The organism is Microcoleus sp. Pol7_B2 (assembly GCF_036701035.1).
Taxonomy (GTDB): Bacteria; Cyanobacteriota; Cyanobacteriia; order Cyanobacteriales; family Microcoleaceae; genus Microcoleus.
In genome coordinates this window covers 1-57,671 of the sequence record NZ_JAUBQB010000016.1, presented here as the reverse complement: position 1 = coordinate 57,671, position 57,671 = coordinate 1, and the positions used below count along the sequence as shown (strand labels likewise).

General features: G+C 45.0%; 48 protein-coding genes, 1 tRNA gene and 3 pseudogenes. 23 read left to right on the top strand and 29 right to left on the bottom strand.

Going from position 1 to position 57,671, the window contains the following annotated elements; all coding sequences use genetic code 11:
• Positions 1-98 precede the first annotated feature (98 nt).
• Both QUA57_RS09160 and QUA57_RS09155 read right to left on the bottom strand, forming a co-directional pair.
• Complete coding sequence (locus tag QUA57_RS09160; protein WP_333060389.1) at positions 99-857, bottom strand: phycobilisome rod-core linker polypeptide; 759 nt, start codon at positions 855-857, stop codon at positions 99-101.
• Positions 858-1,204: 347 nt separating this feature from the next.
• On the bottom strand, positions 1,205-1,801 hold the full coding sequence (locus QUA57_RS09155; RefSeq protein ID WP_333060390.1) for a phycobiliprotein lyase: 597 nt from the start codon (positions 1,799-1,801) through the stop codon (positions 1,205-1,207).
• A 228-nt stretch (positions 1,802-2,029) separates the two neighbouring features.
• Here QUA57_RS09155 and QUA57_RS09150 point away from each other — a divergent pair, with 228 nt between their 5' ends.
• On the top strand, positions 2,030-2,200 hold the full coding sequence (locus QUA57_RS09150) for an NblA/ycf18 family protein (RefSeq protein WP_190734295.1): 171 nt from the start codon (positions 2,030-2,032) through the stop codon (positions 2,198-2,200).
• Positions 2,201-2,433: 233 nt separating this feature from the next.
• Here QUA57_RS09150 and pstB read toward each other — a convergent pair whose 3' ends face one another.
• From pstB to pstS, 4 genes are all read right to left on the bottom strand, one after another.
• The gene (gene pstB / locus QUA57_RS09145) at positions 2,434-3,234 is read right to left on the bottom strand and encodes a phosphate ABC transporter ATP-binding protein PstB (protein ID WP_333036858.1); all 801 of its coding nucleotides are present in this window, start codon (positions 3,232-3,234) and stop codon (positions 2,434-2,436) included.
• Between the two features lie 125 nt (positions 3,235-3,359).
• Positions 3,360-4,253: a phosphate ABC transporter permease PstA gene (gene pstA / locus QUA57_RS09140; RefSeq protein ID WP_333060391.1), complete on the bottom strand. Its 894-nt coding sequence runs from the start codon at positions 4,251-4,253 to the stop codon at positions 3,360-3,362.
• A gap of 34 nt (positions 4,254-4,287) precedes the next feature.
• Positions 4,288-5,244: a phosphate ABC transporter permease subunit PstC gene (gene pstC, locus QUA57_RS09135; protein WP_333036860.1), complete on the bottom strand. Its 957-nt coding sequence runs from the start codon at positions 5,242-5,244 to the stop codon at positions 4,288-4,290.
• A 350-nt stretch (positions 5,245-5,594) separates the two neighbouring features.
• A complete protein-coding gene (pstS, locus tag QUA57_RS09130; RefSeq protein WP_333060392.1) occupies positions 5,595-6,779 on the bottom strand; it encodes a phosphate ABC transporter substrate-binding protein PstS in 1,185 nt (394 codons plus the stop codon).
• Positions 6,780-7,238: 459 nt separating this feature from the next.
• Here pstS and QUA57_RS09125 point away from each other — a divergent pair, with 459 nt between their 5' ends.
• The 7 genes from QUA57_RS09125 (at position 7,239) to QUA57_RS09090 (ending at position 12,043) form a co-directional block, all read left to right on the top strand.
• Entirely contained in the window at positions 7,239-7,817 is a 579-nt protein-coding gene (locus tag QUA57_RS09125; RefSeq protein ID WP_333036862.1) for a biotin transporter BioY, read from the top strand.
• Between the two features lie 259 nt (positions 7,818-8,076).
• Positions 8,077-8,598: a signal peptidase II gene (lspA, locus tag QUA57_RS09120; RefSeq protein WP_333060393.1), complete on the top strand. Its 522-nt coding sequence runs from the start codon at positions 8,077-8,079 to the stop codon at positions 8,596-8,598.
• A 205-nt stretch (positions 8,599-8,803) separates the two neighbouring features.
• On the top strand, positions 8,804-10,441 hold the full coding sequence (locus QUA57_RS09115; RefSeq protein WP_333060394.1) for a radical SAM protein: 1,638 nt from the start codon (positions 8,804-8,806) through the stop codon (positions 10,439-10,441).
• 262 nt (positions 10,442-10,703) lie between these two features.
• Complete coding sequence (locus tag QUA57_RS09105) at positions 10,704-11,033, top strand: type II toxin-antitoxin system RelE/ParE family toxin (RefSeq protein WP_333060395.1); 330 nt, start codon at positions 10,704-10,706, stop codon at positions 11,031-11,033.
• Between the two features lie 4 nt (positions 11,034-11,037).
• Entirely contained in the window at positions 11,038-11,397 is a 360-nt protein-coding gene (locus QUA57_RS09100; RefSeq protein WP_333060396.1) for a transcriptional regulator, read from the top strand.
• A gap of 12 nt (positions 11,398-11,409) precedes the next feature.
• Positions 11,410-11,871 carry an SRPBCC family protein gene (locus tag QUA57_RS09095; RefSeq protein ID WP_333060397.1) on the top strand — a complete coding sequence of 154 codons (462 nt, stop codon included), beginning with the start codon at positions 11,410-11,412 and terminating at the stop codon, positions 11,869-11,871.
• Positions 11,855-12,043 (top strand): CPXCG motif-containing cysteine-rich protein, encoded by a 189-nt coding sequence (locus tag QUA57_RS09090; protein ID WP_006635525.1) that lies wholly within the window; start codon positions 11,855-11,857, stop codon positions 12,041-12,043. Before QUA57_RS09095 ends, QUA57_RS09090 begins: the two co-directional genes overlap by 17 nt.
• 7 nt (positions 12,044-12,050) lie before the next feature.
• Here QUA57_RS09090 and QUA57_RS09085 read toward each other — a convergent pair whose 3' ends face one another.
• The 3 genes from QUA57_RS09085 to QUA57_RS09075 form a co-directional block, all read right to left on the bottom strand.
• Positions 12,051-12,800 carry a gamma-glutamyl-gamma-aminobutyrate hydrolase family protein gene (locus QUA57_RS09085; protein WP_333060398.1) on the bottom strand — a complete coding sequence of 250 codons (750 nt, stop codon included), beginning with the start codon at positions 12,798-12,800 and terminating at the stop codon, positions 12,051-12,053.
• A gap of 202 nt (positions 12,801-13,002) precedes the next feature.
• Positions 13,003-13,665, bottom strand: coding sequence for a DUF2834 domain-containing protein (locus QUA57_RS09080; RefSeq protein ID WP_333060399.1), 663 nt, complete (start codon positions 13,663-13,665; stop codon positions 13,003-13,005).
• A 126-nt stretch (positions 13,666-13,791) separates the two neighbouring features.
• Positions 13,792-15,009 carry an FAD-dependent oxidoreductase gene (locus QUA57_RS09075; protein ID WP_333060400.1) on the bottom strand — a complete coding sequence of 406 codons (1,218 nt, stop codon included), beginning with the start codon at positions 15,007-15,009 and terminating at the stop codon, positions 13,792-13,794.
• A gap of 226 nt (positions 15,010-15,235) precedes the next feature.
• On the opposite strand from QUA57_RS09075, the gene QUA57_RS09070 reads away from it, so the two are divergent.
• Together QUA57_RS09070 and QUA57_RS09065 are read left to right on the top strand one after the other, a co-directional pair.
• Complete coding sequence (locus QUA57_RS09070; RefSeq protein WP_333060401.1) at positions 15,236-16,627, top strand: glycoside hydrolase family 10 protein; 1,392 nt, start codon at positions 15,236-15,238, stop codon at positions 16,625-16,627.
• Positions 16,628-16,974: 347 nt separating this feature from the next.
• Complete coding sequence (locus QUA57_RS09065; RefSeq protein ID WP_333060402.1) at positions 16,975-17,955, top strand: aldo/keto reductase; 981 nt, start codon at positions 16,975-16,977, stop codon at positions 17,953-17,955.
• Between the two features lie 46 nt (positions 17,956-18,001).
• Here the strand turns inward: QUA57_RS09065 and QUA57_RS09060 are convergent, their stop codons facing one another.
• The 4 genes from QUA57_RS09060 to QUA57_RS09045 form a co-directional block, all read right to left on the bottom strand.
• Positions 18,002-19,213 (bottom strand): M20 family metallopeptidase, encoded by a 1,212-nt coding sequence (locus QUA57_RS09060; protein WP_333060403.1) that lies wholly within the window; start codon positions 19,211-19,213, stop codon positions 18,002-18,004.
• Positions 19,214-19,468: 255 nt separating this feature from the next.
• Positions 19,469-20,176: a dethiobiotin synthase gene (gene bioD, locus QUA57_RS09055; RefSeq protein WP_333060404.1), complete on the bottom strand. Its 708-nt coding sequence runs from the start codon at positions 20,174-20,176 to the stop codon at positions 19,469-19,471.
• Between the two features lie 60 nt (positions 20,177-20,236).
• On the bottom strand, positions 20,237-21,931 hold the full coding sequence (locus tag QUA57_RS09050) for a serine/threonine-protein kinase (protein WP_333060405.1): 1,695 nt from the start codon (positions 21,929-21,931) through the stop codon (positions 20,237-20,239).
• Between the two features lie 416 nt (positions 21,932-22,347).
• Complete coding sequence (locus QUA57_RS09045) at positions 22,348-22,806, bottom strand: GatB/YqeY domain-containing protein (RefSeq protein WP_006635515.1); 459 nt, start codon at positions 22,804-22,806, stop codon at positions 22,348-22,350.
• Positions 22,807-23,423: 617 nt separating this feature from the next.
• Between QUA57_RS09045 and QUA57_RS09040 the strand changes: the two genes are divergently transcribed.
• From QUA57_RS09040 to QUA57_RS09025, 4 genes are all read left to right on the top strand, one after another.
• Complete coding sequence (locus tag QUA57_RS09040; protein ID WP_190734335.1) at positions 23,424-24,416, top strand: ribose-phosphate pyrophosphokinase; 993 nt, start codon at positions 23,424-23,426, stop codon at positions 24,414-24,416.
• A gap of 433 nt (positions 24,417-24,849) precedes the next feature.
• A complete protein-coding gene (locus QUA57_RS09035) occupies positions 24,850-25,575 on the top strand; it encodes a DUF3747 domain-containing protein (protein ID WP_333060406.1) in 726 nt (241 codons plus the stop codon).
• Positions 25,576-25,609: 34 nt separating this feature from the next.
• Positions 25,610-25,867, top strand: coding sequence for a hypothetical protein (locus QUA57_RS09030; protein ID WP_333060407.1), 258 nt, complete (start codon positions 25,610-25,612; stop codon positions 25,865-25,867).
• A gap of 107 nt (positions 25,868-25,974) precedes the next feature.
• Positions 25,975-26,190 (top strand): hypothetical protein, encoded by a 216-nt coding sequence (locus QUA57_RS09025; protein ID WP_333060408.1) that lies wholly within the window; start codon positions 25,975-25,977, stop codon positions 26,188-26,190.
• Positions 26,191-26,448: 258 nt separating this feature from the next.
• On the opposite strand, the gene QUA57_RS09020 is transcribed toward QUA57_RS09025, so the two are convergent.
• From QUA57_RS09020 to QUA57_RS09010, 3 genes are all read right to left on the bottom strand, one after another.
• Positions 26,449-27,339, bottom strand: coding sequence for a hypothetical protein (locus tag QUA57_RS09020; RefSeq protein WP_333060409.1), 891 nt, complete (start codon positions 27,337-27,339; stop codon positions 26,449-26,451).
• Positions 27,317-31,642: an AAA domain-containing protein gene (locus QUA57_RS09015; RefSeq protein WP_333060410.1), complete on the bottom strand. Its 4,326-nt coding sequence runs from the start codon at positions 31,640-31,642 to the stop codon at positions 27,317-27,319. The genes QUA57_RS09020 and QUA57_RS09015 overlap by 23 nt, the downstream gene beginning before the upstream one ends.
• A gap of 175 nt (positions 31,643-31,817) precedes the next feature.
• Positions 31,818-31,890 (bottom strand) — tRNA-His (locus QUA57_RS09010).
• Positions 31,891-32,516: 626 nt separating this feature from the next.
• Between QUA57_RS09010 and QUA57_RS09005 the strand changes: the two genes are divergently transcribed.
• The 4 genes from QUA57_RS09005 to cobA all read left to right on the top strand — a co-directional run bounded on the left by QUA57_RS09005 (position 32,517) and on the right by cobA (position 36,746).
• Positions 32,517-34,052: a serine/threonine-protein kinase gene (locus tag QUA57_RS09005; RefSeq protein ID WP_333060411.1), complete on the top strand. Its 1,536-nt coding sequence runs from the start codon at positions 32,517-32,519 to the stop codon at positions 34,050-34,052.
• 194 nt (positions 34,053-34,246) lie between these two features.
• A complete protein-coding gene (locus QUA57_RS09000) occupies positions 34,247-34,930 on the top strand; it encodes a manganese catalase family protein (protein ID WP_333036883.1) in 684 nt (227 codons plus the stop codon).
• 266 nt (positions 34,931-35,196) lie between these two features.
• Positions 35,197-35,940: a sirohydrochlorin chelatase gene (locus QUA57_RS08995; RefSeq protein ID WP_333060412.1), complete on the top strand. Its 744-nt coding sequence runs from the start codon at positions 35,197-35,199 to the stop codon at positions 35,938-35,940.
• Positions 35,937-36,746: a uroporphyrinogen-III C-methyltransferase gene (cobA, locus tag QUA57_RS08990; RefSeq protein ID WP_333060413.1), complete on the top strand. Its 810-nt coding sequence runs from the start codon at positions 35,937-35,939 to the stop codon at positions 36,744-36,746. Before QUA57_RS08995 ends, cobA begins: the two co-directional genes overlap by 4 nt.
• A 202-nt stretch (positions 36,747-36,948) precedes the next feature.
• Here cobA and QUA57_RS08985 read toward each other — a convergent pair.
• Positions 36,949-37,044 (bottom strand): annotated as a pseudogene (locus QUA57_RS08985) (IS1 family transposase); the annotation flags it as partial.
• A 41-nt stretch (positions 37,045-37,085) separates the two neighbouring features.
• On the opposite strand from QUA57_RS08985, the pseudogene QUA57_RS28665 reads away from it, so the two are divergent.
• Positions 37,086-37,165, top strand: a pseudogene (locus QUA57_RS28665) (IS1 family transposase); the annotation flags it as partial.
• A gap of 68 nt (positions 37,166-37,233) precedes the next feature.
• Here the strand turns inward: QUA57_RS28665 and QUA57_RS08980 are convergent.
• Positions 37,234-38,409 (bottom strand): homocysteine biosynthesis protein, encoded by a 1,176-nt coding sequence (locus QUA57_RS08980; protein WP_333036886.1) that lies wholly within the window; start codon positions 38,407-38,409, stop codon positions 37,234-37,236.
• A 188-nt stretch (positions 38,410-38,597) separates the two neighbouring features.
• On the opposite strand from QUA57_RS08980, the pseudogene QUA57_RS08975 reads away from it, so the two are divergent.
• Positions 38,598-39,209: pseudogene (locus QUA57_RS08975) on the top strand (Uma2 family endonuclease); the annotation flags it as partial.
• Between the two features lie 136 nt (positions 39,210-39,345).
• On the opposite strand, the gene QUA57_RS08970 reads toward QUA57_RS08975, so the two are convergent.
• The 5 genes from QUA57_RS08970 to QUA57_RS08950 all read right to left on the bottom strand — a co-directional run bounded on the left by QUA57_RS08970 (position 39,346) and on the right by QUA57_RS08950 (position 43,895).
• Complete coding sequence (locus tag QUA57_RS08970) at positions 39,346-40,521, bottom strand: AI-2E family transporter (protein WP_333060414.1); 1,176 nt, start codon at positions 40,519-40,521, stop codon at positions 39,346-39,348.
• Between the two features lie 180 nt (positions 40,522-40,701).
• Complete coding sequence (locus QUA57_RS08965) at positions 40,702-41,319, bottom strand: Uma2 family endonuclease (protein ID WP_333060415.1); 618 nt, start codon at positions 41,317-41,319, stop codon at positions 40,702-40,704.
• Positions 41,320-41,329: 10 nt separating this feature from the next.
• Positions 41,330-41,479, bottom strand: coding sequence for a hypothetical protein (locus QUA57_RS08960; protein WP_333060416.1), 150 nt, complete (start codon positions 41,477-41,479; stop codon positions 41,330-41,332).
• Positions 41,451-43,592 (bottom strand): O-linked N-acetylglucosamine transferase family protein, encoded by a 2,142-nt coding sequence (locus QUA57_RS08955; RefSeq protein ID WP_333060417.1) that lies wholly within the window; start codon positions 43,590-43,592, stop codon positions 41,451-41,453. Before QUA57_RS08955 ends, QUA57_RS08960 begins: the two co-directional genes overlap by 29 nt.
• 114 nt (positions 43,593-43,706) lie before the next feature.
• Positions 43,707-43,895, bottom strand: coding sequence for a hypothetical protein (locus QUA57_RS08950; protein WP_333060418.1), 189 nt, complete (start codon positions 43,893-43,895; stop codon positions 43,707-43,709).
• A gap of 383 nt (positions 43,896-44,278) precedes the next feature.
• On the opposite strand from QUA57_RS08950, the gene QUA57_RS08945 reads away from it, so the two are divergent.
• The 3 genes from QUA57_RS08945 (at position 44,279) to QUA57_RS08935 (ending at position 48,400) form a co-directional block, all read left to right on the top strand.
• Positions 44,279-44,806: a type IV pilin-like G/H family protein gene (locus QUA57_RS08945; protein ID WP_333036893.1), complete on the top strand. Its 528-nt coding sequence runs from the start codon at positions 44,279-44,281 to the stop codon at positions 44,804-44,806.
• A 136-nt stretch (positions 44,807-44,942) separates the two neighbouring features.
• Positions 44,943-47,180: an O-linked N-acetylglucosamine transferase family protein gene (locus QUA57_RS08940; protein ID WP_333060419.1), complete on the top strand. Its 2,238-nt coding sequence runs from the start codon at positions 44,943-44,945 to the stop codon at positions 47,178-47,180.
• A 50-nt stretch (positions 47,181-47,230) separates the two neighbouring features.
• Positions 47,231-48,400: a glycosyltransferase family 2 protein gene (locus QUA57_RS08935; protein ID WP_333060420.1), complete on the top strand. Its 1,170-nt coding sequence runs from the start codon at positions 47,231-47,233 to the stop codon at positions 48,398-48,400.
• A gap of 72 nt (positions 48,401-48,472) precedes the next feature.
• Here the strand turns inward: QUA57_RS08935 and QUA57_RS08930 are convergent, their stop codons facing one another.
• The 6 genes from QUA57_RS08930 to QUA57_RS08905 all read right to left on the bottom strand — a co-directional run bounded on the left by QUA57_RS08930 (position 48,473) and on the right by QUA57_RS08905 (position 57,483).
• A complete protein-coding gene (locus QUA57_RS08930; protein ID WP_333251057.1) occupies positions 48,473-51,964 on the bottom strand; it encodes a tetratricopeptide repeat protein in 3,492 nt (1,163 codons plus the stop codon).
• 234 nt (positions 51,965-52,198) lie between these two features.
• Positions 52,199-55,954: a class I SAM-dependent methyltransferase gene (locus QUA57_RS08925; protein ID WP_333060422.1), complete on the bottom strand. Its 3,756-nt coding sequence runs from the start codon at positions 55,952-55,954 to the stop codon at positions 52,199-52,201.
• Between the two features lie 58 nt (positions 55,955-56,012).
• Positions 56,013-56,405, bottom strand: coding sequence for a tetratricopeptide repeat protein (locus QUA57_RS08920; protein WP_333060423.1), 393 nt, complete (start codon positions 56,403-56,405; stop codon positions 56,013-56,015).
• A 213-nt stretch (positions 56,406-56,618) separates the two neighbouring features.
• On the bottom strand, positions 56,619-56,771 hold the full coding sequence (locus QUA57_RS08915; protein ID WP_333060424.1) for a hypothetical protein: 153 nt from the start codon (positions 56,769-56,771) through the stop codon (positions 56,619-56,621).
• Positions 56,772-56,886: 115 nt separating this feature from the next.
• The gene (locus tag QUA57_RS08910) at positions 56,887-57,189 is read right to left on the bottom strand and encodes a hypothetical protein (protein WP_333060425.1); all 303 of its coding nucleotides are present in this window, start codon (positions 57,187-57,189) and stop codon (positions 56,887-56,889) included.
• 9 nt (positions 57,190-57,198) lie between these two features.
• A complete protein-coding gene (locus tag QUA57_RS08905; protein WP_333251054.1) occupies positions 57,199-57,483 on the bottom strand; it encodes a Uma2 family endonuclease in 285 nt (94 codons plus the stop codon).
• Positions 57,484-57,671: the final 188 nt, after the last annotated feature.

Here is a 57,671-nt window from a genome sequence, read left to right as displayed (position 1 = left end):
AACTCAAACCTCAAAACTCAAGACTCAAAACTCTCTCAGCCTAAAAGCCGATCGATTCAGTCGGCCCGACACAAATAATCGCATCAGGGCAGCATCAATTACCGGCGACGGGGAACCATCGTGTCGATATTGATATTAGCTAGAGGCACGCGCTGCGGCGGAGTAGCAGGCAGGGGCATATTGCGCGCCATACCCAAATAGTTCGACGGATCGCCAGCCTTCGGTTGCTGCTCTTGAGGAACAAAACGGCGCACGCCAGTCTGCCAGATGATTTGCGGGAAGCCAAGCTGCGAACGGTGGTATTCGCTGTAGCGGGGCGTCTTCAAGTTGAAAGGAGTGTCCCCTCCAACTCGCTGAGGCAAAATTCGGCGCTGCTGGTAAGGTACGGTATCGTAGCCGAACTTATCCAGGTACTCTTCGCTATTGACCAACTCGTCAATAAAGCCTTGAGGCCCCTTATTTGCTACCACGATCGACCAAGCAATCTTTTCGCGCTCGCTGTACACATCCCGGCCCAAAACGCGCTGCACGCACATTTCTACAAACCGGTAATTGCTGTTAGTTTGATAATTCCGCTCCAAGAAAGGAGAAGAAGTCGCCAAACCGCGAATAAAGTCCCGCACAGTAATTTGGCCGAACTTGAGTTGCGACTCCAAAGACTTTTGGCGGTTGCTCTTGAGGATTTGGTGTTCGCTGTAAATCTGGCGATATCCAGCCCAAATCAAATTTTCCATGTCTCCAGACGAGAGCACATTTTCAGTTGTGAAAATTCTCGGCTGCTCGTCGCTCCCCACTTCAAAACCAGCAACGCGCTGGTTTTGGCTCTTGGGGGCGTAGCTTAATAAAGGAAGCGCCACGTTAAAATCTCCGTTATCTCAAATTTCACAAATAGTTGACACCGTGAGCTGCCAGCATAACGGATACAACTAACCAACATACAGATTAGGGGATTCCCGCAATCTAAATCTGATTTTCCTGAATTTTTGCAACAATCTGTAACATTTGTTGACTTTGGGGAAGGAAGAAGGAAGAAGGAAGAGGGGAGAGGGAAGTTAGGCAGAAAGAAGGCTCGTCCCCCGGAAGCGGGCAGGAACGCCACTCGGCGAGGCTCTGCCTCGTCAAACAGGAGGCAAACGGCTCCCGCCAAGCTTTCCCAGGCAATGCTGGGGGAACGAGCTTAAGAGCTGGGGAACGAGCTTACAAATTACCAGCCCAGAGCCGAATAAAACTCGCTGGCGGGTACTTGATCTCCTGCTGCTTCTGATGTTCCATCCGAGTCTGGTTGCACCCGAATTTCGGTACAAAAAGTCGATGTGCTGAAACCGCCAAAGCGCTTTACGGTACTCGTCCGCATCCGCACGTTCGGATTAGCAAACCAGAAACGCTCGATCGAACTCATCGTCTCGTATTCCGTAATCAGCAGCAGCCCATCCTCGTCATCCATCTCAAAACGGCCAGCCACAGGCACAATTTCCGCATAGCCTCGTTCGCGCAACATCAAGCCCTGCCGGGGATTTTCAGGATCGGGGACGATCGCGAACACGGTAGACCCTTTATGATTCTCATCATCCTTATCCCACGCCATCGAGCCGTGCCATGTCACAAAAGCCCCCCCAGCAGCCCGGCTCGGATCTACTTCGTGCATCTTGCAAATCTCCGCGACTCTAGCGTCATCGGCAGCTAGGGCTGTTACCTGAATATTTGAATCCCCAATCTCCGCTTGGCGGAAAGCGAGGTGGTGAGTGCTGCGCTGAGAATGCCACTCCCCAGCACTGCTTTGAAAAAACTCCATTGCATCCATACGAACTAGCTCCTTTGGCTTATGCTTCCCGGTGTTGACGCCTTTTTATGATAGAGCTCCCCCCACTTAGATGTACTTTTGCTACACAAATTAGTCTCAAAATGTCTACTTTGGACATATTGTCAAGTGAATGTTATGATAGTTTACAATGTAGGAGACACAACAAATCCTGCGAAACGTCATTCCGATCAATTTCGCATCAATCTCAGCAAACTGGAGGAGCGATTTATGGATATGCCTACAACCAGCCTCAGCATGGAACAGCAGTTCAAACTTCAAGTGCTGCGCGAAGAAGTAAAAAGGTTAAGCCAAGACCAAGCTCAGGAATACTTGCTCGAAGTTATGCGGCAAAACATGGTTAAAGAAAACCTGTTCAAGCATTGGATGAAGAATATGTGAACTCTTCGAGCATTTCTTCACAAAAATCAGCGGCTTATATCTGCAAAAAGTACGATCGAGCTTTTAATCATAAAATCCAGAATCCCGCTTTCTCCAAGAAAGCGGGATTCTAAATTGACAAAACTTTTACGCAGTTTTTTTTGTCGTTACCATACTCAGCAAATTAAATTCTTTTCATCCCTTAGAGAGGGACGAGAGTTTGTGTAGCCCGATTGTTTCAACCTGTCGGGTAATCAACCAAAACGGCCACTCACATAATCTAAAGTAGACTCTTCCTTCGGACTTTGGAAAATTACCTCAGTCTTATCACACTCCACAAGATAGCCAAACCGCTTCCCATCGTCAGAAAGTTTAGCATTGAAAAAAGCAGTCAGGTCAGAAACCCGAGAAGCCTGCTGCATATTGTGAGTAACGATCACAATCGTATACTTCTCCTTGAGTTCCCGCATCAACTCCTCAATCTTAATCGTAGAAATCGGGTCAAGAGAAGCGCAAGGTTCATCCATTAACACTACATCAGGATTAATCGCGATCGCCCTAGCAATACACAAACGCTGCTGCTGGCCACCCGAAAGAGAAAAACCGCTTTGCTTCAACTTATCCTTCACCTCATCCCACAAATAAGCTTGGCTGAGCGATTTTTCCACCAGCTCATCCATATCTCCCTTATAATTGTTTACCCTCGCACCGTAAGCAATATTGTCATAAATCGATTTCGGGAAAGGATTCGGCTTTTGAAACACCATCCCAATCTTGCGGCGCACCGCCACAGCATCAATATCGGGATCGTAAAGATTTTGACCGTGGTAATCAATTCTACCCTCTAAACGAAAACCGCTCACTAAATCGTTGAGCCGGTTAAAACATCGCAGAATTGTACTTTTACCGCAGCCAGACGGCCCAATCAAGGCAGTAATGCGATTTTTAGGAATCTCCATTGAAACATTTTTAACCGCGTGAAAAGCGCCGTAAAAAATATTGATATTTTCTGTCCGTAAAACTGTTTCCGTTTGCTTGTCTAAATCCATCATCATACAGGTAAGTATCCAATCGAATTTTACAAAATAAGGAGAAGATGAGAGTGGGAAAGTTGGAGATAAGGAAAATCTTCCTTCTTCCTTCTTTTTACCCGTTCGCCAAGTCGAAGAATCTTCTTCCTTCAATAAACTTTTTGGCGAGTAGCCCAGCGAGAAAGAATACTCGTCAGCAAAACCATTATCACCAAAATCAAAGATGCCGCCCAAGCCAATTCTTTCTGTGCCTTAAAAGGAACCGTTGCAAAGTTGTACACCAAAACCGAAAGACTCGGAGTTGGCTTATCAAATCCTGCCGGCCAAAAAGGCGAATTCAGCGCCGTAAAAATCAAAGGAGCAGTTTCTCCAGCAGCGCGAGCAATTGCCAGCGTCACGCCCGTTAAAATAGCTGGAATGGCCGCAGGCAAAACCACCTGCAACACCGTCTGATAATTAGAAGCACCCACACCAACCGACGCCCATCTAATATCTTGCGGGACGATTTGTAGAGCTTCGTCAGTAGTCCGCACAATCGTGGGCAACATCAGCACAGCCAACGCCGCACCCCCTGCAATTGCCGAAAAACCTCCCATATTTACCACGAACAAACCGTAGGCAAATACCCCGGCAATAATCGAAGGAACGCCGCTGAGGACATTAGTAGCAAAGCGTACCCAGCGAGCTACTTGGCCGCTGCTGAACTCCGACAAATAAACTGCTGCCAATACACCAAAAGGAACAGCAATTAAAGAAGCAATTCCCACCGTCATCAATGTACCGAGAATTGCATTAGCAATACCGCCTCCCGATAGTCCGGGCGGCGGTGGCAGCTTGGTAAACAAGTCTAAATTCAGGCGATTGAAACCTTGTACGGTGACATAGGAAAGAACTGCAAACAAAGGCAGCAGAGTGATGGCCAGACTAGCTCCAGCCAGTACAGTCATCCCCAGACCAAACAGCGCTTGAGGGCTGTTTTTAACCTTCTTTAAACTGCCTGTTTTCGATACCAAAGAATTCTCATCGGAGACGCTATTTGACATAAACTAAAAATATGTAGGAAATGGCGGCAAACTTCTAGTTGTACTTCGCTCTTACTTGAGAGACAATCCACTCTGCCAAAATATTAACAATCAGTGTCATAATAAACAGAATTAGCCCTGTGTACATCAGAGCTGCTACTTGCAACCCGGAGGCTTCCGCAAACTGATTTGCCATCAGAGAAGCAATAGTATTTGCCGGAGCTAGCACAGAAAGACTTAACTGATTGGAATTACCAATTAACAGAGTTGCAGCCATTGTTTCTCCCATGGCGCGACCGAGCCCAAGCATAATTCCGCCGACAATGCCGGAAAAAGCTGCCGGTACGAGCACTCTAAAAATTGTAGTCCAGCGAGTAGCTCCTAAACCTAGAGATGCTTGCCGCAATTCGGGCGGGAGACTTGCCAAAGAGTCGCGGGAGATAGCTGTAATAATGGGCAAAGTCATGATTCCCAAAATTACTCCGGCTGGTAACATTCCCGGCCCAACTGGCGAGGTGCTAAAAATCGGCAGCCATCCGAAAGTGCCGTTGAGAAACTTGCCGAGAGTGGTAATCATGGGAATCAATACAGCAATTCCCCACAAACCGTAGACTACGCTGGGAATGGCGGCTAAAAGTTCTACTAAAAAAACTAAAGCTGTACGCACTGGTAGCGGCAGAAAGTCCTCGCTCAAGAAAATGGCAGTCCCTACTCCTAATGGTACTGCAATTAGGAGCGCGATCGCGGAACTGACGATCGTCCCGTAAATCATCGGCAGCGCACCGTACTCTTCTTTAACCGGATTCCAGCTACTGCCAAACAGAAAGCCCAAACCGTACTGTTGAATCGCCGGTAAAGCCCGATAAGCAACGGTGAGCGCGATTACCAGCAAAATTACACCAACTCCTATGCCCAAAATCCGCGTGAGCCAGATAAAGCCTTGATCTAAGGACTTTTCTGCCCCAGAGCGCGATCGGGTCTGCGATCGAGCGCTGTTATTATCTGAAATCATAGAAAAAAAACCAAATATATAGTAGCCGAAAATAGCCTGTTTCGGAAAAAGCTAGAACGAAGCAGAAAGAAAGACCATAAATAAAATCAAAGAGGGGCGGGTTGATTAATTCCCTGACTTTTCAACAAGTATTTCTGGTCAAACCCACCCCTACACAGATGCACCGATTGTTACATAGAAGAGGGGCGGATTTATTAATCCCCTGACTTTTTAACAAATATTTCTGGTAAAACCCGCCCCACAGAAATATCTCTCTTCGTTCTTCCTGATTTTTACCCGCACGCGCAATGCCGAAGGGCTTTTTTCCCTCTGACAACGGACAACAGTCAACAGTCAACAGTCAACAGTTACTATTTTGCAACCTCAATCTTGTAGTCTGGGCTGATGCCGTCAGCGGCCGCTGCTACTTTTTCTTTAACGCTTTGGGGTAGAGGAACGTAGCCCAATTCGGAACTAACTTTTTGACCTTCAGTTAAGCCGTATTCAACCATTGCCTCGATGGTTTTGGCTTTGTTGGGGTCAGTAACTGTTTTGGGGACGAGCATCCAAGTGTAGGTGACAATTGGATAGGATTGAGCGCCTTCGGGGTCTTCGATAAATGCTCGCAGGTTTTCCGGCATCGGCACAGTTGCTAAAGCTTGAGAAGCTGATTCGTCGGTAGGTGCGACAAAGCTGCCTGCTTTGTTTTCCAAAGATGCAAATTTGACATTGTTGTTTTTGGCATAGCCGTATTCTATGTAGCCGAGGCTGCCTACGGTTTGCAGAATTTGGGCTGTGACGCCTTCGTTGCCTTTTGCGCCTACGCCTACGGGCCACTGTACTGTTTTGCCGTCGCCTACTGCACTTTTCCAGTCGGGGCTGATGGCACTCAGGTGTTTGGTGAAGACGGCGGTGGTACCGCTACCGTCGGAACGGTGGACGATGGTGATGGCTTGGTCTGGCAATTTAGCGGCCGGGTTGGCGGCTGCAATTCTGGGATCGTTCCAGTTGGTAATTTTACCGGCGAAGATATCTGCGTAAACGTCCCGTGGTAGTTTCAATGGTTCGGTTAAGTCTGGCAGGTTGTAGCCGATGACGATACTGCCGGCTGTCATGGGTAGCAAGATCACGCCTTTGTCTGCTGGAACTTTGGCGATTTCGTCGTCTTTCATGCCGGTGTCGCTGGCCCCAAAGTCTACTGTGCCTTTGGTAAATTGTTCGACTCCGGCGCCGCTGCCTACTGATTGATAGTTAATTTGTACTTTGGGGTTGATTTTGTTGAAGTCTTGAAACCAACGCTGGTACAGAGGGGCGGGGAATGAGGCGCCGGCTGCGGTGATTGCTACGTCTGAGGCTAGGGCGAGTTTGGTGTTTTCCGCGGTGCCCGTGGCTGCAACGGGGGAAGCGCCGGGGGATGCTGCGGTGTCGCCGGGGCTGGTGGTGCTGCTTGTGTTTGTGCTGGGACTGGTGCAAGCTGCTACACTGAGGGCGATCGCCATAGCGGAAATTGCAGTAGTCAAACGGTTTGGATTAATCAAGTTGAGACGAAAAAGCATAGGTATAAAAAATCTGCGATCGTTATATGGGTCTCCCGCATCAGCATAGCGCGCAAAAGTAAAGGTTAGGTTAAGAATCTTTACACTTAATCGCAATTTAATATTAATTAATATTATTAATGTTATTTATGAGCTTGACAAGTGTGACTCTATAAGATATAGGGCATAGAAATAGCTACGGAAACAAGCAGTCGATCGCCCGATAGCGAAAAATTCCCCATTAAATTATCACAAGATCGAGGCTTGAGAACCAGAAAACCATACAATGGTGGTTATTTTGACAGTAGTGCTAGTATTAAGAATTTAAAAGCTGCGGGCATTGAAGCTTGCATCTGACAAATACATCCTGACGAATGCTGTTTGATGATATGGCAACCGCCCTGACGGTTAGGACGTTCTTAAGTGCACAAACATAAACGGTCGATTGCAACTTCGGTCTTCCTTCTTTCTTCTGCTATAATGCCTGCTCCTATTGAACTAATCTGGGCTGTTATTGGTTTGCTTCTGACGATAGGAGGCACTTTTTTGCCTGCATCTGTCACAATTCCTATTGGGTTGTGGGACGATCGAGGACTTCAGGCGTACTCTTTAGGTGTTACCTATCAAATTGGAGCCGTTTTGCTAGTAGGCTGCATGGGGGGAAAAAATGCTGCGGCTCTCTCGCAAATTGCTTATTTGGCATTAGGATTAACTTTGTGGCCAGTTTTTTCTCAAGGCGGCGGCATCGGCTATCTCAAAGAAGCGAGTTTTGGGTATTTGCTGGGTTTTGTGCCTGGTGCTTGGGTGTGCGGCTGGGTGGCTTTTAAGGTGGCTTCGCGGCTGGAATCTATGGCTTTTAGCTGTTTGTGCGGTTTGTTCACTGTTCACGCGATCGGCTTAACTTATCTAATTTTTACTTACTGGCTGCCTCCGGCAAAAAAAACACCTTTATTCGATGAGATTCTTAAATATTCGGTTTATCCCCTGCCGGGACAATTGGCGGTAGTTTGTGCGATCGCAGTGCTGTCATTTACTTTGCGCCGATTGATGTTTTATTAATTGCGAAGGAAGTTCGGCAACGGATTATGTAACGGATGTAACGGATGTAACGGATTTCAGGAAGAAGGAAGGAGGAAGAAGGAAGAAGGAAGAGGTAACTGGTAAGTGTCCAAAATAAGGTTATACTATCATTGCCAAACGGGAGATTAATCTCGCTGCGGCTGGGATTGCTTTGCTGCACTGCATTCTGATCGCAATGACAAGTGAGATTGGAGTAAATTCTCTCATGCCCGATGCCCCATTTTCTATTGCTTAATTCATGCGTTTTAAAAGAAATCCCTGGTTTTGGATTGCTGCTGTTATCAGTTTAGTTTTAGACCACCTGACTAAGTTTTGGGTGGTACAAAATTTTGACTTGACGGTTCCTCCGCAGACGCAGCCGCTGTTACCCGGGGTGTTTCACTTCACTTATGTTGTTAATACAGGTGCCGCTTTTAGTCTGTTCAGCAATGGCGGGGCGATTTGGTTGCGCTGGCTGTCTTTGGGCGTTAGTGTGGGATTGATTGTGCTGGCTTGGTTCGGGCCGCGAATTAACCGCTGGGAACAAGCTGGCTACGGTTTGATTTTGGGGGGAGCACTGGGGAATGGGATCGATCGATTTGTTTCGGGCCATGTTGTAGATTTTATCGATTTTCGGCTCATTCGGTTCCCGGTATTTAATCTGGCGGATGTGTTTATTAATGCTGGGATTATCTGTTTGCTGATTGCAACTTTTCACAGTGCACCGCCTACTCCGACTACTCCGAGAACTCAGGACGATCACAATTCTATTTCAGAGTAAATTTGAAGAAGCAAGAAGGAAGTTCGCCAACAGATTCGCTTTCTTCGGATGTAACGGATGTAACAGCTAACTAACGATAGGGTGCGTCAGGGGGGAGATTCTTAGTTTGTGGTCGCCACATTCAACCCTGACGCACCCTACAATGACTTTGGTAATGGCTTAAAATGAGATAAGAACAGACCTATTGTTAAAACTAAATTTGCCCGTGACTCCTAATCCCTTTGCTCAAGAACGCTTACTATTTGCCCCCGCAACGCCCGATACTGATGCTATCCCCACTATTTTTGCTTTTCCCAACGAGTACACCGTGGGTATTACCAGTCTCGGCTATCAGATAGTGTGGGCAACTTTGGCTGTGCGATCGGATATTGAAGTGGGCCGTTTATTTACTGATATCCGGGAACAACTTCCCCGAAATCCAGAATTACTGGGATTTTCGCTTTCTTGGGAACTAGACTATGTAAATATTCTAAATTTATTGGAATCTCTAGAAATTCCGATTTGGGCGTCCAAACGAACTGATAATCATCCGATCGTCTTCGGCGGTGGTCCGGTTTTTACTGCTAATCCAGAACCTTTTGCCGATTTTTTTGATGTGATTTTGCTGGGAGATGGCGAACATCTCATTGACAATTTTATTGATGCTTGTAAAGAAGTCCGTAAAGCAGACAGATTAACTAAATTGCGGCATTTAGCCCAAGTTCCGGGAGTTTACGTTCCCAGTTTGTACGAAGTAACTTATCTGGATGCGACGGAGGGGATCAAATCGATTCAGCCTGTCGATTCGGGAATTCCCAGTGTGGTTGAAAAACAGACTTATCGCGGCAATACTTTATCTGCTTCCACTGTGGTGACAGAAAAAGCAGCTTGGGAAAATATTTACATGGTGGAAGTGGTTCGGAGTTGTCCAGAAATGTGCCGTTTTTGTTTGGCAAGTTATCTGACTTTGCCGTTTAGAACTGCGAGTTTGGAGGGTTCGCTAATTCCGGCGATCGATCGCGGTTTAGCTGTGACTAATCGTTTGGGTTTGTTGGGTGCTTCGGTCACTCAGCACCCGGAATTTGAAGCGTTGCTGGATCATTTAAATCATCCGAAATACGACGGCGTGCGGCTGAGTCTTTCTTCGGTACGGACGAATACAGTGACTGTTAAATTGGCAGAAATATTGACCAACCGAGACAGTAAATCTGTGACAATTGCGGTTGAAAGCGGGAGCGATCGCCTCCGCAACATCGTTAACAAAAAACTCACAAATGACGAAATTATTCAAGCTGCTATCAATGCTAAGGCTGGCGGCTTAAAGGGAATTAAACTTTACGGAATGGCGGGAATTCCCGGTGAAGAAATGGAGGATTTAGAGGAGACGGTGGCGATGATGCGGGCGATTAGAAAAGCTGTTCCCGGTTTGCGGTTGACTCTGGGATGCAGCACTTTTGTCCCGAAATCTCACACTCCTTTTCAGTGGTTTGGAGTGAATAAAGATGCGGAGAAGAGGCTGAAGTTTTTAGATAAAGAATTGCGTAAGTTAGGTTTTGAATTTAGACCTGAAAGCTATAACTGGTCTGTGGTTCAGGGTTTGTTGTCAAAGGGCGATCGGCGGTTGTCTCGGCTGTTGGAATTAGTGCGGCATTACGGCGATACTTTGGGCAGTTATCGGCGGGCGTTTAAGGAGTTGCGGGGACAGTTGCCGGAGATGGATTTTTATGTTTTTCAAGAGTGGGAATTGGAGCAGGTTTTGCCTTGGAGTCATTTAAAAGGGCCGCTACCAGAGGCGACTTTGAAGAAGCATTTGGCTGAGGCGATGAGTCATTTTAAGACGAAGGATTTGCAGTTGACGACTTAGGAAATAGCGGGATGCAAAAGATTGAAACTAACGGTTGCTGTTTGTACTGATACAGAGGATAATACTGCCAATGCTGAAACGCGATCGCACTTAACTGTCTAGCCCAACGATACAATGCCTAATTTTAAATACTCGTCGCTGATTAATGCCACCGTTGAAGCAGTCTGGAACTTTCACGAAACGCCGGATATTCTACAACTTTTGACTCCCACTTGGCAATCAGTTTAAGATAAGATGAGGAGCGACCTACTATAATACAATTATGGCAGAAGTCCAACCCAGGGAAATTCAGCGTTATGTTGCCTCAAACGGTCAAGTGCCGTTTGATAACTGGTATGATTCGCTCCGAGATAGCAAAATTTCAACAATTATTGATAAAAGACTTAACCGAGTTATTTTGGGGAATTTGGGAGATTGTCAATCAGTTGGAAATGGAGTCTTTGAATTAAGGATAGACTATGGCCCTGGTTTCCGAATCTATTTTGGGCAAGTAGGAACAACAATTATACTTCTTCTGTGCGGAGGAGATAAAAGCACTCAAGACCGAGACATTCGCCAAGCAATAGAATACTGGACAGATTATAGGAGTTAAAAAAATGCCTAAAAGTTTACCGTATCATGACTTATTGATGGCACGGCTAAAAAGCCCCAGTTATGCGGCAGTCTATCTCGAAACTCATTTTGAATTAGATGAAGGCGAAGAACCTGACGAAGCATTACTCAGACTTGCTCTCAGCAATGTAGCTGAAGCTCTAGGTGAACCAAAAATGACTCCAGAAGAATATGAATTACACTTAAAAAAACTGGATGAATTGCTATCGCTACAAGGAAGTGATGCGATTTACAATCTGGGAACTTGGCTGAATGCTTTGGGATTGAAACTAACAGTGGCTGTTTGTACTGATACAGAGGATAATAGTGCAAATGCTGAAACGCGATCGCACTTAACTGTCTAGCCCAAAGATACAATGCCTAATTTTAAATATTCCTCTCTGATTAATGCCACTGTTGAAGCCGTCTGGAACTTTCACGAAAGGCCGGACATTCTGCAACTTTTGACTCCGCCTTGGCAACCGGTGAAAATCATTCGCCGCGAAGGGGGACTCGATGTGGGTGCTGTATCGGAATTTCGCCTGTTATTGGGGCCGATTCCTGTAAAATGGGTGGCGACTCACACTGAGTGCGAACAATATCGCTTGTTTGTTGATGAACAAACTGAGGGGCCGATGGCAAGTTGGACTCACCGACACGAGTTTACCTCAGAAAATGGCAAGACTAGATTGACAGATGCGATCGCATTTTCAATACCGGGCGGCCCGATTGTCGATTTGCTGTTAGGTTGGTGGGTGGAAATGCGGTTAACAGATATGTTTCGTTACCGCCACGAAGTCACAAAAAGAGAGTGCGAGAAAGATGCAAACAACGGCTGAATATTACTGTGCTTTCTGCGGCGAACCGAGTACAACTTTTGTTGATATCAGCGGTGGTATGGAACAATCTTATATCGAAGATTGTCAGGTTTGCTGTCGCCCGAATGTTCTGTATGTCAGAATAGATGAAGATACCCTGGATATTGAAATAGATACTGACTATCAAGAATAAGTGAGTATCAAAATGTATGAATTGCCTTTGATGCAGACTTGGTATAATTCATAAATCTTGAAGCTGCTGCTTCTACGAAAGCCTTAAAAATTCGAGTGTTGAACGAACAGTTTGGCGACATTTCTGGGTGCCATTGAATTGCTATCATCCAAGGGTGATAGCAGTGTTCCATTGCTTCTACCAAAGTGTCAGGTGCATTGGCTACTATTTGCCAATCGGATGTTACCTTCCTCACTGCTTGATGATGCCAGGAAACAACTGTTGTTGAAGTTTTTCCCATAATTTTTGCTAGCCGACTGGTTGGCTCAATTTCAATGGTATGCTCGATCGCGCGCGGGGGAATTCCCGATCCGTGATTAACCTCGTCTCCGTAAGCATCCGGTACGTGAATCACCAAACTGCCGCCGCTGGCTACGTTCAGGATTTGCATTCCCCGACAAATCCCCAACACAGGGATGTCAGCCTTCAAAGCTAGCTTTGCTAAGCTTAATTCAAAATTGTCGCGTTCTGCATTAACCGAGTAAACTGTGCGATCGACATAACCGCCATAAAGTTCTGGGTTGATATCTCCGCCCCCGGAAAAAATCAAACCATCTACTGCATCCAAAATACTAGCCGGATCTAATTGATTGGGCGGCAGTAAAATCGGAATGCCACCAGCCGCCTGAACTGCATCAATATAAGTTCCATTTAAACGATATTCGCCTGCTGGACAGCGGTTGTATGTTGTGATGCCAACAATTGGAAATTTTTTCATTTGCTAGAGGTTGGGAGATAATTATTTAGATTAATACTCAGATTTTGCACTATTTGTAATCAGTTTTTCATGGGCGGGCAACTAGGAGCAACGACCCACAATAAAACTTACTTATTGTTATGAAACAGGCATCTTGCCTGTTTCTTGTCTGATTACTTGTGATTAATTCCTACATTACACTGAAACTTCCCTGCACGGCTGTCTAATTCGTAACAGTTTCAGTATTAGTTTCCGGCAGCGATTTGCGCGTGCACAGATAAGCCAGCGGCCCGAACAGCGGCACTAATGTTACCGCCCAAAATGCTGTAGAATTCTGCATTCCTCGGCGGGCCATATCGTCTCCTAATAAGGCAGGAAATAGTAGGCAAAGCATACAAAAGTCTAAACTCATTACGTGGATAAAACGGTTGGTTTGCCACTGGGTAAAAAAATCATACCAATCGCCTTTTGTCAAGCCAAAGGCAACTAAACCAACAGCAGCTAATGTTAAGAAAATTCCAGTAAAACGGGAGTCTAATATCTTTAAAAAGATATTTTTATGACCGCGAAATTCTGGATTAGGTTCGCGCAGGGCTAAATAAGGCAGCAAGGCAAAGGCGCCGACGCCAAAGGATAAAGTGGCAAATAGCCATGCAGGTATTTTTTGGCCCCTGCCGTCAGCAAATAAGACACAACTGTAGATGAGCGGCCAGACTCCCATGAGGTTGAACAACGCTACAATTAAAGGGTTGATGTCTGCTATTTTGCCTGTGGAAAGATTGGTAATTAGTGTGATGGTTTGTTCTGGGCTGTCGGGTGGTGCAAATACAAAGGCGTAGGTGGTAAATGCAATCCAAATCACCCAAAATCCAATTTTTCTGAACATAGTTAGTTTTTCTTACTTCTGATATTACTATAGCAAGCTTAAAGGGTTTTTGAATAAGACTTTTTTTATTTACCGCTATTGACGCTGTTGAGGCAGAGGAAGAGAGGAGAATATCTGAATGTATTGCTATTTGGTATTGCGGGTTTTGGGCAGATTGCTAAATTTTTGCATAAATTGGCGATCGATCCAATCTTTCCAGTACCACAGCAGCGCCGATTCCCACATGAAAGATCCGCGAGATGCGATCGCCCTTTTATTCCCAGTACCAATTAACCCTAAGTATTGTTTCTGCGGTGCAAAGGGTTTCAGCGGTTTTTCCAATAAAAACTGCTGCAAATTTTCAAACAGCGGTTTGCCCTGACGCACGGCAAACACGCCTGCTTTGGGACGGGGATAATTAACCATCGCAGCGATATCTCCAGCCGCAAATACGTTGGGGTGAGAGACTGATTGCAGGCAATCGTTGACTTGGATAAAGCCGTTTGAATCGGCTGCTAAACCGGATTCTCCGATCCAATGGGCTGCCGATGCTTGTGTCACCCAAAAAATGCGATCGCAGTCTAATTCTAAACCTGATTTACAGGAAATTTGGTAATCGATAGGGAATTGAAGAGTGGTTTCCCTCTCAATCTTTTTTACAGTACAGACTTTTTCCTTTAAATGCAATTGAATGCCGCGACTGATGAGAATTTCTTGAATGCGGCGACGCACTTGATGGTTATGTGCAGGCATTAATTCAGCACCGCTGTGAAACAAATGAATTTCTGATGATAAATTTTCTTCCCTCTTCCTTCTTCCCTCTTCCTTCTTCCCTCTTCCTTCTTCCTTCCCCAATCGAGATTGCATATTTAATGCTAATTCTACGCCGCCTGCACCGCCACCTACAATCGCTATCCGCAGCGGTTTTTGGGGATAGTTTTGCCTTTCGGAAATTAACTGATTCCAGCTAGCTAAAAACTCCGGTACGGGTTTAGCTGCAATTGCATATTCTGCGGCACCCGGTACAGATAAAGTCGCAGGAGTGCTGCCTATATCCACAGAAAGCAAGTCAAAATTAACCGGAGGGCGAGTTTGACAAATAACTAAGTTTTTGTTAAAGTCGATCGCGATCGCCCGGTCGATTAATATTTGACATCCGGCAAATTCAGCGAGCGAGCGCAAATCGATGTGACATTCATCATAATCGTAAAACCCGGCAACGTGCCCCGGCAACATCCCGGAATAAGGCGCGTGCAGCACGTCGCTAATCAGAGTCAAACGCACTCCAGGCAGCGGTTTGATACCGAACATTTTTAATACGATAGCATGGCTGTGACCGCCGCCAATTAACACTAAATGTTTCACAATTACAGATGTTCGATCGAAATGTTCCAGCACCGATATTGTACAGCACTTGCACTCCTGGGGCCGCACTATCCGGTAAGGAAAGCTTGCAGTGCGTAATTGATTTCCCAGCAGTTAGACAGAATGCTGTCACTTACCCTCTGTCTCAGAGATTATACTTAGCTCAGTTGCCATCGCATTACATCCATCCACCCATTTCGCTTAACCTATTCCACATTCAGTGCAAATGGCTGTAGACTGTAGAGCGAGCAAATTTTATCACCAAATTATGCCGGGGTGTGTTTCAATAGCTAACTCACCATTCAAAACTATGACATTACGCATCATTCCGCGCAGTTGGCAGCGATCGATTAAAACTCTTTTCCCGCTTCTGTTTGCCCTCTCATTCATTATAGTATTGCTGGCGAACAACTTAATTCCGGCGATCGCCCAGCAACCCCGCCAGGAAATTCGCGGCGTTTGGATGACGACAAACGACAAAGACATCCTCAGAGATCGTCGCAAACTAGGAGATGCTGTCAGCCAATTAAAGCGGTTAAATTTCAACACAATTTATCCTGTAGCCTGGAATTCTGGCTATGCAATGTATCCCAGCTATGTAGCGCAGCAAAGAGACATTCAACCCTTTGTTTACAGAGGGTTAGATGGACAAGATATGCTCGCCGATTTAATCGAGCAAGCTCACCGCCAAGGCCTGTTAGTGATTCCTTGGTTTGAGTTTGGTTTCATGGCTCCTCCCACATCAGAATTAGCCACACTTCATCCCGAGTGGCTGACACAAAAACAGGACGGCAGCCAAACCTCAAACGACGCCGGCGGCGAAGTAGTTTGGCTCAATCCCTTTCATCCAGAAGTCCAGCAATTCATTACCGAACTCGTACTAGAAATCACCACTCAATATAACGCAGACGGCATACAATTTGACGATCACATGAGTTTGCCTGCCGAATTTGGCTACGATGACTACACAGTTGCTTTGTATACCAAAGAAACAAAAAAAGCTCCGCCAAAAGATTTTCAAAATCCAGCATGGGTGCAGTGGCGAGCAAATAAAATTACCGCTTTTATGTCGCAGCTAAATCAAGCCGTCAAAGCAGTCAAACCCAATGCAATTTTCTCGATTTCTCCCAATTACTACGATTTTGCTTACAAACATCACCTGCAAGATTGGCTGGCTTGGGTGCGTTTGGATATTGCCGACGAGCTAATCGTGCAAGTGTACCGTCCCAATCTAGAATCATTTGTGGACAAGATTAACCGTCCAGAAATGCAAGAAGCACAGCAAAAAATTCCCACCGGAGTTGGGATTATGACAGGTTTGAGAAATAACCCAGTACCGATTCAGCAAATTAAATCTCAGGTGCAAGCAGTCCAAGGATACGGCTTAGGCGTCGCTTTCTTCTACTACGAAAGCTTGTGGGAATATGCGCCAGAACCCATCGCCGATCGACTTTCTCAATTTAGTGCTTTCTTCCCGTCTTCTGCATTCCGAACAGCGCTACAAATACCCAGACGCGCGGCGAATTTTCCTCCACCTGCGCCACCCAAACCCGACCCGAAAGCTAAGCCAGAGCAACCTATTAAAAACACCGCACCTTCACCCTCGCCCACCACGTAAAAGAATTAAAGAGTCATCAGTCATTGGTAATTTTGTAGGGCGTGCCATTAGTCCGACCGTCCAACAGGGGTTTAAACCCCTGTTTCATAGCTGAAGTCGTCTAAAGACGACTGTAGCAATTCTATCAAAGCTGTTTTTGTATAGAGTTAGCGCAGAATATATGTGTAACTCTAATTTAAAAAATGGAGATTACTATTTGAGTCGGTTTTAACCGACTTATGCTATTAGACAGGGACTTGAGTCCCTGGCGGCCCGTGGCAGAATGAAACAGCTATACTGGAGGCTAGGGAATACCGAGTTATGTTCCTATAAACTATCCGTATTACCAACAACTACCATCAATAAAAATGCAAACAAAGCAAAAAAAATTACTGCCCAAAATGGGCTGCGGCACTTGGGCTTGGGGCAACCGATTGCTCTGGGGCTACAATGAAAGTATGGACGAGGAATTGCAAGCCGTTTTCAATCTTTGTGTTAGTAACGGCGTCACTTTATTCGATACCGGCGACTCTTACGGAACAGGCAAATTAAACGGACGCAGCGAGCAGCTTTTGGGGCAGTTTTCTCAACAATATCAAGGTGCAAATAAAGACAGTATTTGTATTGCGACAAAACTGGCTGCTTATCCTTGGAGGCTGACGCGACAATCAATGATATCGGCTTGCAAAGCCTCTGCTGGGCGCCTCGGAAAAAATGTAGATTTGGTGCAAATGCACTGGTCTACAGCCAATTACGCTCCTTGGCAAGAGGGGGCTCTTTTAGACGGTTTGGCTGACCTTTACGAGCAAGGATTGGTCAAGGGAGTGGGCTTGTCTAATTACGGGCCGAAACGGCTGAAATGGGTGCATCGGAAATTTAGCGATCGCCAAATTCCTATTGTTACTTTACAAGTGCAATATTCGCTACTCTCCACCTATCCGGTAACAGAACTCGGATTGAAAGATGTTTGCGATGAATTGGGTATAAAATTGATTGCTTACAGTCCTCTAGCCTTGGGTTTGCTGACAGGTAAATACTCGGAAAATGGCTCTCTTCCTAAAGGTATCCGAGGTTTGGCGTGCAAGCAGCTACTTCCGGGAATGCGATCGCTTTTGGAGTGTTTGCGAGAAATAGCGGCATTCAGGAACAAGAGTGTTTCGCAGGTAGCCATCAACTGGTGCATCTGTAAAGAAACTATTCCGATTCCGGGGGCTAAATCTGTGGAACAGGCGAGGGATAATATTGGTGCTTTGGGCTGGGAGTTAGACTCCGGGGAGATTGCAGAATTGGATAAGGCGGCGGCGAGTATAGATAAGAAAATGGTGCAGAATATCTTTCAAACTCGATAATTAGATAGCGGTAAGGTGCGCACTGCGCACCCTCCGACATATAAAGCTAACCGCAAAAATTTTCCACACACCGCACAAACATTTCTACACCCATCCCTAGCGCAGTTTCATCAAAATCAAAACGCGGGTGATGGTGCGGGTAAGCTAAGTTTTTCTCTGGATTTGCTGAACCTAAAAAGAAATAGCAACCGGGGACTTCTTGCAAAAAGAACGACATATCCTCGCCGCCCATTGTTTGGCATTCGGGAACGATTCCTGCAGGAGTTTCGACAACTGATTCTGCCACGCCGCGCACCAATTCAGCTATTCTCGAATCATTAATAACTGGCGGATAAAGCGAACAATAATCTAATTGGTAATTAGCCCCGTGACTCTGACAAATTCCGGCAATTACTTGCTCGATTCGCTGTGCAAAATAACCTTGATATGCAGGATTGAAATAGCGCACCGTGCCACCGATTTGAGCGGTATCGGCAATGACGTTGTGGGTGTGGCCTGCGTGGAATTTGCCGACAGTTACTACCGCTGAGTCGATCGGGTCAATATTCCGCGCGACGATTGCCTGCAATGCACTGACAATTTGGGCTGTAACTACGATCGAGTCCACAGTCTGATGTGGCATTGCGCCGTGTCCACCTTTGCCAAAAATCGTGCACTCAAAAACTTCTACAGCCGCCATCAAAGCGCCGCTGCGGACGCCTACAGTACCCAAAGGTAGATTGTTCCACAAATGCAAGCCCACGATCGCATCAACATCAGGATTCTTCAAAACTCCCGCTTCAATCATCGGTTTTGCGCCCCCTGGCCCTTCTTCGGCGGGCTGAAATATAAATTTTACTTTACCCGAAAAGCTGTGTTTGTGCTTGGCCAGATAACAAACAGTACCAAGGGCGATCGCAGTGTGGCCGTCGTGGCCGCAAGCGTGCATAATTCCATCATGCTGCGATCGATAATCCACCTCATTTTCTTCTTGAATCGGCAAAGCATCCATATCCGCGCGAATTGCCAAAACCCGCCCTGGTTTGCCGCTGTCTATAGTGGCGACAATACCAGTTTTAGCAATATTAGTTTCATGATCTATGCCCCATTCCTGCAACTTTTGCGAGACAAACTGCGCCGTTAAATTTTCATCAAAACTCAACTCCGGCTTTTGGTGCAAAAGGCGACGCCATTCGACTAGCTGAGGCTGCAAATTTCTAATGTCCAGCCGCAATTGAGATAAATCGACAGAGGTTAAATTTGGTAAAGTAGAAACCATGTTTTATTCTCCTTTTTTTTGATTAGGTTTTAGATTTAATCACTTAATAAATGGTAATCACTAATTATAGCAGCCCAGAATAAGTTGTGAAACTCTCTCTGCTCTTTCTCTGCGCTCTCTGCGCTCTCTGCGGTTAAAAGAAAATCTTCTTCAATCCTATCCCAGTTGTGCAGGAGATTTTTTTTTATGAACCGCAGAGGGCGCAGAGTACGCAGAGGAAGAGAAGAAAGAGAAAGAGAGGTGTTTAGAATAGGGTTATTTAGAAGTCTGATCAACTAAATTAACCCCTGGCAGTAACCGCTCTAAATCTAAATCTGAAGCAATTTTAGCTAATTTAGCAAGGTCACTCGGGTCATCTAAATGCGGCAAAATACCCAACACAGGTATTTGAGTCAGCGACTGGATCAAATCAACGGGCGCTAGATCGGCAATTTCTTGTTCCGAATAAGCTTTAACGCAATTGAGCACAATTCCTCTCAGCTTAAAACCACTGTGTCTGGCAAGAGCAACATTCGCTACAGCTTGCCCGATCGCCCCCAACCTCACAGGTACTACTAAAACCCCCCTCAGCCGCCAATCCCTGGCAATATCGGCCACCGTCAGTTCCCACGTTACAGGCGATCCCAGCCCTCCCAAAGATTCCACCAACACAAAATCCTTGCGCTGCGAGAGGCTTTGCCACGCCGTCCAAACCTTTTCGAGTTCGATACGTCTCCCCTCCCGTTCCGCAGCAATCGGCGGTGCTAGAGGCGTATCAAAGTGCAGCGGATTGAGTTCTTCGGGGGATTGGTCGAGGGAAAACAAACGGGTGTAGAGTTCGCGATCGCCCGTTCCTGTTTGCAACAGCTTCATAATTCCCAAACTGCGATCGGGAAAATACATTTGCCAATAAGCAGCCAGAGCGCTGGTCAAAACAGTTTTGCCCGCGTCGGTATCAGTTCCAGCAATTAGCAGCGAGTTCATTGGCAAATAGCTAACAAATAATTGGCCTCAACCTCAGTCTAGGGGAATTTTGCCAGAAGTTTAGAGTTCTGGCGATGGTGCGGGTGTTGGTGCGGGTTCCGGTTCCGGCGCGGGTTCCGATTCTGGTTCCGGCGACGGTGCAGGAGTTGGGGCCGGTTCCGGTGACGGTGCGGGTGTTGGGGCCGGTTCCGGCGATGGTGCGGGTGTTGGGGCCGGTTCCGGCGACGGTGCAGGAGTTGGCGCGGGTGTTGGTGCGGGTGTTGGCGACGGCGCAGGCGTCGGTTTGGGTGCGGGAGTTGGTGCGGGCGTCGGTTTGGGCGTCGGTTTGGGCGCGGGAGTCGGCGCGGGCGTCGGTTTTGGTGTCGGAGTTGGCGCTGGGCTTGGTTCTGGGCTTGGTTCCGGCAAAGGTTCTGGGCTTGGTTCCGGCAAAGGTTCTGGGTCCGGTTCCGGCAAAGGTTCTGGGCTCGGTTCCGACAAAGGTTCTAGGGTTGGTTCCGGCAAAGGTTCTGGGCTCGGTTCCGGCAAAGGTTGCGGGGTTGGGGTTGGCAAAGGTTGCGGGGTTGGGGTTGGCAAAGGTAGCGGGTTTGGTATCGGAGTTAGTGTCGGCGTCGGACTTGTAAGTGCTGGCGGTGTCGGAGTGGGTTTGGGGCGCGAATTGTTGAGAAATGAGCCGACTAAGGCCCAGGAACCGAAGCCAGTCAAGATTACTAAGCCCGCCAGCAGACCGATCGCAGCGATGGGATTGTCCCAAAAAGTGTCGCCAGCAGGCTCACTTAACGGGTCTGGCTGGTTTGGCGGGGGGGAACTCGGGGCGGCTGGCTCGGGCGGTCTGCCCACGGCCACCGTTGCTATTAGCGAAGGGTTTGTCGGCACCACTGCTGGCGCGGGCGGTACAGTTGGCTGGCTGGGCTTAGGATTAGTTTGGGCGTCGAGTGCTTGGGCAACTTCGCTGACAGATTGATATCGATCGCCCGGAGACCGGCTCAACATCCGATTCAGCACCAAAGCCAAACCCGTGCTCACCTGCACTTGCTGCTGCCAATTCCACTGCAGCGTTGTTTGATCGAGCAATTCCTGCGGTTCTTTGCCTGTCAGCAAGACGAGCGCCGTTACAGCTAAAGCGTAGAGGTCGCTGCTGGCTGTTGCTCGCCCGCTGTGCAACTGTTCCATCGGCGCGTAGCCGATTTTACCGACTGTTGTCGCGTGGGCTGTTCCTTCGGGAGACTGGACTTTGGTGGCGAGTTCCTTCACGACTCCAAAGTCAATCAGCACCGGCATTTGGTCGTTTTCCCTGCGGATGATATTTTCAGGGGAGATGTCGCGGTGGATGATGCCGCGGGCGTGGATGTGAGCGAGTACCGGCAGCATTTGCCGGATAAATACCAAGACTTCGGCTTCGGTGAATCTGCGACCATTTGAAGTTCGATCGAGCAGCAGTTCGCGGTAAGTCATCCCTTCCACGTAATCCTGCACTAAAAACAAACGCTGGTTCTCTTCAAATATTGCCCGAAACTGGGGAATTTGCGGGTGCCCAATTTGGTAAAGTATTGCCGCCTCTCTTTGAAACAATTCCTTCGATTTTTCCAAAACGTAAGGCCCGCTTTGCACTGGGATCAATTCCTTCAGGGCGCAGCGTTCTTGAAACCGTCCCAAATCTTCTACTAAATAAGTCCGGCCAAATCCTCCTTGACCTAAAATATTCACCAAGCGGTAGCGGTTTTGTAGGAGAGTTCCAATAGCAATAGGTGGCTGCATAAGTTTAAGTAAAAACTGTTAAAAAATAGACGATCGCTCACAGACTTAGTAATGCTATGTCTTTAATGCTCTTGAGCATACTTCACTATCTGTAGTCCCCAGTCCCGACCAAAGTTAGTATTTTACATTTTTTTGACATTCTTGGACGCAAGGATGCTCAGAAACCGGGTTTTTTCACGAAAATACACAGATTGCAACCCGCCAATCCGCTCGAAAACCCGGTTTCTGCGTCAATATCTCAAGGGAGAAATGCACGATTTTTCGTAGAAACCGGGTTTTTTGGCCTGAGCCCTAATAAATTGTCGCCCCTCGGCCTAAGCCATACATCTCTATAAAGCTTGAGATTATTTATGGGAGATGTCTACTGACTACTGACTGCTGTCAACTGCCAACTGTCAACTGTCAACTGTCAACTGTCAACTGTTAAGCTTTGCTTTCACCATGTCTTGAATTCTGTTACCGTCTGCTTTGCCTTTAAGCTGCTGCATTGCCTTGCCCATCACCTTGCCCATATCTTTTGCAGAAGTAGCGCCAACCGAAGCAATCACTTCGTCAACGACTTGACTCACCTCTTCGTCTGACATCTGCGGCGGCAAATACTCTTCAACAATTGCCAACTCCGCCTCCTCTTGTGCCACTAAATCTTCGCGGCCACCTTTGCGGTATTGTTCGATCGAATCCCGGCGCTGTTTGGCTATTTGCATCAAAATTTCCATTTCTTGAGCTTCTGTCAGCGTCTCTTGGCCGGAGGGACGAAGGCTGACTTCTTTTTCGAGAATAAATTTCTTGATGCCGCGAACTGTTTCCAAGCGAACTTTGTCCTTGGACTTCATGGCTGCTTTGATTTCTTCGTCAATGCGTTCTCTTAAGCTCATCGATTTCTACCTTGCTTTGCCCGATATCAAAAATCTGGAGTATGCTTCCGATTCTTAACTTTTTTTACAGTATTTTTCAAGTTTATTGCCTGTTGGTGGCATTTTTATCGCATTGAACCCGGATGCCTTCGGCCTTCGGCTGAATTTTGGGCGGCTAGACTTCCAGCCTCGGCCCCAAATTGACTCACGCCAGAACTTTTAGACGCAGGGACACAAGTGCGATCGTTGCGATCGTACTTCTGCCTGTACAGAGTTCGCTACAACTCACATTCCACACCCTGGGGTGTCACACAGCATAATTACGCAGAAAACTCTATCTTTACAGTAATATATTATGCCTTTAAAAAGTTTTTTATCCGTTAATGTACGGTATTCAAGTATAATTCATAGTTTTATGGCTGGATAAAAATAAGTAAAAACCGATTGTGACCGTTAAGGGTACCGAATGTGGGGTAGAAACCGGATTTGTTGGACATATTTCTGCAAGTCCTATTCAATTCGCCTAACTTCACACTTGTGGCCGCCCCGAATGTTAAATCTATTAAAAAATTGGCTGAATATTTCTAGTTTCAGATGGTAAGATAGCGATGGAATAAACGTCCTGCAAGAGGCCTGCTGTGATCCGTTCTGCTACTTTACCGCTTCCGCTTCCCGAGCCGCCGGTTTCCGCTCATGACCGTCTGCGGCTGTTCTCCGGTTCTGCTAATGTTCCTCTCGCCCAAGAGGTGGCTCGCTATCTGGGGATCGATTTGGGGCCGATGGTTCGCAAGCGGTTTGCTGATGGGGAACTCTACGTTCAAATTCAAGAATCAATTCGGGGTTGCGATGTTTACTTGATTCAGCCAACTTGCTGTCCGGTAAACGATCGCCTCATGGAATTGTTAATTATGATCGATGCTTGTCGCCGCGCTTCGGCCAGACAAATTACTGCCGTCATCCCCTATTACGGATATGCTAGGGCTGACCGCAAAACGGCCGGAAGAGAGTCGATTACTGCAAAATTAGTGGCTAATTTGATTACGGAAGCTGGGGCCGGTCGCATTTTGGCGATGGATTTACACTCAGCTCAGATTCAAGGTTATTTTGACATTCCTTTCGATCACGTTTACGGTTCGCCGGTGCTTTTGGATTACCTGGCGAGCAAGCAATTGACGGATATTGTTGTGGTTTCGCCGGATGTTGGCGGAGTCGCTAGGGCGAGAGCTTTTGCCAAAAAGCTTGGTGATGCTCCCCTGGCAATTATTGACAAGCGCCGCCAAGCTCACAACGTGGCAGAAGTGATGAATCTTATCGGTGATGTCAGGGGCAAAACTGCTGTGTTGGTGGATGACATGATCGATACTGCCGGCACGATTTCTGAAGGTGCGAGATTGTTGCGCCGCGAGGGTGCGAGGCAGGTTTATGCTTGTGCTACTCATGCGGTGTTTTCGCCTCCGGCGATCGAGCGCTTGTCTAGCGGGATTTTGGAAGAGGTAATTGTTACGAATACAATTCCTGTGCCTGAAGAGAACCGTTTTAAGCAGTTGACGGTGCTTTCGGTAGCCAATTTGCTCGGAGAAACTATTTGGCGGATTCACGAAGATAGTTCTGTTAGCAGTATGTTCCGCTAGAGGGCAAAGACACTTTTTGAATGTTTGTTTTAGGGTGCGTTAACCAAGTGTAACGCACCGTTTTTTTTGTGAATAGTGCGCTCGTTTCCCGCAAGTAATAAGCCCAGGCTCATGCCAATTTTACTGTCAACTTCCCTTAAATTATTGTGGAGTGGGCGTCCCGCCCGCCCGGAAAATAGAATTTAGAGGCCGAACAGCTTATCAAGTTCCTCGGTAAAATAACGGTTATAACTTTGTAGTGAGGACTCAAGTCCTGATAAAAATTCGCTCGGACTTTAGTTCTCACTACGAACCAAGGTGACGATCGCGGATCGATCGCACTTGGTACCACCGGAACAAGAGATGGTAAAATTCTATCTTGTTGTTGGAAGAGGGCGAATTTTTTATATTCTAGATAAGTCTCATCACAATAAGGAGCCAATAGGGAAAAATCATGAAACATTCATTGGCACGAACACTAGCCGCACTGGCAGGTTCAGCAATTTTAACACTTGGCGCGATCGGTTCGGCTAAAGCATTTACTTTTGACGAAACCGACATTAACCAAGACCGAGTAATTGTCATCGCCCAACCCCGCCCTTCCGGCGGCTACCAATTGCTAATTCTAGAACAAGTATCTGACAAGCGAAAATGCTGGAGCGAAAGTGGCTCTAATCCCGTGAAAGTCGATCCCTTATTAGTTAGTTTTGATTTCACCGGTATTTGTGGCCGCGCAACAGACAGCAACGGCTTTTCAATTCGCATGGCAGGCACCGATTTAGCATTAAAATACACGCTAACTTTGGAAACTGTTGATGGCAATGTTCTACTAATTGGAACTCCGGTAGATTACCAAGGTAAATCGGTGATTATCGGTCGCACAAACGGCGATGTTAACGACTTCATGAAAATCACTCTCGATCCTGCTTGGCGATTGAGTAAAAGAGCTTATCAAGGCCGCACATTAGGTCACTTTTATTTCACTACCAATCAATCCGCACCGGAAGAAATTGGCAATACCGGAGGCAATACCGGAGGCAATACCGAAGCAATACCGCAGCCAACACCGCAGCCAATACCAATACCAATACCGCCGCCATCACCGCAGCTAATACCGCAGCCATCACCGCAGCCAATACCGCAGGAAATACCAATACCGCAGGAAATACCAATACCGTAGGCAATACTGGCTTTTCTACAATTCGGAGATAGCTATGGATGATATCTACGCTTCCGAAACTAAAGAAGCTGTGGGCTTTGGGTTTGTAGCCCGGTTTTCTCAAAATAATACCTTTCGACCGCAACTTGCTGTCACCAGAGAGCAATTGGTATCTTTAGTATTGGAATCCTGGAAAGGAATACAAGATGCTATATCACATTTCCTAGCAATGTTTATATCCGTCCCTATAGCGATGTTGATATTGTCCGCTGGAGTGCCTGAAAAGTTCTATTTGCGCGGGAAAACAAGATAGTTAGCGGTTATCAAGATGGAACTTTTAAACCTACGCAGTTCGTCACTCGCGCTGAATTGATGGCGGTGCTCCGTAGAGCGGCGGAATTTGGTTTCTCTGCCCGGGGAATGAACCGGGATTTAGTTGCTAAAGAACCGTCTAAAACTTTTTCAGACACTCAGAATTATTGGGCTGCTTCTATTTTTGCTCAAATGTCTTCTTATTGTTCTGTTGCTTCTGCTCTTAACGAAATTGGCGATCGGTTTGCTTTCCATGATTCTGCAAAGCGGAATTACGCGGCGGCGACTACTTTGCGGATGCTGAAATCCGTTAAGGCTGAGTAGGGCCAATTATATCCCCGACTTCTTCCAGAAGTTGGGAATCTGAGTATATTGCACAATTACCTCATTTTTGGGTTAATAGTTATATGTTGTACTCTTGTCAAGAACGGGCAAGATGCCCGTTCCACAAAACTTGATTTTCTTATGGAACGGGCATCTTGCCCGTTCCTAAACAAGTAATTGAGAATGGTGCAAGGTATCAGTTAATCAGGACTTTAGTCCTTACTACAAACCTGTTCGCAATCAGGACTTTAGTCCTCATCATATCGTTTCCTTCCGTTTCTTCTTAGAGGGTTTTTTAGGAGTTTTCTGGACGGGGATGGTTTCGGATTCTTGCTGTGCGATGTCTGGGCTTACTTTACACAAGTCGTTCAAGGAAAGTTTTTGTTGTGATTCAAGTTCGTTTAGCAAGTTTGATGCTGTTTCTAATATTTGTTTTCCCTGTCTGGCTTGCATAGTAGTTTTATTTTCGATCGCATCTAACAACACAAAAATCGAAACTGTTTGCCAAATATCTAAATCGTCGCCGACGACATCGCAAGCAGAGACAATTTTGCCGTTTTGTGGGGCGTGAATTCCTAAGCAGGAATCTTGAATTAACGGCTGGATTTCTGCTATACTTAAATCCGCAAGGTCAGTAATTTTATGTTCGAGCGAGACTAAATCGGCTAAATCTGGCAAGTTGACCGATTCTGCGGCTAAAGGATCAAATTTAAAAGTAAGAGTTTGATTCAGCGGATCGGAAATGGCATAAATTGATTGAATTTGCGATCGACTAACGGCACCTTTCTCGAAAAAATCTCTACCTTGCGGGGCGATCGCAATTTTTCCATTTTCAGCCACCTCCAAGCTTTCCAAACTAACCAGAGTCGCCGCCGTAGTCTTCACAAAAATCTCGTCCAACCCCAGCACATCCGCCAATTCCTTCAAAGTTGGCGCAGGTTCAAACTCAACACCCGCCCGCAAAATGAACTCTTCCAACACGTTAAACTCGCGCGGTTCGCTAACCGCCACCTCCAGCGGAGTTTGGCGGATTGCAAAGCGGAATTGACGCGCCGCCAACACTGACAAACCCGGATTTTGTTGCTCAATCTGTTCGGCTAGCGAACTTAAATTCGAGTCTATTGGTTTAGTTGAGGACGCTAGAAACATCTACAAAACCTCCGCAGTGACGCACCGTTTTTGAAACTTCCTGATACATTTTTCCGACCGTACCTGTTTGTTGGGTAAATAAATCGTGGCAGCCGACAACTACCAGCAATTCTTGAGCGCGGGAAAATGCCACATTCACCCGTTCCGGTTCTTTAGCAAATCCAATATCGCCCCTAACATTATTGCACACGGTGCTGACAATAATTACAGGTCTTTCCATGCCTTGAAATATGTCAACCGTACCAGTGCGGATGCTCAAAGCAGGGAATCTTTCGCCTTCGATTCTGTCTTTAATTGCATTTAATTGAGCCGCATAAAAAGTGATAATTCCGATTTCTTTCGGTGGTTCACCGTCGGCAACTTTGGGCTGCCAAGCTGTCTCCATTTGTTCGCACAAACGCTCGATCGCATCAATCTCCTTGACATTCAACCGCGAAGTACCCTGTTTTTCCTCTTCAAATCCTTGTCCGATGGGCGTTTTCACCCACAGAATGTGATTATTTTCTGAAATGATTCTACCTGCGAGGTTGTGGGCGCGCTTGGTGTCAGCTTCCTGAATGCCACAGTTGAGTTTTTGCTGGTAAAACTGATTGATTGCGCCCATGATTTGTGGGTGCATTCGATACTGAGTTGTCAGCATTTTTTTGATGCTGTCGCTGGCATTTTCAAACAAAACTTTGAACAGCGATTCTTTTATGAAGCTAAGTTCGTCTCCAGTACAGCCGATGTCTTCGGCAATATCATCGATCGTACTTTGATTAAACATCGGCGGCAATTGTCTGTGATCGCCCACTAATACTAACTTTCTGCCTTTCAAAGCGGGAATTAATAACTCTGGGGGAGTGCATTTGCTAACTTCGTCAATGATAACTGCATCAAAGCTGGGAAAGTTTTTAGTAAAATCGAAGCTAGCAGCTTGCACGCAAGTAATGCCGATGACGTTGGCATTGTCAATATAAATTTGCTTTAAATCGTTGCGGTCTTTTTCTGATGGATTGCGAAGTTTTTGAATCCAATCTGTCACAAAATTTTGAGAACGATTTAGGGCTGTTTCTTCTTGTTCTAATTTCCGCTCCCAAGTTTTGAATAAACGCTTAATTTTGTTTAAAAAAGCTACGGTGAATAATCCTGTATTCGGAACTTCTGGCTGATATTGAGTCGGGATAGTTTGCCATGCTGACTCCCACCAATTTCTTTCCACCAGTAATGCTGCTGTCGGTTGCTGCTGTTGCAGTTGAGCGGTAATTTCGCTCAATTCTGTTTGAAGTTCGGTGAGTTGTTGCTGCAAAGTTGCAGCCGCAGTTTGTAGCGGGGATAAATGCTCGTCAAGAGTGTTTTTGATGGTTTCCAAAACCCCAAAAGGGTCTAGATCGGCAATGGATTTTTCAAGCTGAAGCGTGCTTGCTTTCCAAGCATCAACTTGCTTGACAAACTGCTGCGGCTGCTCCCAAATATTCGATTTTTGGGCGAGATATTGTTCGGTTAAAATCCGCAATTTTTCAGGTACATTTGGCTGTTGGACAATTGCTTGCAACAAATTAGTAACTTCGCTAATTTTTAAGTTTGCCTCTTGCTGCGCTGTTTCTACCTGAAGTTTAGCTGCGGATATTTGCTGCTGGTTTAAGGTTTGACCGATTTTATCTAATAATTGTTGCTGTTTGATAAGCTGCTGTTCGGTTTCGGTTTTCAGGGGAACCACGCACTGACGGGCATTTGCGAGGATACTGTGCAGCAATTCTTTGACTAGGCGATCGAAGGTAGCCTGGATATGATTTGGGTGCAATGATTCACTATAAAATTGTTGAATGCTACCTAAGAAAGTGGCGGCTTTTTCGATGATAAATTTGCGCTGACTTTGGCTGACTTGGGAGTAGCTGGCAAAGTCTTTGGCGAGTTGTTGCCACTGTGTACGATCGCCCGCAGAGAGCACGATCGGCGTTTGACTCAAATTTAGGTGCAGAAACTCGCTAAACCGGAACTGTTGCCCTTGTATGTCCTTAAAACCTGCGCTTTCTTCGTGGGATATCGCCTTTTGCAAGCGCTCCAAATCGGGCAAATTGATTTTGCATTTGGGTGGCACGATCGGCAATTTGAGCGATCGGGCAATTTTCAGCAATCCTGGTGGCAATCCTACCATATCATCCGTGAGCATTGCGCCCGTTTCCCAGCAAGTTTTCACGACTTCATAAAGTCCCGTATCCGCTGTCTCGATCCACTGTGCAACGGCGACGACAACGGCTGCAATTTCCGCTTTTCGCAATTCCAAATTCTTGATTTTCTGTTCGAGATTGTGGCGGTGTGTCTGATTTTGCCGATCGCCCAATTCGAGTTGATTCACAGCCTCCGACATCTGCCGCGACACCCGCAACGACTCCGCAACCGCCGACATAGCGTGACAAACATCATCAGCGCGATCGAATGCCGTCTTAAATTCCGATATTTGCCCTGCTACAGTTTCCTGCAACCAAACCGCAATCCCAAACGCGCCGCAAGCAGGGCGATCGAAGCCAATTTGAGTAGCATAGCTGGTGGCAATGCGAACATTTGCCATAAAGTTTTCTACTAAAACATTGCCTTCTGAATAAGGTTTTAGTCTAGGCATAAACTCGGCAACTTCTGGAGATTCCCAGTTGATATTCGGCGCATCCAGCAAATTTTCTAGCCCGCTAACTAGAGATTCAATATCGCTTTTTGTGGTTAAAATCTCTTCATAAGCTGCTGCTTGCTGCTTGCACTTTTCCTCAATATTTGCTTGACTGTCGTGCAGGTGTTTTAGTTCATTAAAAAAATCTTTCTCAGCGGCCCAGTAGGCGGTAAATCGTTCTGATTCTGCCACCAACTGCCGCAAAGATTTGACATTAGTCAGGCGCTGCGAGAGCTTTTGTTCGCAGTCAATCGCCGTATTTTGCAGCCAAGTGCCGATCGCATTTTCCTCTAAAAACGGCTGCCCTTCTTCCTGCACCTTATGAGCTTTTCCCTTCCGCAAAGCCCGAATCGCCGGATTGTGTACTAACCGACTCAAAGCATTGTCTACAGCCAAATTTGCTTGCGAAGCAATGAGCGTTTTGCCGCCCTGACTGGCAATTTGATAGCAAATCTCTGCAATCACAGTCGTTTTGCCAGTTCCCGGCGGGCCTTGAATCAAAATTAAATCCCGCGCCGAAAGCACCGTTTCTACGGCGGCAAGTTGGTCGTCATTAGCATTGCGATTTAATAAGTTTTCCCGATCCAATTTAATCAGTTTTTCAGGCAGTCTCGCCTGAGAAGCATCGAATAAAAACTCACTCAAATAGGGATTTTGAGCGCGCCCGTCTGTCAGCATTTTTAAAGCTTTTTTCTTGCGTTCGATCTGACTGATATCGCCCGCCGCCTCAAAATATAAGAATCCTTGTTTGGGCAGAAGATATCGGCCGCCCGCCATGCGAGATCCTAAATCAACATCTAACTTAATGCGTAATTTACCATGTTCAAAGTCAATTTCTGCGATGCTACCCAATGTCTCTCCATCGCGGCTGCTTCTGCTTCCTGGCGGCGAATCAAACAGGATAATTTCTTCATTTCTGGCTTTTTTCAGCCTTTCGCGGAAGTCGCTCAATTCTAAGTAATTTTCATCATAGCCATCAAGAGTTGCGGAATTACGATCGATTTCAAAAGTGACGATTTTGAAGCCGGAACCGTAATTGTGTCCTCGGAAAGGCACGCAAAATTGACGCGCTTCCGCGATGCGTTTTTCTACATTTAAAAAAGTATGCCAAACTTTTAGTTGTTCGGTAGTCGGTATGTGTCTGTCGTCCCAAAAAGGCATTTGTTGGACGCGGGCGATCGACTTTACAGGAATTGGCGATGGCTGACGCCCCGCTACGCTACGACTGTTAGCCAAAAGTCGCAACTGAACCGGCAAAGCATACCCATCTTTCCTTCCTCTGGGAACCGCCACCAAACCAGCATCCAGCAGTTTTAAACCGCCGATTCCGTCTTCACAGCGTACAGTTGCTAACAACCGCAAAGTGCGATCGGCTTTTTGCAACAATTGGGGTAATTCAAAATCATCTCCATCCGTAGCAAGCAACAATTCCCAGATTTCTTCTTCCGAAAATCTCTCATTTACCTTTTGGCGACGCACGTAGAAAAGATTGTGGGATTTGCCAGCAATCTCCGACATCAGAATTTCCGCACGTTCTTTGCATTCCCAATCGCAATATTTCCCTAAAGCCGCTTCTCCTTCTATATCCCGAATAAACTTATTAATTGTGCGATCGCCACTAAATTTATATCCCCAATCTTCTGTTACTAAAGATGGCATATTTTGATTTTAGATTTTAGATTTTAGATTGGATTTAAGATTAGCACATCGGAACTTGTGCCGACAGAACCGCTACATCCAAAAAAAAATTAAGGTGTGCAATTCACACCCTACGACCATCGCAAATTACCGTACAGGCGACGGGCGATCGTATTAAACAGTTTAGAATCAAAAGGGCGAACGATGGGACTTGAACCCACGAATGGTGGTACCACAAACCACTGCCTTAACCACTTGGCTACGCTCGCCGTATCAGTTTTAACTATAGCATCAGATCTCAGCACAAGTCTAGGGGTAAGGCAAAAATATTTTGAAATATTTCTGAGCGTCCCTGAACCAGACAGATCGATTGTGCCTTAAATTCCCAGCACAGTAGGAGTTTAGCACAATTTTCGGCCTGGGCGATCGGCCTGTGCGATCGGCAATTATCTCGCCCCCAGCAGTCATGCGGTCTGGGTTCGGTAGCTTTGGCAGCCTCCCGATTCGATCTAGCGCATTAAAATAGCCTTATCAGCCCAGGCGCATCTACATTTTACAGTCCTGTTTGATAAAACTCACCTCTGGCACCATTTTTAATAACAGGCAAGATGCCTGTTCCACAAAGAATGAATTTCTTGTGGGGAGTAGGGGTTGGGCATCCTGCCCCTAAAAGCCTTATTGAGAATGGTGCAACATCTCAGATGAAATGCTTGTGGGGTGTCCCGCCCGCCCGAAAAATACAACGCAAGAAGCGGGACAGCTTATTCTACACTGCATGAGTTATCAACCATCCTTCTTCTCTCTCTTCTCTCTTCCCTCTTCCTTGGCGCAGCTTCGCGTCTTCGCGGTTCGTTTAAAAAAAAGTCTTGTCCGCAATATAAAATCTAAAATCAATATGAGCTACTGTGTCAACCCTGAATGCCAAAATCCTCAAAACTCCAACACCGCAAAATTTTGCTTAAACTGCGGCTTTAACCTGTTGCTGAGACAGCGATATCGCCCGATTGAACTTTTAGGTAGAGGCGGATTTGGTAAAACTTTCTTAGCAATTGATGAAGACATCCCATCTCTACCCCGCTGTGCAGTCAAGCAATTTTATTTTTACGACCGCGACCCCGAAATTTTCAACAAAGCCGTTGAATTATTTCGGCAAGAAGGCGTCCGTTTAGACGAACTCGGAAAACACCCGCAAATCCCCACATTATTAGCCTGCTTTGAACAAGAAGGTCATATTTATTTAGTTCAAGAGTTTATAGAAGGATCGACTCTTAAACAAGAATTAGACAAGAGTGTATACGATGAAGAGCAAATTTGGCAACTGCTGCAAGACTTATTGCCGGTGCTGCAATTTATCCACGACAAGCGCGTCATTCACCGCGACATCAAACCCGAAAATATTATCCGCCGCCAGTCGGACAACAAACTCGTATTGATCGATTTCGGCATTGCCAAACTGCTGACTGATTCAGCCATGCTTAGTCCAGCAACGCTCATTGGCAGTCAAGATTATGTAGCTCCCGAACAAATGCGCGGCAAAGTATTTCCTGCTAGCGACCTTTACAGTTTAGGTGTTACTTGCGTTCGCCTAATGACGCAAGTTCCTCCCTTGGATATGTACGACTGCGACAACGAGCGCTGGTGGTGGCGCGAGTTTCTCCCCAAAGCCACGAGTCTTAGCGACGAGTTAGGTGAAATTTTAGATAAATTGCTGCAAACTCGTCTCACTCAGCGGTACAGTTTTGCTACGGAAGTTTTGCAAGATATCCAAGCAGCTTTAGATATTCGCCATCAAAATTTGCTTTCGTCCAAAAAGCCGATCGCTCCTGCTCTCGATAATAGCGACAACTCAACCGAGATCAGCGTCCTACAAACTCCTGATTCTCCTATTTTACCGACCAATGCCGTCGCCGATTGTGCAGCAGATTTTTCCTTATCTGTTACTTCAAATACTTCAAATATCAAGCCAACCCTAATTTCTGCACGGGGAGTTGATTATACCAAACTGCGCGATTTTTTGTCTAACAAAAAGTGGAAAGAAGCCGATCGCGAAACTTGGGGTCTGATGTGTCAATCTATTTCCCAGGAACCGGGAACTCACATAGAAATTAGCCAAATTTACCAGCTACCGTGCGAAGATTTGCAAACACTCGATCGCCTTTGGTTGCGCTACAGTCAAGGTCGGTTTGGCTTCAGCGTCCAAAAGCAGATTTATGAAAGCGTTAAGGGAGACTATATCAGATTTTGCGATCGGGTCAACTGGCAAACCTACAATTCTGCTACTACTTTAGGGCAGATTAAATTTAGTCAGCAAGCACCAATCGGACACCTTCCCTCTCGCAGTTGGGTTGGCGGCATTCAGTGGCTGCGACACCTCGATGCCCTGTCAGCAAAATTAACCGAGTGCGACAATAATGCTGCTCCTAAATTGTAATGTTTATACCGACTAACTAACTAAAATTTTAACTTTAAACTCTACCTGAAAGCAGAGAAATTTGTCGCGCTAGATGTAACCAGCGACCGAGGTTCGGTGCGATCGCTTGTCGCACAATGGATGCTGAAGGTGAACACAGCTACAAGTCTGCAATCCAGAGACTGTAACAACAGAATTAAAAGAGGTATCGATCCATGTTTTTTCACAAAAAACAATTAATGGCTGCGGTGACAGTAGACGAAGCCAACCCCCGTTTTGCCCAATTGCTCCTAGAACAGTTTGGCGGAGCAACCGGAGAACTCACAGCAGCTCTGCAATACTGGGTGCAGTCCTTTCACTGTGAAGATGCAGGGATTAAGGATATGCTCCAAGATATTGCAATAGAAGAATTCAGCCACTTAGAAATGGTGGGCAAACTCATCGAAATGCACACCAAAAACGTTGACCAAACAGAAGCTTATAAAAGCACTTTGTTTGCGGTGCGCGGTGTAGGTCCGCACTTGCTGGATAGCCAAGGTCAAGCTTGGACGGGTGCTTATGTCAACGAAGGTGGCGATGTAGTGCGCGATTTACGCGCTAATATCGGTGCGGAAGCAGGAGCTCGCCAAACCTACGAAGAGTTGATTAAACTAGCACCGGATATGGGAACGAAAAAGACGCTGCACTTTCTGCTGACTCGCGAAATTTCTCACACTGAAATGTTCATGAAAGCTCTCGAAGCGTTGGGTAAACTCACCGATCCGCTGTTCGGTAATATTCCGCCAGATTCCACTGTGGATCTCTACTTTAACTTGTCAACAAATGGCAAGGATGAACGCGGCCCTTGGAACTCAGAACCTACTTTCCAATACATTGCCGATCCCGCTCCCAAAGGTTAATTTGAGAGTTGTTTAGATTGTGTGGCTTAGAAGATTTAAGCCCATTATTAAGTAAATTTTAAGCCGCGCACCTTCTTTTGTAAGGTGCGCGGCTTAGAAGATTTAAGCCCTGTGTTGAGTAATTTTCAAGCTGGGTACTTTGCTTTAGTTGTTAGAGGTGCGCGACTCGGAAGCTTCCGGTTGAGGGTTGAGTATTTTTCAAGTCACGCGCCCTACGGTGTTACAATTATTTGAAATCCCGATCGAACATTAACATCAAATCCATATTGAAATTGCGATCATCCACCTATTTATTAGTCTCTCACGGCAGCCGCGACCCCAGACCCCAACTAGCTTTGGAAAACCTAGGTCAACTGCTGTCTCAAAATTTGGCTGACTCCTTCCCCGCAGTAGCAACCGCCACCTTGGAACTCGGGCCCGCACCGCTGCACGAACAAATTTGCAGTTTTGGCGAACGTACCCTGTCGCTGGGACTGACAGAATTGCAAATACTGCCTGTATTTTTATTGCCCGGAGTTCACGTCGCCGAAGACATACCTGCAGAGGTGGAAATTGCCCAAAAAACTTTTGGTGACAAGCTAAAAATTGAATTGCGCCCGCATTTAGGTTCCCAGGAAGCAGGCTTAACACAATTGGTAAAAAGTCAGATGCAAGAGGTGACTTTTCTTCCCAATCTGCTATTGCCAAAATGGATTTTATTATCTCACGGCAGCCGTCGCCCCGGAGGTAACTCGATTGTTGAGGAAATCGCCAGCCAACTCGGTGCGCTGACAGCTTATTGGTCGGTAAAGCCGAGTTTGGAAGAGCAAATTGAGAGTTTGGTTCGTGGTGGACAGCAGCAAATAGGGATTGTGCCATACTTCTTATTTAATGGAGGAATTACAGATGCGATCGCGAAAAATGTCGCACAGCTAAAGCAGCAATTTCCTGCGGCGGAACTTCATCTCGCAAATCCTCTAGGCGCAAGTGTACAATTAGCAGACTTAATTGGGAATTTAATTCAAAAATGAACCGCAGAGGCAAAGAAGAGGTAAAGGAAGAAAGAAAAATGTCTTTAGGAAAAGTGTATTTAGTAGGTGCGGGCCCCGGAGATCCGGGTTTGATGACTTTGAAGGGAAAAGCTCTGTTAGAATGCGCGGATGTGGTGATTTACGACGCTTTAGTCAGCCCTCAAATTTTGGCAGCAATCAACCCCCAAGCAGAACGAATTGATGCCGGAAAACGCAAAGGTCGTCACTCGTTAATGCAGGACGAAACCACTCAACTAATGATAGAAAAAGCTGGAGATAATGCGATCGTAGTTCGTCTCAAAGGCGGCGATCCATTTATTTTCGGCCGCGGCGGCGAAGAAATGGAAGAGTTGGTAAAAGCTGGAGTTTCAGTAGAAGTCGTCCCCGGTGTAACTTCTGGGATTGCGGCCCCTGCTTATGCGGGAATTCCTTTAACACATCGATCGTACAGTTCCTCTGTCACCTTTGTCACCGGTCACGAATCAGCGGGAAAATATCGACCGGAGGTAAATTGGCAGGCGATCGCCCGTGGCTCGGAAACCATTGTAGTATACATGGGAATCCACAATTTGCCTTACATTATCGGCCAGTTAACAGATGCAGGATTGAGTGCAGAAACGCCCATAGCGTTAGTGCGCTGGGGAACGCGGCCGGAACAAGAAGAATTGATCGGGACTTTGGGTACAATTGTAGAGCAAGTTGAGGCGGTCGGATTTGCAGCACCTGCGATCGCAGTAATCGGAAATGTCGTCAATTTGCACTCGATATTGTCTGGCTGTCGGCCAGTTTCTCAGACTGTAGAATAAGCGGGAAAGTTGGGTCAGAAGCGATCTAATTTCGATCGCTTTGATTTCGCTCCCTCTGATTTGGCTCATCAGCGGAGACGAGGACTCGCTCGATGTCATTCCAATGTCATTCCTGGAGGCATAAATGACATAAAAATGTCATTGCTCACTCTTGAGTGTTAGCTTTCGCGCTCTATTATGGGTGTTGCACCAAGTTGAATGATTAAGAGAACAGAGGAATCCGCCCGTACTTAAGATAGTAGATCAGCAAGCGTACTGACTTGTACAACATATCAACGGACTTGGAATAATATAAAGTCTGGTGTTGCATCATGGAGAATGATGTGATGAAATATGCCAATGCCTTGCCCTCCCACAGTCAAAGTTCCAAAGTGGTAAAAAATCGACACCGCCAAGGTAAACAGAGCTATCTGTGTCGAAGATCATCTTTGAATATCCTCTTGTGGTTCATTCAAGTTATAATTCGTGACTTTAGCCTAGCGACTGTCTATTCCAGCCTCACTTGGGCCCCCCACAAATCTTGCGGGAGAAATACTCTGTCGGTGGGTAGGGGAGCAACTGGGGCCGTGAGGGTAAATTGACCCGCTTCAATTTGCTGCTTCAATTCCAATGCTACTTGCCGGGAGAGAAACATACTCGCAAGGGGGGCGGCCCGTACTGGTTTGCCCTCGATGAGAATGCGGCCAGTCTTTAATTGAGCATAGCTGACTAAACCGAAGGTGGGACGAACGCGCCGGGGGATAGAGAAATCTACCACCGGCGCTACTATTTTTTTGTCTGATACTGCACAGTGGGCGACGACTGTTTCGTTTAAGACTGGAAACGGGATGCCGACTCCCAGCATCAGGGATGGGCCGTAGTTTTTGAAGTAGCAGCCGCGCACCCATTTGGAGTTCATCTGTTTGGCGTCGCCGATGAGTGCGAGGGTGGCGGCCGGGCCGATGGGGGTGCGGTTCGGCTGGCGTTTTTGCAGCGGGAAGTGCTGGGTTCCTTCCCAGGTGATGTAGCCCTGAGCGCCTCCTAGAAAGATGCGGGTGCCGATGCCGATGATTTCGAGGTCGGGGTCGTTTAGCAGGGGAGACATGGCTCCAAGGTTCGAGTAGACGGCGTTGCCGAGGTTTGGTTGCAGGGGGCCGAGGTAGGTGAACAGCGGGCGATCGCCCCCGTTGACGCCAACAATAAAGTTTTGATATGCGTTGCGGGGATTGAATAAATAAAACTGGTTGATTGTATCGCGGGTAATCGTGGTTTCAAAGGAGGCGCGGGGGTAGCAGTCTGTTACCTGCCCCAAGGCGCGCAACTGCACGGGTTTGCCTGCTATTAAGTCTTCGATGACGTGTCCGCCGCCCCGTTCGCGGGATTCTTCGCCGTCTTCGGCTACTTGGGTGGCTCCCAGGTACAGGTCTACTGCCCCGAAGCCGGAGTAGGCTAAAACGCCGTCTAGCCAGCACTGGCGGATTTTTATGGGCGGGTCGGTATGACCGAGGTTGATGATTGCACCGGAGGATTCCATCGGCTCGAAGGTGCCGGTGGTAATGACATCGACTTCTTTGGCTGCTTGGGTAATGCTGGTTTCTTGAACTCTAGTTTTGAGTTCTTCGATTGTCCAGACTGTGGCTTTGCCTTGGCTGATTTTATCGTTGATTTCGTCGATCGATCTCATAATATTTTAGATTTTGGATTTTAGATTTTAGATTTTCAATTGATTGATTTTGGAGTGATTTTGATTTGGGATTGATGGAATGTCATCGAGCGAATGCTGTTTTGGCGATCGACCTCGGTTTGATAACACCGCAAAATGCTATAACAGATATCAGGATTATATTATAAATAAAATAAAGAGCGATCGTTATGACTCAAGCGATATTAAAACCAGTCACCTTGGATGAATTTATTGACTGGTATCCTGAAAATTCGGTCAATCGTTACGAAATGCACAATGGAACTATTGTTGAGATGCCTCAAGCAACCGGAGAACATTCAGAAGTAGCAGGCTTCCTTTTCGCTGAACTCAACTTTGAAATCAGATGACTAGGGCTTCCTTACTTCGTTCCCAAAGAATGCGTTGTCAAAGCTGATAACGAGCTATCGGGTTACGAACCGGATGCGATCGTTTTGGACAGGCAAGGGACGGACAGCGAACCGAGATGGAAAAAGGAATCTATCATTACAATGGGTAGTTCTGTCCGGCTAATTGCCGAAGTTGTCAGTACCAATTGGCGGGATGATTATGGCTACAAATTGGTTTACTACGAAGCTTTGGGCATTTCTGAATAATGGATTGCGGACTATTTGGTAGGTGGCGGGCGACGTTATATTGGCAATCCTAAACCACCTACTTTTTCTGTTTACCAGTTGGTTGACGGTAAGTATCAAGTCTGTCAGTTTAGAGGGGACGAGCGGGTTTTTTCGCCCACATTTGGGCAGTTGAATTTGACGGTTAAACAGATTTTTAGCGCTGGCACAGATACGGTAGAAAATGGGAGGCTTGAAGATAGTTATTTGAGGGTGTTCGTACCACATTTTTCCTCAGTTGGTAGTGAATACTTCTGTCCTATAACTGGGAATTAATCAGAACTGAAGTCATTCTGAATTTTAACTATAGATTTTCAGGAGCCTCATTTTCAGCATGATCGGGGATGTCTGGTTTCTGTTCTGGTAAATATTTTTCTGGCAAGCTTTCGGCTATTCCTATAGATTCATGTTTTTCCTGGATAGCAGAATCGATTGCTGCTAAGGTTTTAGGACTGGCACTCCACTGGTTTAGAATATCTTTAATGAGGGCTTCCCTAATCCAAACTTGAGCTACAACGGTGAGGGGGAGAGCTAGCAATAAGCCTAAAAATCCAAAGAAGGTGGCGAAGAATACTTGAGCTATTAATGTTACTGCTGGCAGCAGTGATACTTGCTGTGCCATGACGTAAGGGGTGAGGAGGTTGCTTTCAAATTGTTGAATTAGAAAGTAGAGGATCAGCACAAAACCGGATTTTAACGGCGAGTCTAAAAGTGCGATCGTCACTGGAGGAATCACGCTCAAACCAGGACCGATATTGGGTATTAGGTTCAGCAAGCCGGCTAAAACAGCGTGAGCTAGAGCTAGGGGAACCTGCAATACTGACAAACCAATTAAACTCAGGAAAGTGATGACGCTCATGCTAATTAAAGCACCGATTACCCATCGACCGAGCGCTATTTCGCATTCATCTAAGATGCCATCGATTCGCCGCCGATAAAAAGAGGGGAAAAGTTGTATAAATGCTTGGCGGTAAGAGAGAGGTTCTGCTAATGTCATCAATGTCAAAACTATGACTAGCAAAAAGCTGAGAATAACACCTAATGTGTTACCGACAAAAGCTCCTGCACCGCCGACGAGTTGATTGAATAGGGGTTGCAGTTGTTGGATAATGTCGTTAATATCAAGATTCGGTAGCCGCTGACCCATTTGTCCCGAAAATCGAGTTTCAATCTGATCGATCCACTCATTTAATTTTGCTATTCCTTGAGGACCTCTTTGGGTAAGTTGCTGAAACTGTTGGGCAAAGGGTGGTACAATGATGAGGAATAATCCTACGAAGATGAGGACTAGGAAGCTAACTGATAAAAGTACGGCGATCGATCTTTTGAGTCCGAATTTTTGCAAGTAGCGTGCTAGTCTGTTTAAGGCTGTGGCTAAGACGACGGCGGCAAACAGCAGCAGTAGGGCCTGCCTGATTTGCCACAGGATGTAACAAGATGCGATGAGGGCTAATAAGCCCATCCACTGTCCTAGCTTCATTAGATTTTAGATTTTAGATTTTAGATTTTAGATTGAGGAATAGGGTATGGGGAATTGCTGCTTGGTAATTGTTCCGCAGCCCAGAAGCGATGAATCGCCTTTATATCAAGATACAGCAGATGCGCGCGATCGCATCTTTAATCAGATACCCCTACTCGGACATTAGCATAAGCAGCCACCTCAATTCCGTTTGGCGAACACCTGCTGCGCTGTCAGCTTCAATTCTGGGCAAGTTGGGGACTTAATACCCTCGCCGCCTCTGAACAGTTTGACTTGGTATTCCCCGTCAATTAGTTGGTAAACCGAAAAGGTTGGTTGCTTGGGGTGGCCGATGAACGGTCTGCCGCCCAATCCTAGATAGTCTATAATCCAATATTCCTGAATACCCATTGACTCATATGCCTCAAGCTTTAGGGCATAATCATCCCCCCAATTAGTGCTAGTTACCTCGACGATTAGAGGGACTGATGAACCCATTGTGATAATTGATGATTTTTCCCATCGCGGCTCGTTGCCAATGGTTTGTTCGTGGAGTACAATGATATCTGGTTCATATCCAGATTCCTCGCGCATGGGTTTGATGAGGCATTCTTTGGGGATGAAGTAGGGCAAATTGAGATGCTCAATCTCTATTCCGACTTTCAGTGCGGTAAAATCGGCGACTTTAGAATGTTTACCTGTTGCTTTTTGTATTTCAACAATTTCTCCATTGTGCAGTTCGTAGCAGTGTTCTGAGTTCTCAGGATACCAGTCAATGAATTCATCGAATGTTACTAATTCAGGTATGATTTGAATCATGGTCACTCCCTCAAGTGTAGTTTTGATAAGCTGTACGGGGAATTAAGATTTGGGCAAAAACATAGTCTTTAGACCAAGTAGCGATCGCACTTTTTGATTGCGTCTCTACTGCTGCTGTTGGCGCGATCGCCCTAACCAATAGAATTCTTGTTACCTTCAAGTCTTTCTCGAACAACTTCTTGATAAAAAGTCTCTAAAGCTGTCACGCAAACTTTATCGTCAAACAGATCACCTTGTCGCTGACTCATGCGTTGTGCAATGTCTCGGCGCCACTTTGAATCTATACCCAACTTGACAGCTATTTGAATATATTCTTCTTCATTTTTGGCGATTGTGTCTGTTACTCCCAGCCTTTTGAGAAAGCTATAAGCATGAAGTCCCCGCATAAATTCTCCCTGACAAGTTACTATGGGTAAATTGCAAGCGATCGCCTCCAAAGACGTATTCCCGCCCGACCAAGTAAAAGTATCTAAAAAAACATCAGACAGAAAGTTAATTGCTATGTAATCTTGTCGAGTTGGAATAGTTCGGAACAGACAGTAATCTTCACTGTCGAGATTCACAGCAGCAAAAGCACGCTTTAACCGTTCCCGCAGCAATTCGCCGCGCGGAAAAATAAACTGAGCTTGCGGAAGGCGGCGGGCAATCTCTGCTAAAATAAAATCATATTGTGGTAAGTATTTGAAAGGAGCTTGGCAGCAAAAATAAATAACGGCATCTTCTAGCAGGTTAAAATCTGAGCGAGTTTGGGTTAATTGACCAACAATCGGTTTTGGGTAGGCAACGCCAATATTAGGCAACTTAATTAAGGTTTCTGAGTAGTGAAATTGTGCATTTTCTGGTTCCATCAATTCACTGGAAATAAAATAATCAATCGTCGGTAAACCAGAGGTTACAGGATGTCCCCACGCCGAACATTGCACGGGGGCAAGACGCAAAGCTGCTATTTGTATAGTTGGTGCGTCCATACCAATTTCTGGGAAGACCAGGATATGCAATTTGTCATCAATAATTTGTTGACATACGGCTTCTAGGTTGTGAGGAATGTGGTGAAATCTATCGCTGTATTGGCGAAATTGTTCCGTAATTGGATCTGGATCGTTCCCCGTATAGTAACAGTAAATTTCAAATTGTTGGTGGTTGCAATAACGCAGCCAGCCAGTTAACCATAAAGTGCCACTGTAAGAATGCAAATAACTAGAAATATAACCGACTCTAATTTTGCCATTTTCCAGCAGTGGAGGCATTGATTGCGGTTGCACCCACGGCGAATAGTTGGCGACCATAACTTGATGGACTAAATTAGCATACTTTGATTGCGATTCCACAACATTGTAAGCCTGATATGCTAGGTAAAAATTAGTGAAACTACTAAAACCCCGCAAAGCATTAATTTTGTCTTCTGGAGTTTTTAGGGAGGTTTGCTGAATTAAATTTTCTAATCCTTGGACAAATCTTTCCCTGTAAAATAGGATTTCATCTGATGTGTTATAAACAATCGGCAAGGTTAAGTGTTTGAATAGTTGAAAAACATATTCATTGGGCAGTATTTTCGTTGCTTTTTCTGCACTTGATATAGCTTCTTGAGTGCGTCCGTTTTGCTGGAAAATTTTGATAATTTGAAAGTGCAGTTGTCCTGCTGTTGGGTAATGGTGGATGCCTGATTCAAGAATCCAGATCGCTTCTTCGATTCTGTTGAGGTTTCTTAAACACTCGCTTAAGTTACCATACAGTTCTATATCTCCTATCTGGGATACTAAAAACCTTTGATAGTGCTTAATGGCAGCTTCGTATCTTCCTTGACGATAGAGTTGGTTGCCGAATTCTCTCAACGCTAATGCTTGAGAATCAACAGTTATATCGCTAAGTTGTTCCTGTTCCACTACTGGAAGTTCTGCGGTTCCAGACTCTGCTATTGCTTGGTGATTTTCCGCATTCAACTTAATTCGATATTGAATCTGTAGCAAAATATCCTGCCACTGGCTTCGAGTGAGGTTTTCTAATAAAATAATTTCTGGGTCGCAGCTAGTATCTAAATCTTCTTCCATGAAAAGATTCATCACAATCGCTGATAAAATTAGATTGGCATCTAACTCGGAGTTTTCTAAAGGTTCGCTCACATATATTAAAATAGTGATAAAATCGCAATCGGGATGACTTACCAGACTCCTAATAATTAGTTCTAACTCTAAATAAAGAGATTCTTCGGGTTGGTTCCAATCAGGAAAAATCAGCAAATTTAAGGGTTTGAAATTTAAGGTGGCTAGATCCATGTGATTGTCTGTCTCATCTATATTGCTGGGCAGGGTGGCGTTTTGGTGTGAATGTTCGATCGCCCCTGGTTTAATTTAACTCGTCTTTGGGGGCGGGCGATCGCCCTCCATCCCCTATCTTGGCTGTTGGCGCGATCGCCAGCCGAGGATGGCAGCTAGGATGATACTGGGGGAAAACACGGCGATTAGGGCGTTGAAGTCGGTAGAGGGTATGGATAAGCTAGGCCCTGCGTACTTGATGGCTAGAGAAAGGGCGACGGAAAGGGTGAATACTTTGAGGATGGGGCTGATGTTGGTGTTCATGAAGCTGGTAGTTGGGTATATAATTTGGTTTTGGGAGGGAGAAGAGGGGCGATCAAACTTAAAAGAAGAAGCGATAGTGTGGAACAGCAACTGGTTCTGTACAATTGCTTGTGGAGAGGAAAGATGCAAACTTACTACTGCAAGCTAGCTCAAGCTTAGATTACTGCATCCCCTCACCTTAAAGTCGGCGAGCCAGAAGATGGCTTGGGATGAAGTCAAGGAACTGTTAACAAAGCTGGAGCCCTTTGCCCATAAGCTTTTAGACTTATAGGAGCGAGGCGATAAAAAAAAAATGCCGGGATGATATGAAAACGAAAGAAACTGGGTAAGTTATCTGTAGGAGTTAGAAATCAAGCATCGCACGCCTTTAGGAGAAACTCATCATGAAGACTGAATTTAAAGCCAGATTCCTGCAACACCTCAACAAGAAAAGACAGGATAAGGGTTTTACCCTGATTGAACTGCTGGTCGTTATTATCATCATCGGTATTTTGTCTGCTATTGCTTTGCCCTCTTTCCTCAACCAAGCCAACAAAGCCAAGCAGTCAGAAGCTAAGCAGTATGCAGGTTCAATGAACCGCGCGCAGCAAGCCAAATACGCCGAGGATGGTACATTTAAATCTGGGGTTAACGATCTGGGGATTGGCATCAAAACTCAAACCTCTAACTATGTCTATACCATCACGAACAACACTCCGGGCAGTATAGTTGCTAACATAGCAGTACCTTCTTCTCCTGCACTCAAAGGCTATACGGGAAATGTAGCTTTAATCATACCAACGGGTCAAACAGACGCAACCACGGTGGCAATATTGTGTGAAACAACTAGCGCAGGAGTCAGTGGTGCTCCAGGTACAATAAACACTAATAACGTAACGTGTGGTGGAAGCCAAACTGAAGTCTCGAAGTAACAGAGGTATCGGAACAAAAATGGTTTTTGCCAGCCGAACCTAAAATCTGTACGGAAGCGGGTAGTGTTTTTTATACTACTCGCTTTTTGTAATTAGTCAAATTTATTTGATCAATAGTCTTAGTAACTTTTATTTTATGACTGTTACATACTTATCTACTGAGCCAGCAGACTGGCACCAACAAATTGAGCAGTGCAAGCGCCAGGGAGATTACAGGGAGGCTGCAAACCTTTATGAGCAAGCCATTGAAGCCGAACCGGATACAAAATCCTACTACTGGCATTTGGGCTTGTTGCTGCTGTTGCAGGGGCAAGAGGCAGAAGCTCAGACAACCTGGCTGTTAGGCATGGCAGAGGGAGATCCGGAACAATGTGAGCTGTGGACTGCGGAACTAATACAAGTGCTGCAAACAGAAGCAGAGCAGCAGCAAAACCTTGGCAACCATTTAGTGACATGGGCGATCCGGCAACACCTGCGAGAGATTAATCCTGTAGATATTAACAACCTATTGCATTTGATAGGACTCTCTATCTTGCTTGAGAATTACACAGGAGACGAGCTGACTTCTCTGGGCGTAATCGAAATGCTCAATTTACAGCCTCCGATAGAGTTAGACTCCGAGTTATTAATGCAAGTTTTGCATAGTGTTTTAGAATGCGCTCCTTTGCATCCGTCTTCCCTAGAACTAGCGTCAGCCACTCTAGCCCATGTCCGGCACCCTGAAGTTTTCATTGAAATCGTACTGCGAGCCTCTATAGAAATTGCTTACTCGGCGCGACTACCAACAATAGCGGTAAGCTTTGTTGAGTTAGCCGTGAGTTTAGCTCCGGAAAATCTCGGGATATTGCTGCATTTGGCAGGATTTTACCAAAATGCTCGGCAATATGAGGAGGGAATAAAAATGGCAAAATTGTGCTATTCGTTAGCCAATGAATTGCCAGATAAAGTTTTTGCTAATCACAAGCTGCTGCGAGGGTTGATGAGTGCAGGTGGATATTGGGAAGAGGTTGGTTCGGTGATGGAAAGGCACGATTTACTGCTGAAATCACTGATAGCAGAACAGCCGACATTGCTGAATCCAGTCACAGTTCAAAACTTATTTCTTAGTCCCTTCTTTTTACCATATTTTGAAGACAATCCTCAAAATAATAGAAAGATTCAAAATCAAATATCTAAACTGTGCCAAGCGAATGTTCAAATTTATGCTAAGGAACAATCAGAGCGATACCCACACAGACGAGATCTTAGGAAAAATATTAATGAGTCTGACAAACCGTTGAAGATTGGCTACATATCGCATTGCCTCAAAAGACATTCTGTGGGATGGTTAGCGCGATGGTTATTTTACCATCACAATCGCGATCGCTTTAAAATTTATGGTTATTATATTAATGCTAAAAAGCACAGCGACAATTTACAAGAGTGGTATATTTCTCAATGTGAAACTTCATACAAACTTGGCATTGATGGGCGGGAAATTGCTGAGCAAATTTATCAAAATGAGATTGATATCTTAGTTGATATCGACAGCATTACCCTGGATGTTACTTGTGAAGTGATGGCCCTAAAACCTGCACCAGTTCAAGTCACTTGGCTCGGATGGGATGCTTCAGGAGTGCCTGCAATTGACTACTATATTGCCGATCCATATGTTTTACCAGAGTCAGCCCAGAATTATTACACAGAAAAAATTTGGCGCTTGCCCCAAACTTATATAGCTGTAGATGGTTTTGAAGTGGATGTACCAACTTTGCGTCGCGATCAGTTGGATATTCCTGATGACGCGGTGATTTATCTTAGTTGTCAGACGGGGTACAAACGGCATAAAGATACAGCGCGATTACAGATGAGGATTCTGAAGGAAGTCCCGAATAGTTACTTTTTAATTAAAGGTACGGCTAGCGAAGAATCGATTAAATGCTTCTTTACCGAGTTGGCCCAAGAACAAGGTGTCGAGTGCGATCGCTTGCGGTTTCTACCAGAAGTGGCATTAGAGGGAGTTCACCGAGCTAATTTGGGTATTGCAGATGTGGTACTAGATACCTATCCTTATAATGGAGCTACTACAACCCTCGAAACTCTGTGGATGGGCATTCCTCTAGTTACACGGGTAGGCGAACAGTTTGCTGCTCGTAACAGTTACACTATGATGATGAATGTAGGTGTGACGGAGGGGATTGCTTGGACGGATGAGGAATATGTGGAATGGGGTATACGCTTAGGAAAATATCCGGCTCTGAGGCAACAAATTGCTTGGAAATTGCGACAATCTAGGCAAACTTCTCCCCTGTGGAATGCTAAGCAGTTTACACAAGAGATGGAGAAAGCTTACGAACAGATGTGGCAAATTTATGTGAAGAACCATCATTCATAAAACTGCTGATAGCAATGTATTACATAACTTTAGCTGTGGAGGATAGTTAGGTGAATGATTCTTTAGATGAGGTCATTAGCCCTCGATTGTCCCTTTGCATGATTGTTAAAGATGAAAAAGAGAATTTATCGAGATGCTTAGAGAGCGCTAAACCTTACGTTGATGAAATAATAGTAGTAGATACTGGTTCTCAGGATGGTACGCCGGAGATTGCCCTTCTATATGGAGCAAAAGTCGATTACTTCAAATGGTGTGATGATTTTTCAGCAGCTAGGAATTTTTCTCTTTCCTTGGCATCGGGCGACTGGATTTTAGTGTTGGATGCTGATGAAGAATTAGTTGTTAATACTGATTCGTTGAAGGAGGAATTAACTTCACAAACCGAAGTCATAGCATATTTACTGATGCTAAGCGAAGCAAATGCTGTAGAGGGCACAACCCCATTAAAAACACCTAGGCTATTTCGCAATCTTCCAGAACTTAGATATGTAAGTCGCCTGCACGAATATATAGACTTAAAGAATTACTGCCATCGACCAAACTTTTTGGTTCAGCTAGAAAGTTTGAGAATTTTGCACCATCCCAAAACGGAGCCGGAAAAAATCCAGCAAGAACTGATAGAGCGTGACATTACTATTTTGGAGCGCATCCAACAGGAGGAAGGTCTTAGCTTAAGACTTCTTTATAGTCTGGCTGGTGTTTATGGGGCTACTCAGCAAACTGAAAAAGCTCAAGAATGCTACGCAGAAGCTTTTGAGCGACTTTTTCCCGACTTGATGGAAGGCAACCCGCCGGATGATTTTGCTTTTATTCCCTCTCTGATTTTTACATTGGCGGGGCAGTCATTGCAGAATCAAGATTATGAAACGGCACGCTTACTTTGTCAGCGGGGTCTTGAGTGGTGTGCCAACTATCCGCCCATAAGTTACATAGCTGGAATGACTTTAATTGCTTTAGGATTTCCTCTCGGAGCTGTTGCTTATTTTGAGAATTGCTTGCAACTTGGTAAAGAGGCGAGTTACTACGCAGGAGAGCCTTTCGAGCTAAGTTTTATGACAACTTATCCCACCTGTGGTTTAGGTGCTGCCTACATTCAGATGAAGTCCTGGCAAGCAGCTATATCCGCATTTGAACTAGCGCTTGATTTTGATGAAAACTGTACAGAAGCTAAACAAAATATAGATAGAATTAAAGCTTTGCTTAATCAAGGAATGCAATGATTGAGAAATGTGGCAAAGGTAGGTTGTAGGTAAACCTTCACAACAGAATCGCTGCTCGATTTTCAACACCTGCTATTTGTACCCTATTGCCACAATATCCCAGTTTTCTCGCCGTACTTCTAAATCGCGGAAACCTGCTTGCTGCATTTTGTCCTCCAGGCTGTGGACTGTGAATGCTGTATGGTGAGCCATGTAGTAATTGCCATGAGCGATCCTTTTCCTAAAACCATAGAACATATCAATGGCTGCGATCGGGCCAGCAGGAGAAATATACAGGGGAGAATCTTCTAAGTTGCCCTCAGCTACAGCCTCTGCTGCTATCTGGATATCTGGAACAAGAATCATGGCGAAGCCGCCTGGCTTTAAGACGCGGTGGAATTCTGCTAAAACAAGCGGCACTTGATGATAATAAACGTGTTCCACATTGTGGGATGAATAAACGGCATCAACTGACTCGCTGGGTACACCACTCATATCTGTGATTGAGCCGATGATATCCGGCCTCACAGCAGGGTCAATATCCAGTCGCACTTCTTGCCATTCATCCGTAGGGAAGGTTTCAGGTAAACTATCTGGACGATAAGGCCCGCACCCAACATGGAGTACAGTCTTAGTTAAGCTATTTTGAAATAGAGTTTTTGGCAAGATCCACGGTTCTGTTTCTTGTTGCTTTAATCTTTCTTGCACAACTTGTTGGTAGAATTGCTCAAGTCCTTGGACACAGGTTTTGTCTTCATAAAGATAAGCATGACGCTCGCTCATCGACTGCGAGATATCCTGCCGCCATTTGAGGTCTAATCCCAATTTCACGGCAATCTCAATATACTCTGCTTCATTTTGGGCAATGGTATCTGTCACCCCTAACATTTTCAAGATTCCACAGGACTGACGACCTCGCATGAGTTCACCCGCACAGGTCACAATAGGTAAATTGCAGGCAACTGCATCAAAAGTGGTGTGACCCCCCGAAAAACTTAAGGTATCCAGAAAAACATCTGAATTTAACATGAGACTGGTGTAACTCTCCCTGTCTTGACCGGGCAAAAATACACAATAATCCTCGCTATTCAAATTAACTGCTGCAAAAGCATTGTGTAACCGCTGGCGAAATTTTGTTTCGAGAATTTTAGACGCATCATTAAAAAACTTCGATCTAAAGACAAATACAAGCTGAGCTTGGGGAACTCGGCGAACTATTTCGACAAAGATATAATCGTATTGCGGTAAATATTTAAAACTCAATTGACAAGATAGATAGATAACTGCTCGCTCGCGAAGCTGAAAATCTGAACGAGTTTTAGTTAGTTTGGGGCTCAACGGCTTTGGATAGGAAATTCCCAGATTGGGCAGCCGAACTAATTGTTCAGTATAGTGTTCTTGGGCATTTTCTGGTTCGAGCAAGTCACCAGACAAGAAGTAATCGATGGTTGGCAGTCCCGAGGTAACTGGATGTCCCCAGGCAGTACATTGAATTGGAGCCAAACGCAGGGATGCCAATTGAGTTGTAGGCGCCCACATCCCAATGGCTAAAAATACTAGTATATGCAACTGGTCTTTAAAAATTTGCTGAGAAACTGCTTCTAAGTTGTCTGGTATGTAATAGTAAAAATCACTTAACAGTTGAATCTTTTTATTCGTGGAGCTTATACCTAAATACGAACCTGTGTTGTAGCAAAAAATTTCAAACTTGTCCCTGTCGCACCCCTCTAGCCAACCTAATATCCACTTAGTTGCACTGGAATTACCCATTGCATCAGAAACATAACCAATCCGGATTTTACTATTGTTTTTCAGCGGGGGGAGGGGCATAGGCACTACCCATGCAGGATAACTAGCAGCTACGACTTTATGAATAAACTTCCCATGCTGTTCTTGCAATTCTAAGTCGTTATAGCCTTGATAAGACAGATAAAAAGTTGCCGGTATAAGACTCGTAGCGGACAAGGCTTTTTTTCTAGCTTCGGGAGTATCTAATTTAGTTTCGTTGATTACATTTTGTAGTCCTTGGATAAATTTATGGCGGTAAAATTCTATTTGTTCATAACTTTCATAAAAGGATGGCAATAATAATTGGTTGAGGATATAAAGAAACAAATCATGTGGATGAGTCAGGGATGCTTCGGTGGCGCTAGCAATTGCTTCTTGAATACGACCACTCTCATTCAAAAACTCAATCATAAGGCTGTAAAGTGCTGTTTCGTCTGGATAACGGTTTATGCCCTCTTGCAAAATGCTGAGACTTTCTTCTTCTTGATTCAATTTATTTAAACAAGTTGCCAATGCAATATAATCATTACTCTCTACACATTGATCTATATCTAACAGTTCTTTGAAAAACTCAACAGCTTTTTTATATTCTTTTTGGCGATAGTAAGCATAACCAAAATAACTTAGTGACTTGGATTTTTCTCCTTTAGCTTCGTAGGCTAATCCTATATTGTTCAGAATATCGGGATCTCGAGGTTTGAGACTTAAAGCTTGTAGAAAAGCCTCTATTGCTGCATCCCAGTTACTATTAAGCATCAGAATATTACCCAAATTTTGGTAACTGCCAAAATCCTGAGGGTTTTCTTTAATCGCTTGGCGATAAACATCCTCTGCTTCTTGGATATGTCCTATTTGAAGTAAAATGTTGCCGAGATTGTTGTAAGCGTCAGTATATTGGGGATCGAGATAAATTACCTGCCGATACGCCTCAAGAGCTTGATCGAAACTCGATATTTTTTCTAAAACTAAGCCAAAATTATAATGGATAGAAGCCTTTGAGGACTCAATTTCTAATGCTTTTGAAAGTGCATCAATTGCTTCTTTATATCTTTCAGTTAAATAGTAAATAATTCCCAAATTCATCCAAGCAGCCACATTATTGATTTCATAAAGCAATAATGTGTAATACTTTTGCTCTGCTTCCGCATATCGATGCTCATGAGTTAATACTAGTGCTTTTGTTAAGAGGGCGGTAAATAATTCTTTTTGCTGCTTGGATTGAGTTTTTTTATGAGATTCTAAGACGAATTTACTGTGGCGATTCTCTTGTATGTAAGTATTATTTTTAATATTCTCTACATCCCAACTTAAAATAGATATACCATTCCAAAAACTTTCCTCTAAAAAGTTTTTGGTCGGCAAGTTAAGCAAAAATTTACTGTGAGGAGTGACGGCTGTAAAATCCAATACAGCTTGCTGAACTTCACTTGAGTTAGTGTTACTTAAAATAATTATAGCTCGGTCAGCCAGAAAAGGTTTTACTAATAGCAAAGCTAATAGGTGAGAACGGTAGTCATAAGTCGCATCATAAAAATAAACACCAATTTTTTCATCCAGTCCTATCTGTTGCAGTTCGTCAAAAAAATCCTCAAAATCTTGATTGCAAAAAAATACTTGATCCTGCAAATTAAATTTAGATAGATTATTTGTCAGTTTTTCAAAGTTTTCACCGGAATCGTCAAATTCGGAAAAATTATCTACGGCATAAGCCATACAGTCTGGATGATCCAGGAGGGTACCAATTAAACTAGCTCCCCGCAAGCAGCCAATCTCACAATATACTTCCCCAGGTTCCATGCAGTCTATGGCAAAATTAAGCAACTGCATAATATTTGCTGTCGTCATTCCCTCCACTTGTTCAAGTACCTTCCCAAATCTCTGAGACTTCGGCTGCACGGAGGGGAAATTCCAATTATCGTAAAAATTGGGAAGCTGTTCGATAAATCTTTGAAAGTCCATAGAAATGTAATCCTTAAGTTAGATGGGTCAGTTGCCGGTGTCCGTGTCTTCTTTCTAATAGACAAAATTATACTATTGCATATGCCATCCTCCGGTTTCTAATTGAACAACTTTCTTGTTGCTGAAGCTATCAAGTTCATATGAAGGAAGAGTTGTGGCTTTCTGATATGCGATCGCCTCTCTATTTTCATTTTCCAAAACCATTCTTCCATAAAGACGTGGCATCAGAGCTTCCCACTGAATTTCACTTAATTGTCTTATCATGGAAATTTCCGGTCCTTCGGAGACATCTATATCTTCTTCCATCAGCAGATTCATCGCCACACTAGACAAAGCTAAATAAGCATCTTCGTCATTAATGTTGCTGTAGTATATTATGAGAGTGATCTTACTTTTGTCTGGGTGAGTTGCGATCGCCCTCACTACTCGTTCCAATTCTAAACCAAGAGACTCTTCTGCCTGCGTCCAATCTGGAAAAATAATTAGATTAATCTCTTTCAAGTTTAAACGCACTAGAGTTGCGTCAATTAGGGCTGAACTAACCGTTGTCGCCATTTTTGACCAAGAGAACTTTTTGGCTTGTTCCAACCCAGCGGCGATTAATGAGTTGCGAACCTTCGGTTTTTGTACCTCGCAAAGTGCATCGGCTAAACCCTCAACATCCCGATCGTTCACATATAATGCCGCCTCGCCTGCAACTTCTGGAAGAGAAGAATTAGGACAAGTAATGACAGGACAACCGCAGGCTATTGCCTCCAGTATAGGCAAGCCAAATCCTTCATATTTTGATGGATAAACCAATGCAACAGCACCAGCATAAGCTAATCTCAACTCCTCATCATTGACTCGCAGCTTGTGAACTACACAACCTGAAGTATAAGATCTCAATTCTGATTCTAATAACACTCCACTCCCGGTACACACAATTTCAAAACCTTGTTTGCTGGCAAGTTGACCAAAAGCTTGAAAGAATAATTTAATATTTTTATAGTCCGAGCCACCTCCGACAGAAATAAAGTAGGGTTTGGATATCGCATACTTGGTTTTAAAACCATTAATATCTTCTTGGCGCGCTGGTGAAAAAATACTTGAAAGTCCACAGTGAGCAACTGTTACCAACTCTGAAGAAATATCGGGAAAGAACTCTATCAGGTCACGGGCTGTATTTTCTGAAATTGAAATGTATGCAGATGCGTGGCGAATCGCATAGTGCTTTTCTTGCCACATAGGTTCATTAAAATTTGCTCCTAAAACTTCAGGAATCATGTCATAAGCCATGAACACAGAAGGGGTTGATAGTGGCGTTGTATAGTAAGTGGAGATAAATAAATCAGCACCTTCCTCATCGCAGACTTGCTGCAACATTTCGCGGTCAGCATCCGTGCTTCCGTAGTCATAAAGTGGTACATGGCGATACCAGATTCCAGAAATTTTTGGTGCTGTTCCAGCCCTGTCAAGAACTACGATATGCTTGGCAAAACCGTTTTTGGCCCATTCTTCTAGCAAAGATTTCCAGACACGAGAAATTCCTGTGCTGTAGAGTTGGAAAAACACGCCATCAATGATAATTTTAGGATCTTTTGTGGGGGTTATTAAAGTTTTATTTGGTAAATCCTCTGATGCTAGAAAATGCCAACCCGCGCTTTTAAGTTCTTTCTGTGCGATCGGGACTACACCGCAGGACTCGGCAGTATCAACGGTTGTTCCATCCTGCACCCAGCCTAAATACTGGCGTAATAGAGCTGGAAATTTAGTCTGCTGCTGCAAAGCTGTCCATTGCGAGAGAGCATTGGTATAGCCATAATATTGTTCTTTAAACCTCAATTGTTCTGGTATCACATAAGCAAAGTGCTGGAAAACTAATCCCAGGTTTTCTGTTTCTTCGTGTCGAAAAGCGTTGAACTCTGCCACATTTCTCAACTCACCATCTGGTAAAGGTTCAGCTAAAATGGGGGGTTCATGGCGTACCCAGACATGACCAGGCTTAAACCTCCAAGTTCGCAACCATTCTTGTGCAGGATTCTGAGCGTAACAGTTGCGACTGCTAATCACCAACTTCTCTCCGACAAAATACCAGCACCAATAGAAAGCCGCTGTTTTTTCAGGATGATAGATGAACATCTGTCGCGCTGTGCAGATTTGCTCGACAGTCCACAATTCATCAACATCTACTTGCCATAGCAAACATTCCTGATTAATATTTTCCAATGGTGCATTAACCATTTCACGTTTGCCTTCCCAGAAAATACCCTCCGGTTTACGATAAACAGTGACATTTTCTGGATATAGCTGTGCCAGTTCGTCTAGGTATTCTGCTGTGCCGTCATTGCTGCGTCCCTTGGAGTGGATTTCGTCGGTAATACGTCCGCCATTTCGCAAAGACCACGCTGTATCATGCTTCAAGTCCGCTACACCCTCGACTATATGCCAATGCCATTTATAGGGGAGTTGTTTGAATACTTCTATGTGATACTCGATGAATGGTTCACCATTGAGGACAATAGTAAAGAAGTGAATCGGTAATTCGGGTGATGAAGTAGAGGAGAAAGCAGTCAAATTTTTTTGACCGCAGGCGAGAGTGGACGAATACTCATGATTGAGCAAGCGATGTTTGGCAATATTGTGCCATACACGTTCAGAACCAGGCCAAGTAGGTACAACGTCGTGATGAAACGCTATCCATCCCCCATCTTTGACAAGGGGGAGTGACTGCTCATAGTCTTTCAAAACGTCTAAAAACTGATGAGAACCATCAATAAAAATAAAATCAATAGCTTTCTCGCCTGCTAATCCTTCCCACTGGCTTAATATTTGATGCGAATAACCCCGCAATGGTACTACATATTGAGATAATCCATTTTTTTCTATATTTTCTTGCCATATATCAAAAAAGTTTCTGTCCGAAAAGTCCGTATCATTTCCGTCCCATGTATCTATGCAATAAATTTTTCGATTAGTGCCTATGCAGGCATAGGACATGGCAACGGTGGAGCGTCCTTTGTACGAGCCTATTTCAACGATTACAGCATCATTGGGGAGGGACTTTACTTTATTGAAAAGGTACTCTTCTTGCCCTGGAACCATGAAACCTTGAATGGCTTCAACAGCAGACTGAATGGTTGTATAACTGACTGGTTGAACTGCCCTTTTCTTGAAAATCGCAAACCCATTGCGTACACTATTGTTTTCGGTGATCAGAGTATAATCGGAATCCTGATACATCCGCTGGAGATTATGATAATTTTTAAATGTATTAATATCATCTAAAATAATATATTTTGCTCCACAAACCTCGTCTAGTTCTGAACTGCCAGTAAATTCCGATCCATCTATTAGTACAACGTCAAAAAAATCTATATTGTTTTGTTCTTTAATTTGATCTATACCCCTCCCTGATAGCCCTGATTGCTTTATATATTCAATATCCTGATGCAGCCAGTTTATGACCTGTTCAAGTGGATAGTAGTTCAGATTTGTGTGATTGCTTTTGTAAAATTTAATGACTTCCTCTTCATCAGCAAACTGTTCTAGTGAAACAGACGAGAGGTTGTAGCACTTTACAAAAGGATCGTCCTTGTAAGTATTTTGAAGTTCTGCAAACCGAGGCTTTGAAATTTCTAGGCAGAATAATGTTGGCTGATTGGGATTTTGCCGCAGCCCGGTTACAAATGCTTCTGTGCTACCTTGCCCTGAAGATGACCCTATTTCTAAAACTGTTTGAATATCTTCTTCTTTGGCAAGATTTTGGATGACTCTGTAAAAATCATCGTTTTTAATTTCAGGAGGAATCAGACGGTTGAGTTCATAATCGAAAACGTTATTTTCCATTATTTTAGAGAGCCTGTTTTCAACTTGTTTATTGGCTTACCTATCGCCCTTTCCGCTACTATTTCCCCTTCGCCTGCCCCAACAGCGCCTTATAATCCGCCCGATCGGGATTTAGCTTCACCAACTTCTCCAAAGGCTCGATTGCCCCCACCTTATTATTCATCTGCAACCGCACATTTGCCAACCCCTCCAGAGCCGTCTGATTCTGCGGTTCCCGCTGCAAAACCGTCTCATATCCCCGTTCCTGCGCCGCCAGCAAAGATTCCTGAGAAACTGCTACCGGAGCAGATTTTTGCTGGTGCTGGCTGCTCAAACCGCTGCCGAACAGACTCACCATACCAAAAATTGCCGAACCACCAAAGCCAACCATTGATACTAACGCAAAAATCTGCTTAATTCGATCGCTCCGATGAACCCGACTATCACTAGATTTTTTATGTGTACTTTCCATTGCTAACTCTTGGTGTCGCTGTTTTCCAGGCACTCGCAAAGCACCTAATCTCTAGAATGCCCAAGTTCGATCGCAAAACGATCGCCCTTCGCCATTTAAAATTTGAGACCCATTCTATTCCAATCCACAAAACCTGAGATTTGTCAAGGACATTTAGGTGAAAATAACACGCGGGCGATCGAGATTGGTGAAGCGTGATCGCACCCTTACTTTTTAGCCGTTACTCTCTGACATTTCGCCAAACCGAGCTCGGTAACGCGGTAGCAAAGATGTGAGTTCAGGAGCACGCTGGCGTTCCCCTTCTAGTGCTGAGGCTAATTCATCAGAAAGCCGATCGATTTTTTCTTCTAATTTTGTTGCAGTCATGCCGCTCGCTCCTTAATTGTGGTTATTTTTAATCGAAAACGCCCTTGCTGACTCGATTGTGCAATCAAAATGGGATTGGATTAAGGGCCGAAAGGTCGATCGAGCTCCCACACCTTCAAATGCCATCAGGATCGATGCCTTGGCTTCTCAAGTATGCCATTAGTCGATCGGCCCTCTGGCGTTCCTCTTCGGCCCTCTGGCGTTCCTCTTCGGCGCGCTGCCGTTCCTGTTTCACCCGTTCCGCACCCCACAGCAGCAAATTGCCATCCTCATCCCACCAGCGCAACCAATAACCCCTTCTCTGAGATTTTTCACCTTCCCAAACCCCCAGAAATAAACCCATTGATTCTATCCAGAATCGCTGATTAGCATCCGGTTCTTGCAATTCGTATTCTCCCGATGTCGAGAGTCTGTACACTTCCAATACTCACGATTTTGGTTCAAATATTACATAAATTGGTATCTCCAAAATTCGCTCATAAAACCGCAATTTTCCGTAAGGATATGTCGGTTTGTTTGAATATTCACTACCGTCAGTATCCGATAAAAATTCCATCACTACAGCAGGTACTTCTCCCTCAGCATTGCGCGTATAACTGCGGCGAACTTCTCCTGGTTCTGCTGGCAATACCGACGGAACATACACCCAATCAGGTGCTTTTACTACTGTTTTGTCGTTAACTTTGGCACAGAGTCCAAAATTGGAAGCTATAGCAATCCTAAATGATTTTCTATATCTATAGCCATCCTAAATGATTTTCTCTGTGTAAGTATATTGACGTATTTTGGGGAAATCAAATTTATGTTCGTTACTAAAAAAATCAAACAAAAATTTGACAATCTTAAAAGACCTACATAAATACCAATACTTTCTTAAAAAGTTTTTAGCTTGTAACCAAA

Excerpts from the sequence above, each read along its gene's own strand:
- QUA57_RS09155 (WP_333060390.1), bottom strand. The coding sequence starts at position 1,801 with ATGGATGCAATGGAGTTTTTTCAAAGCAGTGCTGGGGAGTGGCATTCT.
- QUA57_RS09150 (WP_190734295.1), top strand. The coding sequence starts at position 2,030 with ATGGATATGCCTACAACCAGCCTCAGCATGGAACAGCAGTTCAAACTT.
- pstB (WP_333036858.1), bottom strand. The coding sequence starts at position 3,234 with ATGATGATGGATTTAGACAAGCAAACGGAAACAGTTTTACGGACAGAA.
- pstA (WP_333060391.1), bottom strand. The coding sequence starts at position 4,253 with ATGTCAAATAGCGTCTCCGATGAGAATTCTTTGGTATCGAAAACAGGC.
- pstC (WP_333036860.1), bottom strand. The coding sequence starts at position 5,244 with ATGATTTCAGATAATAACAGCGCTCGATCGCAGACCCGATCGCGCTCT.
- pstS (WP_333060392.1), bottom strand. The coding sequence starts at position 6,779 with ATGCTTTTTCGTCTCAACTTGATTAATCCAAACCGTTTGACTACTGCA.
- QUA57_RS09125 (WP_333036862.1), top strand. The coding sequence starts at position 7,239 with ATGCCTGCTCCTATTGAACTAATCTGGGCTGTTATTGGTTTGCTTCTG.
- lspA (WP_333060393.1), top strand. The coding sequence starts at position 8,077 with ATGCGTTTTAAAAGAAATCCCTGGTTTTGGATTGCTGCTGTTATCAGT.
- QUA57_RS09105 (WP_333060395.1), top strand. The coding sequence starts at position 10,704 with ATGGCAGAAGTCCAACCCAGGGAAATTCAGCGTTATGTTGCCTCAAAC.
- QUA57_RS09100 (WP_333060396.1), top strand. The coding sequence starts at position 11,038 with ATGCCTAAAAGTTTACCGTATCATGACTTATTGATGGCACGGCTAAAA.
- QUA57_RS09095 (WP_333060397.1), top strand. The coding sequence starts at position 11,410 with ATGCCTAATTTTAAATATTCCTCTCTGATTAATGCCACTGTTGAAGCC.
- QUA57_RS09090 (WP_006635525.1), top strand. The coding sequence starts at position 11,855 with ATGCAAACAACGGCTGAATATTACTGTGCTTTCTGCGGCGAACCGAGT.
- QUA57_RS09085 (WP_333060398.1), bottom strand. The coding sequence starts at position 12,800 with ATGAAAAAATTTCCAATTGTTGGCATCACAACATACAACCGCTGTCCA.
- QUA57_RS09080 (WP_333060399.1), bottom strand. The coding sequence starts at position 13,665 with ATGTTCAGAAAAATTGGATTTTGGGTGATTTGGATTGCATTTACCACC.
- QUA57_RS09070 (WP_333060401.1), top strand. The coding sequence starts at position 15,236 with ATGGCTGTAGACTGTAGAGCGAGCAAATTTTATCACCAAATTATGCCG.
- QUA57_RS09065 (WP_333060402.1), top strand. The coding sequence starts at position 16,975 with ATGCAAACAAAGCAAAAAAAATTACTGCCCAAAATGGGCTGCGGCACT.
- QUA57_RS09060 (WP_333060403.1), bottom strand. The coding sequence starts at position 19,213 with ATGGTTTCTACTTTACCAAATTTAACCTCTGTCGATTTATCTCAATTG.
- bioD (WP_333060404.1), bottom strand. The coding sequence starts at position 20,176 with ATGAACTCGCTGCTAATTGCTGGAACTGATACCGACGCGGGCAAAACT.
- QUA57_RS09050 (WP_333060405.1), bottom strand. The coding sequence starts at position 21,931 with ATGCAGCCACCTATTGCTATTGGAACTCTCCTACAAAACCGCTACCGC.
- QUA57_RS09045 (WP_006635515.1), bottom strand. The coding sequence starts at position 22,806 with ATGAGCTTAAGAGAACGCATTGACGAAGAAATCAAAGCAGCCATGAAG.
- QUA57_RS09035 (WP_333060406.1), top strand. The coding sequence starts at position 24,850 with ATGAAACATTCATTGGCACGAACACTAGCCGCACTGGCAGGTTCAGCA.
- QUA57_RS09030 (WP_333060407.1), top strand. The coding sequence starts at position 25,610 with ATGGATGATATCTACGCTTCCGAAACTAAAGAAGCTGTGGGCTTTGGG.
- QUA57_RS09025 (WP_333060408.1), top strand. The coding sequence starts at position 25,975 with ATGAACCGGGATTTAGTTGCTAAAGAACCGTCTAAAACTTTTTCAGAC.
- QUA57_RS09020 (WP_333060409.1), bottom strand. The coding sequence starts at position 27,339 with ATGTTTCTAGCGTCCTCAACTAAACCAATAGACTCGAATTTAAGTTCG.
- QUA57_RS09015 (WP_333060410.1), bottom strand. The coding sequence starts at position 31,642 with ATGCCATCTTTAGTAACAGAAGATTGGGGATATAAATTTAGTGGCGAT.
- QUA57_RS09005 (WP_333060411.1), top strand. The coding sequence starts at position 32,517 with ATGAGCTACTGTGTCAACCCTGAATGCCAAAATCCTCAAAACTCCAAC.
- QUA57_RS09000 (WP_333036883.1), top strand. The coding sequence starts at position 34,247 with ATGTTTTTTCACAAAAAACAATTAATGGCTGCGGTGACAGTAGACGAA.
- cobA (WP_333060413.1), top strand. The coding sequence starts at position 35,937 with ATGAACCGCAGAGGCAAAGAAGAGGTAAAGGAAGAAAGAAAAATGTCT.
- QUA57_RS08980 (WP_333036886.1), bottom strand. The coding sequence starts at position 38,409 with ATGAGATCGATCGACGAAATCAACGATAAAATCAGCCAAGGCAAAGCC.
- QUA57_RS08970 (WP_333060414.1), bottom strand. The coding sequence starts at position 40,521 with ATGAAGCTAGGACAGTGGATGGGCTTATTAGCCCTCATCGCATCTTGT.
- QUA57_RS08965 (WP_333060415.1), bottom strand. The coding sequence starts at position 41,319 with ATGATTCAAATCATACCTGAATTAGTAACATTCGATGAATTCATTGAC.
- QUA57_RS08955 (WP_333060417.1), bottom strand. The coding sequence starts at position 43,592 with ATGGATCTAGCCACCTTAAATTTCAAACCCTTAAATTTGCTGATTTTT.
- QUA57_RS08950 (WP_333060418.1), bottom strand. The coding sequence starts at position 43,895 with ATGAACACCAACATCAGCCCCATCCTCAAAGTATTCACCCTTTCCGTC.
- QUA57_RS08945 (WP_333036893.1), top strand. The coding sequence starts at position 44,279 with ATGAAGACTGAATTTAAAGCCAGATTCCTGCAACACCTCAACAAGAAA.
- QUA57_RS08940 (WP_333060419.1), top strand. The coding sequence starts at position 44,943 with ATGACTGTTACATACTTATCTACTGAGCCAGCAGACTGGCACCAACAA.
- QUA57_RS08930 (WP_333251057.1), bottom strand. The coding sequence starts at position 51,964 with ATGGAACCTGGGGAAGTATATTGTGAGATTGGCTGCTTGCGGGGAGCT.
- QUA57_RS08925 (WP_333060422.1), bottom strand. The coding sequence starts at position 55,954 with ATGGAAAATAACGTTTTCGATTATGAACTCAACCGTCTGATTCCTCCT.
- QUA57_RS08920 (WP_333060423.1), bottom strand. The coding sequence starts at position 56,405 with ATGGAAAGTACACATAAAAAATCTAGTGATAGTCGGGTTCATCGGAGC.
- QUA57_RS08915 (WP_333060424.1), bottom strand. The coding sequence starts at position 56,771 with ATGACTGCAACAAAATTAGAAGAAAAAATCGATCGGCTTTCTGATGAA.